Source organism: Pseudomonas sp. o96-267, assembly GCF_003935465.1.
GTDB lineage: Bacteria > Pseudomonadota > Gammaproteobacteria > Pseudomonadales > Pseudomonadaceae > Aquipseudomonas > Aquipseudomonas sediminis.
The window spans coordinates 55,129-109,219 of record NZ_RHQP01000014.1 but is presented as its reverse complement, the minus strand read 5'-3'; the positions used below and the strand labels follow the sequence as shown (position 1 = coordinate 109,219).

The 54,091-nt window shown below is 63.4% G+C and carries 55 protein-coding genes and 1 pseudogene (1 of these 56 cut by a window edge); 32 read left to right on the top strand and 24 right to left on the bottom strand.

The features are described 5' to 3' along the window. Positions 1 to 77 precede the first annotated feature (77 nt). Complete coding sequence (locus tag EGJ86_RS12030) at positions 78 to 734, top strand: MFS transporter (protein ID WP_372237967.1); 657 nt, start codon at positions 78 to 80, stop codon at positions 732 to 734. A 6-nt stretch (positions 735 to 740) separates the two neighbouring features. Here the strand turns inward: EGJ86_RS12030 and EGJ86_RS12025 are convergent, their stop codons facing one another. Then, positions 741 to 2,195, bottom strand: coding sequence for a PLP-dependent aminotransferase family protein (locus EGJ86_RS12025; protein WP_125835252.1), 1,455 nt, complete (start codon positions 2,193 to 2,195; stop codon positions 741 to 743). A gap of 183 nt (positions 2,196 to 2,378) precedes the next feature. On the opposite strand from EGJ86_RS12025, the gene EGJ86_RS12020 reads away from it, so the two are divergent. Then, a complete protein-coding gene (locus EGJ86_RS12020) occupies positions 2,379 to 2,603 on the top strand; it encodes a DUF1127 domain-containing protein (RefSeq protein ID WP_125835251.1) in 225 nt (74 codons plus the stop codon). A 74-nt stretch (positions 2,604 to 2,677) separates the two neighbouring features. On the opposite strand, the gene EGJ86_RS12015 is transcribed toward EGJ86_RS12020, so the two are convergent. Beyond that, entirely contained in the window at positions 2,678 to 3,991 is a 1,314-nt protein-coding gene (locus EGJ86_RS12015; RefSeq protein ID WP_125835250.1) for an FAD-binding oxidoreductase, read from the bottom strand. Between the two features lie 228 nt (positions 3,992 to 4,219). Between EGJ86_RS12015 and EGJ86_RS12010 the strand changes: the two genes are divergently transcribed. Next, entirely contained in the window at positions 4,220 to 4,573 is a 354-nt protein-coding gene (locus tag EGJ86_RS12010; RefSeq protein WP_125835249.1) for a YkgJ family cysteine cluster protein, read from the top strand. 187 nt (positions 4,574 to 4,760) lie between these two features. On the opposite strand, the gene dadR is transcribed toward EGJ86_RS12010, so the two are convergent. Next, complete coding sequence (gene dadR / locus EGJ86_RS12005; protein WP_017678280.1) at positions 4,761 to 5,249, bottom strand: transcriptional regulator DadR; 489 nt, start codon at positions 5,247 to 5,249, stop codon at positions 4,761 to 4,763. Between the two features lie 156 nt (positions 5,250 to 5,405). Between dadR and dadA the strand changes: the two genes are divergently transcribed. The 6 genes from dadA (at position 5,406) to EGJ86_RS11975 (ending at position 11,919) form a co-directional block, all read left to right on the top strand. Continuing rightward, complete coding sequence (gene dadA, locus EGJ86_RS12000; protein WP_125835248.1) at positions 5,406 to 6,704, top strand: D-amino acid dehydrogenase; 1,299 nt, start codon at positions 5,406 to 5,408, stop codon at positions 6,702 to 6,704. Between the two features lie 39 nt (positions 6,705 to 6,743). Next, the gene (locus tag EGJ86_RS11995) at positions 6,744 to 7,091 is read left to right on the top strand and encodes a RidA family protein (protein WP_125835247.1); all 348 of its coding nucleotides are present in this window, start codon (positions 6,744 to 6,746) and stop codon (positions 7,089 to 7,091) included. 215 nt (positions 7,092 to 7,306) lie between these two features. After that, on the top strand, positions 7,307 to 8,380 hold the full coding sequence (gene alr, locus EGJ86_RS11990) for an alanine racemase (protein WP_125835246.1): 1,074 nt from the start codon (positions 7,307 to 7,309) through the stop codon (positions 8,378 to 8,380). A 195-nt stretch (positions 8,381 to 8,575) separates the two neighbouring features. Continuing rightward, on the top strand, positions 8,576 to 9,124 hold the full coding sequence (locus EGJ86_RS11985) for a cupin domain-containing protein (protein ID WP_099524758.1): 549 nt from the start codon (positions 8,576 to 8,578) through the stop codon (positions 9,122 to 9,124). Positions 9,125 to 9,237: 113 nt separating this feature from the next. After that, positions 9,238 to 9,660 carry a cytochrome c5 family protein gene (locus EGJ86_RS11980; RefSeq protein WP_099524757.1) on the top strand — a complete coding sequence of 141 codons (423 nt, stop codon included), beginning with the start codon at positions 9,238 to 9,240 and terminating at the stop codon, positions 9,658 to 9,660. A gap of 126 nt (positions 9,661 to 9,786) precedes the next feature. Beyond that, the gene (locus tag EGJ86_RS11975) at positions 9,787 to 11,919 is read left to right on the top strand and encodes an acetyl-CoA hydrolase/transferase C-terminal domain-containing protein (protein ID WP_125835245.1); all 2,133 of its coding nucleotides are present in this window, start codon (positions 9,787 to 9,789) and stop codon (positions 11,917 to 11,919) included. A 23-nt stretch (positions 11,920 to 11,942) separates the two neighbouring features. On the opposite strand, the gene EGJ86_RS11970 is transcribed toward EGJ86_RS11975, so the two are convergent. The 3 genes from EGJ86_RS11970 to rep form a co-directional block, all read right to left on the bottom strand. Continuing rightward, on the bottom strand, positions 11,943 to 12,515 hold the full coding sequence (locus EGJ86_RS11970) for a xanthine phosphoribosyltransferase (RefSeq protein ID WP_125835244.1): 573 nt from the start codon (positions 12,513 to 12,515) through the stop codon (positions 11,943 to 11,945). Positions 12,516 to 12,677: 162 nt separating this feature from the next. Continuing rightward, positions 12,678 to 13,160, bottom strand: a complete 483-nt coding sequence (locus EGJ86_RS11965) for a UPF0158 family protein (RefSeq protein ID WP_125835243.1) — start codon at positions 13,158 to 13,160, stop codon at positions 12,678 to 12,680. 105 nt (positions 13,161 to 13,265) lie between these two features. Next, on the bottom strand, positions 13,266 to 15,275 hold the full coding sequence (gene rep / locus EGJ86_RS11960; RefSeq protein ID WP_125835242.1) for a DNA helicase Rep: 2,010 nt from the start codon (positions 15,273 to 15,275) through the stop codon (positions 13,266 to 13,268). 270 nt (positions 15,276 to 15,545) lie between these two features. Here rep and EGJ86_RS11955 point away from each other — a divergent pair, with 270 nt between their 5' ends. Continuing rightward, positions 15,546 to 17,225, top strand: a complete 1,680-nt coding sequence (locus EGJ86_RS11955) for a bifunctional diguanylate cyclase/phosphodiesterase (RefSeq protein ID WP_106735042.1) — start codon at positions 15,546 to 15,548, stop codon at positions 17,223 to 17,225. 52 nt (positions 17,226 to 17,277) lie between these two features. On the opposite strand, the gene EGJ86_RS11950 is transcribed toward EGJ86_RS11955, so the two are convergent. Then, positions 17,278 to 18,663, bottom strand: coding sequence for a NorM family multidrug efflux MATE transporter (locus tag EGJ86_RS11950; RefSeq protein WP_106735043.1), 1,386 nt, complete (start codon positions 18,661 to 18,663; stop codon positions 17,278 to 17,280). A 139-nt stretch (positions 18,664 to 18,802) separates the two neighbouring features. Between EGJ86_RS11950 and EGJ86_RS11945 the strand changes: the two genes are divergently transcribed. The 3 genes and pseudogenes from EGJ86_RS11945 (at position 18,803) to EGJ86_RS25630 (ending at position 21,875) form a co-directional block, all read left to right on the top strand. After that, a complete protein-coding gene (locus tag EGJ86_RS11945) occupies positions 18,803 to 19,723 on the top strand; it encodes a LysR substrate-binding domain-containing protein (protein ID WP_106735114.1) in 921 nt (306 codons plus the stop codon). 175 nt (positions 19,724 to 19,898) lie between these two features. Next, positions 19,899 to 21,017 (top strand): annotated as a pseudogene (locus EGJ86_RS25635) (Cache 3/Cache 2 fusion domain-containing protein); the annotation flags it as partial. Further along, on the top strand, positions 21,015 to 21,875 hold the full coding sequence (locus tag EGJ86_RS25630; protein ID WP_372237966.1) for a methyl-accepting chemotaxis protein: 861 nt from the start codon (positions 21,015 to 21,017) through the stop codon (positions 21,873 to 21,875). The pseudogene EGJ86_RS25635 and the gene EGJ86_RS25630, both read left to right, overlap by 3 nt. Position 21,876: 1 nt before the next feature. Here the strand turns inward: EGJ86_RS25630 and EGJ86_RS11935 are convergent, their stop codons facing one another. Beyond that, entirely contained in the window at positions 21,877 to 23,370 is a 1,494-nt protein-coding gene (locus EGJ86_RS11935; protein ID WP_125835240.1) for a YifB family Mg chelatase-like AAA ATPase, read from the bottom strand. 92 nt (positions 23,371 to 23,462) lie between these two features. After that, the gene (locus EGJ86_RS11930) at positions 23,463 to 23,720 is read right to left on the bottom strand and encodes an accessory factor UbiK family protein (RefSeq protein WP_125835239.1); all 258 of its coding nucleotides are present in this window, start codon (positions 23,718 to 23,720) and stop codon (positions 23,463 to 23,465) included. A gap of 409 nt (positions 23,721 to 24,129) precedes the next feature. Between EGJ86_RS11930 and glnK the strand changes: the two genes are divergently transcribed. The 4 genes from glnK (at position 24,130) to sutA (ending at position 26,981) form a co-directional block, all read left to right on the top strand. Beyond that, entirely contained in the window at positions 24,130 to 24,468 is a 339-nt protein-coding gene (glnK, locus tag EGJ86_RS11925) for a P-II family nitrogen regulator (RefSeq protein WP_003096476.1), read from the top strand. Between the two features lie 334 nt (positions 24,469 to 24,802). After that, positions 24,803 to 26,056, top strand: a complete 1,254-nt coding sequence (locus EGJ86_RS11920; RefSeq protein WP_106735050.1) for an ammonium transporter — start codon at positions 24,803 to 24,805, stop codon at positions 26,054 to 26,056. A 98-nt stretch (positions 26,057 to 26,154) separates the two neighbouring features. Next, positions 26,155 to 26,580 carry a secondary thiamine-phosphate synthase enzyme YjbQ gene (locus EGJ86_RS11915; RefSeq protein WP_099524731.1) on the top strand — a complete coding sequence of 142 codons (426 nt, stop codon included), beginning with the start codon at positions 26,155 to 26,157 and terminating at the stop codon, positions 26,578 to 26,580. Positions 26,581 to 26,657: 77 nt separating this feature from the next. After that, a complete protein-coding gene (gene sutA / locus EGJ86_RS11910; protein ID WP_125835238.1) occupies positions 26,658 to 26,981 on the top strand; it encodes a transcriptional regulator SutA in 324 nt (107 codons plus the stop codon). Between the two features lie 175 nt (positions 26,982 to 27,156). Here sutA and EGJ86_RS11905 read toward each other — a convergent pair whose 3' ends face one another. The 6 genes from EGJ86_RS11905 to EGJ86_RS11880 form a co-directional block, all read right to left on the bottom strand. After that, entirely contained in the window at positions 27,157 to 27,858 is a 702-nt protein-coding gene (locus EGJ86_RS11905; protein ID WP_125835237.1) for an HAD family hydrolase, read from the bottom strand. Then, complete coding sequence (gene xerC / locus EGJ86_RS11900) at positions 27,855 to 28,757, bottom strand: tyrosine recombinase XerC (RefSeq protein WP_106735053.1); 903 nt, start codon at positions 28,755 to 28,757, stop codon at positions 27,855 to 27,857. Before xerC ends, EGJ86_RS11905 begins: the two co-directional genes overlap by 4 nt. Before the next feature lie 201 nt (positions 28,758 to 28,958). Next, positions 28,959 to 29,657, bottom strand: a complete 699-nt coding sequence (locus EGJ86_RS11895; RefSeq protein WP_099524726.1) for a DUF484 family protein — start codon at positions 29,655 to 29,657, stop codon at positions 28,959 to 28,961. Continuing rightward, positions 29,654 to 30,484 (bottom strand): diaminopimelate epimerase, encoded by an 831-nt coding sequence (gene dapF / locus EGJ86_RS11890; protein WP_099525163.1) that lies wholly within the window; start codon positions 30,482 to 30,484, stop codon positions 29,654 to 29,656. The genes EGJ86_RS11895 and dapF overlap by 4 nt, the downstream gene beginning before the upstream one ends. A gap of 10 nt (positions 30,485 to 30,494) precedes the next feature. Further along, complete coding sequence (gene lysA / locus EGJ86_RS11885) at positions 30,495 to 31,742, bottom strand: diaminopimelate decarboxylase (RefSeq protein ID WP_106735054.1); 1,248 nt, start codon at positions 31,740 to 31,742, stop codon at positions 30,495 to 30,497. A 13-nt stretch (positions 31,743 to 31,755) separates the two neighbouring features. Then, a complete protein-coding gene (locus tag EGJ86_RS11880; RefSeq protein WP_017361215.1) occupies positions 31,756 to 31,881 on the bottom strand; it encodes a lipoprotein in 126 nt (41 codons plus the stop codon). 170 nt (positions 31,882 to 32,051) lie between these two features. Between EGJ86_RS11880 and EGJ86_RS11875 the strand changes: the two genes are divergently transcribed. The 5 genes from EGJ86_RS11875 (at position 32,052) to EGJ86_RS11855 (ending at position 35,051) form a co-directional block, all read left to right on the top strand. Next, positions 32,052 to 33,089, top strand: a complete 1,038-nt coding sequence (locus EGJ86_RS11875) for an AraC family transcriptional regulator (RefSeq protein ID WP_125835236.1) — start codon at positions 32,052 to 32,054, stop codon at positions 33,087 to 33,089. A 68-nt stretch (positions 33,090 to 33,157) separates the two neighbouring features. After that, a complete protein-coding gene (gene cyaY / locus EGJ86_RS11870) occupies positions 33,158 to 33,490 on the top strand; it encodes an iron donor protein CyaY (RefSeq protein ID WP_036999825.1) in 333 nt (110 codons plus the stop codon). Continuing rightward, complete coding sequence (locus EGJ86_RS11865; protein ID WP_125835235.1) at positions 33,480 to 33,668, top strand: DUF1289 domain-containing protein; 189 nt, start codon at positions 33,480 to 33,482, stop codon at positions 33,666 to 33,668. The genes cyaY and EGJ86_RS11865 overlap by 11 nt, the downstream gene beginning before the upstream one ends. A gap of 117 nt (positions 33,669 to 33,785) precedes the next feature. Then, positions 33,786 to 34,193 carry a nucleoside diphosphate kinase regulator gene (rnk, locus tag EGJ86_RS11860; protein ID WP_125835234.1) on the top strand — a complete coding sequence of 136 codons (408 nt, stop codon included), beginning with the start codon at positions 33,786 to 33,788 and terminating at the stop codon, positions 34,191 to 34,193. Between the two features lie 261 nt (positions 34,194 to 34,454). After that, complete coding sequence (locus tag EGJ86_RS11855) at positions 34,455 to 35,051, top strand: lipase family protein (RefSeq protein WP_256672427.1); 597 nt, start codon at positions 34,455 to 34,457, stop codon at positions 35,049 to 35,051. Here EGJ86_RS11855 and EGJ86_RS11850 read toward each other — a convergent pair. The 7 genes from EGJ86_RS11850 to argH all read right to left on the bottom strand — a co-directional run bounded on the left by EGJ86_RS11850 (position 35,048) and on the right by argH (position 42,097). Continuing rightward, positions 35,048 to 37,906, bottom strand: a complete 2,859-nt coding sequence (locus EGJ86_RS11850) for a class I adenylate cyclase (protein ID WP_125835233.1) — start codon at positions 37,904 to 37,906, stop codon at positions 35,048 to 35,050. The two genes, EGJ86_RS11855 and EGJ86_RS11850, sit on opposite strands and share 4 nt — an antisense overlap. 243 nt (positions 37,907 to 38,149) lie before the next feature. Then, positions 38,150 to 38,404, bottom strand: a complete 255-nt coding sequence (locus tag EGJ86_RS11845; RefSeq protein ID WP_099524712.1) for a TIGR02647 family protein — start codon at positions 38,402 to 38,404, stop codon at positions 38,150 to 38,152. After that, positions 38,401 to 39,150, bottom strand: coding sequence for an ABC transporter substrate-binding protein (locus EGJ86_RS11840; protein WP_256672426.1), 750 nt, complete (start codon positions 39,148 to 39,150; stop codon positions 38,401 to 38,403). Before EGJ86_RS11840 ends, EGJ86_RS11845 begins: the two co-directional genes overlap by 4 nt. Positions 39,151 to 39,305: 155 nt before the next feature. Beyond that, positions 39,306 to 39,581: a hypothetical protein gene (locus tag EGJ86_RS11835; RefSeq protein WP_125835231.1), complete on the bottom strand. Its 276-nt coding sequence runs from the start codon at positions 39,579 to 39,581 to the stop codon at positions 39,306 to 39,308. A 10-nt stretch (positions 39,582 to 39,591) separates the two neighbouring features. Further along, positions 39,592 to 40,077 carry a GNAT family N-acetyltransferase gene (locus EGJ86_RS11830; RefSeq protein ID WP_125835230.1) on the bottom strand — a complete coding sequence of 162 codons (486 nt, stop codon included), beginning with the start codon at positions 40,075 to 40,077 and terminating at the stop codon, positions 39,592 to 39,594. A 100-nt stretch (positions 40,078 to 40,177) separates the two neighbouring features. Further along, positions 40,178 to 40,639 carry a sn-glycerol-3-phosphate transporter gene (locus EGJ86_RS11825; protein WP_125835229.1) on the bottom strand — a complete coding sequence of 154 codons (462 nt, stop codon included), beginning with the start codon at positions 40,637 to 40,639 and terminating at the stop codon, positions 40,178 to 40,180. A gap of 63 nt (positions 40,640 to 40,702) precedes the next feature. Continuing rightward, positions 40,703 to 42,097, bottom strand: coding sequence for an argininosuccinate lyase (gene argH, locus EGJ86_RS11820; RefSeq protein WP_125835228.1), 1,395 nt, complete (start codon positions 42,095 to 42,097; stop codon positions 40,703 to 40,705). 232 nt (positions 42,098 to 42,329) lie between these two features. Between argH and EGJ86_RS11815 the strand changes: the two genes are divergently transcribed. From EGJ86_RS11815 to rsd, 8 genes are all read left to right on the top strand, one after another. Continuing rightward, positions 42,330 to 43,403 carry a sensor histidine kinase gene (locus EGJ86_RS11815; RefSeq protein WP_125835227.1) on the top strand — a complete coding sequence of 358 codons (1,074 nt, stop codon included), beginning with the start codon at positions 42,330 to 42,332 and terminating at the stop codon, positions 43,401 to 43,403. Beyond that, a complete protein-coding gene (locus tag EGJ86_RS11810; protein WP_099524679.1) occupies positions 43,400 to 44,146 on the top strand; it encodes a LytTR family DNA-binding domain-containing protein in 747 nt (248 codons plus the stop codon). Before EGJ86_RS11815 ends, EGJ86_RS11810 begins: the two co-directional genes overlap by 4 nt. Before the next feature lie 93 nt (positions 44,147 to 44,239). Continuing rightward, positions 44,240 to 45,178 carry a hydroxymethylbilane synthase gene (gene hemC, locus EGJ86_RS11805; RefSeq protein WP_099524677.1) on the top strand — a complete coding sequence of 313 codons (939 nt, stop codon included), beginning with the start codon at positions 44,240 to 44,242 and terminating at the stop codon, positions 45,176 to 45,178. Beyond that, a complete protein-coding gene (locus EGJ86_RS11800; protein ID WP_125835226.1) occupies positions 45,175 to 45,945 on the top strand; it encodes a uroporphyrinogen-III synthase in 771 nt (256 codons plus the stop codon). Before hemC ends, EGJ86_RS11800 begins: the two co-directional genes overlap by 4 nt. 12 nt (positions 45,946 to 45,957) lie before the next feature. Next, entirely contained in the window at positions 45,958 to 47,091 is a 1,134-nt protein-coding gene (locus EGJ86_RS11795) for a uroporphyrinogen-III C-methyltransferase (protein WP_125835225.1), read from the top strand. Continuing rightward, a complete protein-coding gene (locus EGJ86_RS11790; RefSeq protein ID WP_106735073.1) occupies positions 47,088 to 48,335 on the top strand; it encodes a heme biosynthesis HemY N-terminal domain-containing protein in 1,248 nt (415 codons plus the stop codon). The genes EGJ86_RS11795 and EGJ86_RS11790 overlap by 4 nt, the downstream gene beginning before the upstream one ends. A 151-nt stretch (positions 48,336 to 48,486) precedes the next feature. Beyond that, entirely contained in the window at positions 48,487 to 48,978 is a 492-nt protein-coding gene (locus EGJ86_RS11785; protein WP_125835224.1) for a disulfide bond formation protein B, read from the top strand. Between the two features lie 309 nt (positions 48,979 to 49,287). Further along, on the top strand, positions 49,288 to 49,761 hold the full coding sequence (gene rsd / locus EGJ86_RS11780; protein ID WP_099524667.1) for a sigma D regulator: 474 nt from the start codon (positions 49,288 to 49,290) through the stop codon (positions 49,759 to 49,761). Between the two features lie 63 nt (positions 49,762 to 49,824). On the opposite strand, the gene EGJ86_RS11775 is transcribed toward rsd, so the two are convergent. Continuing rightward, positions 49,825 to 50,472, bottom strand: coding sequence for an FKBP-type peptidyl-prolyl cis-trans isomerase (locus EGJ86_RS11775; protein WP_125835223.1), 648 nt, complete (start codon positions 50,470 to 50,472; stop codon positions 49,825 to 49,827). Between the two features lie 195 nt (positions 50,473 to 50,667). On the opposite strand from EGJ86_RS11775, the gene EGJ86_RS11770 reads away from it, so the two are divergent. Next, positions 50,668 to 51,696, top strand: a complete 1,029-nt coding sequence (locus EGJ86_RS11770) for an AlgP family protein (protein WP_125835222.1) — start codon at positions 50,668 to 50,670, stop codon at positions 51,694 to 51,696. On the opposite strand, the gene EGJ86_RS11765 is transcribed toward EGJ86_RS11770, so the two are convergent. Next, on the bottom strand, positions 51,693 to 52,136 hold the full coding sequence (locus EGJ86_RS11765; RefSeq protein ID WP_125835221.1) for a TIGR02444 family protein: 444 nt from the start codon (positions 52,134 to 52,136) through the stop codon (positions 51,693 to 51,695). The genes EGJ86_RS11770 and EGJ86_RS11765 overlap by 4 nt on opposite strands. A 50-nt stretch (positions 52,137 to 52,186) precedes the next feature. On the opposite strand from EGJ86_RS11765, the gene EGJ86_RS11760 reads away from it, so the two are divergent. Beyond that, positions 52,187 to 54,091, top strand: partial view of an ATP-binding cassette domain-containing protein gene (locus EGJ86_RS11760; protein ID WP_099524660.1) — the 5' portion only. It continues 9 nt past the right edge of the window; 1,905 of the gene's 1,914 nt are visible here — the first part of the coding sequence; the start codon lies at positions 52,187 to 52,189; the stop codon falls past the right edge of the window.

The window sequence follows — 54,091 nt, the reverse complement described above, 5'->3', positions numbered from 1 at the left end:
CCCCCCCTCCCCACACTGGTTGTCCGGGGGCCATCTTCAGTTGTTCATCCGCGCCGGGTGGCGGGCGGGGGGGGGGCCTGGGGCGCGGGGGCGGGCCCCCCCCGCGCCCCCGCCCCCGCCCCCCCAAGGTGGATGCGCACAGCGCTTCTGGGTGTGGCCTGCTGGTGTTCTGCCGCAAGTTGCCGGCGATTGCCTGGGCGGTGATGCTGTTCGCCGCCTTCGAGGCGATGATGCTGACCCTGTTGCCGATCTACGGCCTGCGCCAGGGCTTCACTCAGGAAGTGGCGCTGTTCATGGTCAGTGTGGTTGTGGTCGGCGATGCGGTGCTGCAGCTTCCCATCGGCTGGCTGGCCGACCGCATGTCGCGGCAAATGCTGTTCCGCGCATGCGGCTGCGTGCTGTTGGTATCCAGCCTGGCCATTCCACCGTTGTTGCACACGCCGGTGATCTGGCCAGTGCTGGTGGCCTTTGGCGCCAGTGCCGGTGGCCTGTTCACCTTGTCGCTGATCATGATCGGCGAGCGTTATCGTGATGACGAACTGGTGCGTGCCAATGCTCACGTCGCCCAGTTGTGGGGGCTGGGCTGCCTGATCGGGCCACTCACCACAGGCGCCGTCAGCCAGTGGCTAAGCGGCCATGCGCTGCCACTTATGATGGCTACTGGCGCGTTCGTGTTCATCATCCTGGCGAGCAAGCGCGGGGCCTTCAGCGAGATGGAAGCGGCGCGCTCCTGAATCCGCTCAGCGCCACTGCCCGAGATCCTGCGTGTGCTGCAGGTCGGCTTCTTCGATCAACTCGGCGATGGTCGCACCGATTTGTTTCACCGCCGCCTCGATCATGTCGCTCGGCGGTTCGGCGTAGTTCAGGCGGATGCAGTTACGGTACTTGCCGGCTGCCGAGAAGATACTGCCCGGCGCGATCTGGATCTTGTGCGGCAGCAGCGCGCGATTGAGCTTCTGGCTGTCGAAGCCCTGCGGCATCTCCACCCAGAGCATGAAGCTGCCCTGCGGGCGGCTGACCCGAGTGCCGGCCGGGAAATAGCGGCTGACCCAATCCACCATCAGGTCGCGGCTGCGCAGGTACTGCGCGCGCATGCGCCGCAGGTGCGGTTCGTAGTGCCCGTCCTTGAGGAACTCGGCCAAGGCCAGCTGCGGCAGCTGTGCGGTGCTGCCGGTGCCCAGGTACTTCATGTGCACCACCTGTTCCAGGTAGCGCCCCGGTGCGATCCAGCCTACTCGCAGGCCCGGCGCCAGGGTCTTGGAGAAGGAGCTGCAGAACAGTACACGGCCGTCCTCATCGAACGACTTGATGCTGCGCGGCCGTGGGTAGCTGTAGGCGAGGTCGGCGTAGACGTCGTCCTCGATGATGGCCACGTCGAAGCGCTGCGCCAGGGCGACCAGGGCGCGCTTGTTGGCGTCGGGCATGATGTAGCCGAGCGGGTTGTTGCAGTTCGGCGTGAGCTGGATGGCCTTGATCGGCCACTGCTCCAGGGCCATTTCCAGAGCGTCGAGGTTGATCCCGGTGAGCGGGTCGGTGGGCAGTTCCAGCGCCTTCATGCCGAAGCCCTTTAGTGCCTGCATCACACCGTGGAAGCTCGGCGAGTCGACAGCAACGATATCGCCGGGCTGGCAGATGGCGCGCACAGCCGCTGACAGTGCTTCGTGGCAACCAGTGGTGACCACCAGGTCTTCGGCGGCCAGCTGGCAACCGGAGTCGAGCATCAGCCGGGCGATCTGTTCGCGCAGGCGGATGTCGCCGCGAATACCGCCATAGGTCAGCACGTCCGGGTCCTGCCGACGCGCCTGGCGCGACAGGTTGCGCAGCAGCGGTTTCAGCGTCGGGCCGCTGATATCCGGGCGGCCACGGCCCAACTGCAGCATGTCGTGCTGCGGTGAGCTGCTGATCAGCTCCAGCACATGATCCCACTGCGAAACTTCCACCGGCCTCTGCGCCGCGCGGCTGATCTGCGGCAGCGCGGGCATCTGTCGTCCCAATGGCACGAAGTAGCCGGATTTCGGCCGCGGCGAGGCCAGGCCCATGTCTTCCAAGTGGCGGTAGGCCTGCTGCACCGTGCTGAGGCTGACGCCATGCTCCTGGCTCAGACTGCGTACTGACGGCAGACGGTCGCCGGGGCGGTACAGCCCCTGCTCGATGCGGGTGCCAAGCAACTCAGCCAGGTTCAGATAGAGCGTCATGACAGTCGTCCGGTTCGTCCAGGGTGTATTAACTGAGACCAGTACAGATCAGTGCGAAAATTCCCATTCAGGGGAAAATGTGCGGAATCTGTATGGAGTTAATAAGAGTTTTTTGAATCTGTCATGGCTTTTCTTCTGACGGCATTCTGATCTCCCATGACAGAAGACAACGGGAGAACAACCATGACTGGGTTCAGCAATACAGATTTCGTAGCGGTGGGTGAGGCCGTGCGGATTACGAGGCACAAGGGCGAGGTTCGCTACTTCGGCCGCGACTGGCCGGCCTTCTGGCGGCGCCTGAACACTCGTCGCGTGCTGCTCAAGCTCAACGACCAGCAACTGCGCGACATCGGCCTCAGCCGCGCCCAGGCCGAGCGCGAGGCGAGCCTGCCGTTCTGGAAGCTGTAGCCCGGATGCAGTCCGGGTCTACAACGGTGCGGACTATGGGTAGGAGCGGCTTCAGCCGCGATTGTTGTCTACGCCTAGAGCAATTCTTTCAAGCGATGCCAGGCCATCCCCAGTGCCAGCAATGGCGAGCGCAGATGCTTACCACCGGGGAAGGTCATGTGCGGCACCTGGGCGAACAGGTCGAAGCCGCGACTTTCCTGACCAGCGATGGCCTCGGCGAGCAGCTTGCCGGCCAGGTGCGTGGCGTTGACGCCGTGGCCCGCATAAGCCTGGGCGTGGAAGACGTTGGGCTGATCCTTGAGTCGGCCGATCTGCGGCATGCGGTTGGCACCGATGCCGATCATTCCGCCCCACTGGTAGTCGATGCGCACGTCGGCCAGCTGTGGGAACACCTTGAGCATCTTCGGTTTCATGTAACCGGCAATATCGGCCGGATCACGCCCGGAATAGTGGCAGGCACCACCGAATAGCAGGCGGCGGTCGGCTGAAAGGCGGTAGTAGTCCACGGTCACACGCTGGTCGCACAGCGCCATGTTCTGCGGGATCAGCTGGCGGGCCTGATCTTCGGAGAGTTGCTCGGTGGCGATGATGTAGCTGCCGGCCGGTAGCACCTTGCCGCTGAGTGTCGGATTGAGGTCGTTGATATAGGCATTACAGGCCAGCACCAGGTATTTGGCGCGTACCTGGCCGTTGGCCGTGTGCACGCGCACCTCGCTGCCATAGTCGATGCGCGTCACCGGCGACTCTTCGAACAGTTGCACGCCCAGCGATTGGACGGCGGCGGCTTCGCCGAGCGCCAGGTTGAGCGGGTGCAGGTGGCCCGAGCCCATGTCGATCATGGCGCCGTGATAGTTGTCGGAGCCGACCACTTCACGGATGCGCTCCTTCGGTACCAGGCGCATTTCGTGGCGATAGCCGAGGCTTTCCAGCTCGGCCTTGTCTTCGGCGAAGCCGTCCATGTGCGCCGGTTTGTTGGCCAGGTCGCAATAACCCCAGGTCAGGTCGCAATCGATCTGAAACTGCTCGACCCGGTTGCGCACGATCTCTACCGCCTCCAGCCCCATCAGCTTGAACTGACGCACGCCTTCCTTGCCGACCACCGATTCGAACTGTTCGACATCATGGCCGACGCCACGAATCAGCTGCCCGCCGTTGCGCCCGCTGGCACCCCAGCCGATCTTGCGCGCTTCCAGCAGCGCCACCGACAGGCCTTTCTGAGCCAGCTCGATAGCGGTGTTCAGGCCGCTGAAACCGCCACCGACGATGCACACGTCCACCTGCAGCTCACCGCCCAGGGGCGGGTAGGCCTGCTGACGATTGACGCTGGCGGCGTAGTAGGAGGCAGCGTGCTGAGGGCTGTGGACGGGCTGTTGAACGCGGGCGTTCATGTGCGAAATCCTGATTTTGTTGTGTGGAAAATTCAACGCAGCATAAGCGCGTGATCCGTCCGGCGCCAAGTGTCAGTCGGAAAAAACACGCGGGACAGCAGGATGTGGCGTGCTCCGCTCGCGGATCGGCGTATAGCCAATGCGTCTTTGAGGGGACTGGCCGTCAGCCTGCGGGCAGGCGCCAGCATGGCGCGGTAAACTGTCGCCTTCGTTGCCAGGCGCCCGCGTATGAGCTGCACAGACCGCAAGATCGATCACCTGCGTCGACAGATTCCGCGCTTCGACTGTGTGCCCGGCTGTCACGATTGCTGCGGGCCGGTCACGGCTTCGTCTGAGGAGCTGGCGCGCCTGCCGGTCAAAAGCGATGCCGAACATGATGCAGCACTGGCCGAGTACAACTGCGTGCACCTGGGACCGAACGGTTGCGAGGTGTACGACCAGCGGCCGCTGATCTGCCGCCTGTTCGGCACGACACCGCGCCTGCCTTGCCCGCATGGGCGTGGGCCGGAGCTGCCGATCGAACCGGCGGTGGAGCGTCAAGTGCACCGGCTGATCGCCACCACTCGCCAGCGACTCGTCTAGGCTCATGGCTCCCATGCTCTGTGGGTAGCCCCTGCAGTGGCGCTTCGCGCCATAACTTGCCGCATGCAGCAGGCTGGCGCAAAACGTCCGGCAGGGTGTGGGAACGATCAACCATCCCGTAGGAGCGAGCTCTGCTCGCGAACCATGCCACGTAAAAGCTTCGCGAGCAGAGCTCGCTCCTACAGATTCACTCCGGCACCGGCAGCGCCAGGCTTTCCTTCACCTCTTCCATGACGATATAGCTCTTCGACTCGCGCACGTGCGGCAGCTTGAGCAGGATGTCGCCGAGCAGCTTGCGGTAGCTGGCCATCTCGTTGATGCGTGCCTTCACCAGGTAGTCGAAGTCACCGGACACCAGGTGGCACTCCAGCACGTGCGGCAGCTTGAGCACGGCGCGGCGGAACTCCTCGAAGGTGTCGCCGGACTTGTAGTCCAGGCTGATCTCGACGAACACCAGCAGGTTGGCCTTGAGGTTCTGCGGATTGAGGCGGGCGTGGTAGCCCATGATGATGCCTTCGCGCTCCAGGCGGCGTACGCGCTCGGTACAGGGCGTGGTCGACAGCCCCACGCGCTCGCCCAGTTCGGTGAAGCTGATGCGCCCATCCTCCTGCAGGATACGGAGGATGTTGCGGTCGATCTTGTCCAGTTCACGACGACTCTGATGCTGGGTTCTCATGGGGAATCCGCCTCTGTAAAACGGCTTTTTGCCAAGAATTCTCGCCAAATATAGCTGTGTATATGGTGAAAAGCACTGCACGGCTCTTCCTATACTGCGCCCATCGACAACAATGGCCTGTAACGCACGCGCCTTGGGCGCGGCGGGGAGAAAAACATGCGTGTTCTGGTTCTCGGCAGCGGTGTGATTGGTACCGCCAGTGCTTACTACCTCGCCCGTCAGGGCTTCGAGGTGGTGGTGGTCGACCGTCAGAACGGCCCGGCGCTGGAAACCAGCTTCGCCAACGCCGGCCAGGTTTCTCCGGGCTACGCTTCGCCATGGGCTGCGCCGGGCGTGCCGTTGAAAGCCATCAAGTGGCTGTTGCAGAAACACGCCCCGCTGGCGATCAAGGCCACCGGCGATGTCGACCAGTACCTGTGGATGGCGCAGATGCTGCGCAACTGCACCGCCAGCCGCTATGCGATCAACAAGGAGCGCATGGTGCGTCTGTCCGAGTACAGCCGCGACTGCCTCGACGAGCTGCGTGCCGAGACCGGCATCGCCTACGAAGGCCGCCAGCTCGGCACCACCCAACTTTTCCGCACCCAGGCCCAGGTCGACGCTGCCGCCAAGGACATCGCCGTACTGGAAGCTTCCGGTGTGCCGTTCGAGCTGCTCGACCGCGACGGCATCGCCCGCGTCGAACCGGCCCTGGCCGGCGTCAAGCACAAGCTGGCCGGTGCCCTGCGCCTGCCCAACGACCAGACCGGTGACTGCCAGATGTTCACCACCAAACTGGCTGACATGGCCAAGGCGCTCGGCGTCGAGTTCCGTTTCGGCCAGAACATCCAACGCCTGGACGCCGTCGGTGATCGCATCAATGGCGTGTGGATCGACGGCAAGCTGGAAACTGCCGACCGCTACGTACTTGCCCTCGGCAGCTACAGCCCGCAACTGCTCAAGCCGCTGGGCATTCGTGCTCCGGTTTACCCGCTCAAGGGCTACTCGCTGACCGTGCCGATCACCAACCCGGACATGGCACCGAACTCGACCATTCTCGACGAGACCTACAAGGTTGCGATCACCCGTTTCGATGGCCGCATCCGCGTCGGTGGCATGGCCGAGATCGCCGGTTTCGACCTGTCGCTCAATCCGCGTCGTCGCGAAACCCTGGAGATGATCACCTCCGACCTCTACCCCGAAGGCGGCGATCTGCAACGCGCCGACTTCTGGACCGGTCTGCGTCCGGCCACGCCTGATGGCACGCCGATCGTGGGGGGCAGCGCCTTCCGCAACCTGTTCCTCAACACCGGTCACGGTACCCTGGGCTGGACCATGGCCTGCGGCTCCGGTCGCCTGCTCGCCGACCTGATGGCCAACAAGCGCCCGCAGATCAGCGCCGATGGCCTGGATATCTCGCGTTACTCGCGCAAGGCGCGTGAAGTGCAAGCAGCACCGCAGCCGCTGCGCACCTGATAGCCTTCGCGCTTTCGCAATCCAAGGAGCTTTACCCCTATGTCGATCCAGCGCCTGCATGTGGCCAAACGCTACAGCGAAGTGGTGATCCACAACGGCACGATCTACCTCGCCGGCCAGTTGGCTGATGACTTCGACGGTGACATCCGCGAGCAGACCCGCCAGACCCTGACCAACATCGACAAGATGCTGGCCGAGGGTGGCAGCGACAAGAGCAAGATCCTGTCGCTGACCATCTTCATCAAGGACATGGCCGACTACGACGGCCTCAACGCCGAGTACGACGCCTGGGTCGCTGACGGCAACGCGCCTGCGCGTGCCTGCGTCGAGGCGAAGATGTACAAGCCCGAAGTGCTGGTGGAAATGTGTGTGGTGGCTGCTGTCTGAGGCGGCCACAGCTTTTTGTTGTCTGCCATCCATGGCGGCAACCCTCCGGGCCGTCGCAAGCGACGTCAAAAAATTCTCCCGGAATTTTTTTGTGTTGGCTTTTCACCCGGCTCCCCCGCCGGGGTTTTTTTGAATGGCGATTTGTCGGCATAAGCCCGGATGTCACCGGGCTACGAAAAATCGTCGCCTCAGCGAATGATTGAGAGAAACGAACCATGCGCCCCGCCCGTGCCCTGATCGACCTCGACGCCCTGCGTCATAACTACCGTTTGGCCCGCGAAATGAGCGGCGCTCGTGCTTTGGCCGTGGTCAAGGCCGATGCCTATGGGCACGGAGCGGTGCGTTGCGCGCAGGCACTCGAAGCCGAGGCCGATGGTTTTGCCGTGGCCTGCATCGAAGAAGCGCTGGCGTTACGCGAGGCCGGCATCAGGGCGCCGATCCTGCTGCTCGAGGGCTTCTTCGAGGCTGATGAGCTGGCGCTGATCGACCAGCATGACCTGTGGTGCGTCGCCCACTCGCAGTGGCAGATCGAGGCCATCGAACAGGCCCAGCTGAGCAAGCCGCTGACCGTCTGGCTCAAGCTGGACAGCGGCATGCATCGCGTCGGCCTGCATCCGGCCGAGTACCAGGCCGCCTATCGGCGTCTGCTGGCCAGCGGCAAGGTCAGCAAGATCGTGCTGATGAGCCACTTCGCTCGCGCCGACGAGCCCGAGTGCGAGCGGACGAGTGAGCAACTGGCGGTGTTCCAGCAGGCGCGCGAAGGCCTCAGCGCCGAGGTCAGCTTGCGCAACTCGCCGGCCGTGCTTGGCTGGCCGCAGGTGCCCAGTGACTGGGTGCGCCCCGGCATCATGCTCTACGGGGCCACTCCGTTCGAGCAGGCTCAGGAGCAGGCCGCGCGTTTGCGCCCGGTGATGACCCTGGAGTCGAAGGTCATCAGCGTGCGTGAGCTACCGGCCGGCGAGCCAGTAGGGTATGGCGCGCGTTTCGTGTCCGAGCGGCCGACCCGCGTCGGTGTCGTCGCCATGGGCTATGCCGACGGTTATCCGCGTCACGCGCCGACCGGTACGCCAGTGCTGGTGGACGGTCAGCTGACCCGCCTGATCGGCCGGGTGTCGATGGACATGCTCACCGTCGACCTGACCGATCTGCCGCAAGCCGGTCTCGGCAGTCGTGTCGAGTTGTGGGGCAAGCAGGTGTTGGCCAGCGACGTGGCCATGGCCGCGGGCAGCATCCCCTACCAGATTTTCTGCAACCTGCGACGGGTGCCGCTGCTCTATCTCGGCAACTGAGCCCGGATCGGAAGGCCACTTGCGCTGTGCACTCCACGGCGCGCCAATTGCTGACTCGAACGGCTCTAGCTCGAGGATTTTCGAAAGAGCATGTGGGCCGTGTAGGCGAAGGGTGAACGCAAGTGTTGTAAATTCCGAACGCTATGCCATGATACGGACACTTTTCCGTCTCATATCCCAAGGGGGATTCCAGCATTGGACGTCGGCGTTCGACTGCAATCGATTCGTAAGCTCAAAGGCCTATCCCAACGTGAACTCGCCAAGCGGGCGGGCGTCACCAACAGCACCATTTCCATGATCGAGAAGAACAGCGTGAGCCCCTCGATCAGCTCGCTGAAAAAGGTGCTCGGCGGCATTCCCATGTCGCTGGTGGAGTTCTTCTCCCTCGACATGGAGCAGGAGAACCAGGTTCAGGTGGTCTACCGGGCCTCCGAGCTGACCGATATCTGCAGTGGCGCCATCACCATGAAGCTGATCGGCAAGGCTCATCCGAGCCGCGCCATTTCCTTCCTCGACGAAACCTATCCGGCTGGCGCCGATACCGGTGACGAAATGTACGCCCATGAGGGCGAGGAAGCCGGCATGCTGGTCGAAGGCAAACTGGAACTGACCGTGGGCAACGAGGTGTTCATCCTCGAGCCGGGCGACAGTTACTACTTCGAGAGCAGCAAACCGCATCGCTTCCGCAACCCGTTCGATGTGCCGGCGCGCTTGATCAGTGCCACGACGCCCGCGAACTTCTGATCAATAACCCTGCGACAATATGGGTTGTTTCGGTGGGCCGCGCTTGCCGTTATACTGACGCCCGCTCGCGAAACCGTGGCCGCGGGCGTGACTAGCCACGAAGAGGGTGTACCGTGAATCTGATGAAGAAAATGCTGGCAGTACCGGCTGCCGTATTGGCCCTGTGGGCAGTGACTGCTCAGGCCACGACCGATGAAGCTATCGCCGAGCGCCTCAAGCCTGTAGGCGACGTGTGCATCATGGGCGAAGAGTGCAAGGGCGTCGAAACCGTCGCTGCATCCGCCGGTGGTGGTGCACGTACCGCTGACGACATCATCGCCAAGCACTGCAATGCCTGCCATGGCTCTGGTGTATTGGGTGCACCGAAGATCGGTGACACCGCTGCCTGGAAAGATCGTGCCGATCACCAGGGCGGCCTCGACGGCATCCTCGCCGCTGCGATCTCCGGTATCAACGCCATGCCGCCGAAAGGCACCTGCGCTGATTGCTCGGATGACGAACTGCGCGAAGCGATCAAGAAGATGTCCGGTCTGTAAGACTCGCCGCTTCCCTGAAAAAACCGCCCTCTGGGCGGTTTTTTCGTTTCTGGCGGTGGCATGCAACCATGCCGCTGGCTCAGTAGTCCAAGCAGCATTCGTCATGGATGTCGCGAGGAGCGCCAGATGCCGCACACCTGTACCCTCGAACAAGCCGTCGACCACGTGCTGAGCGAGATCGACGGGCCGATTCATCTGGGCCTGCCCCTCGGTCTGGGCAAACCCAATCGCTGGGTAAACGCGCTCTATGAACGCGTGCGCAATCTGCCCGAGCGGCAACTGACCATCTACACCGCGCTGTGCCTGGCGCGCCCGCGTGCCGGCCAGGACTTGCAGCGACGCTTTCTCGAACCCTTCGTTGACCGGGTCTACGGCGATTATCCCGAGCTGGACTTTCTCGCCGATCTGCACGCCGGCAACCTGCCGGCCAACGTGCGCGTCGAGCAATTCTTCTTTCAGCCGGGCAGCCTGCTCGAATGCGAGCCGGCGCAGCAGGACTACATCAGTAGCAACTACAGCCATGTCGCCCGTGACCTCAATGCCAAGGGCCTGAATCTGGTCGCCCAGCTGGTGGCCGTTGACCCAGCGCACCCCGAGCATTTCAGCCTGAGCTGCAACCCGGACATCACCCTTGATCTGCTGCCGCTGCTGGACAAGCGCCGCGAGGCTGGCGAAACCGTGCTCAGCGTCGCCCAGATCCACAGTGACCTGCCCTACATGGCCGGTGATGCCCAGGTGTCGCGCGATACCTTCGATATCCATATTGGCGAGGACGAGCGCACCACGCTGTTCTCCACGCCGAACATGCCCGTGACCTTGCAGGATCATTGCATCGGCCTGTTCGCCAGCACCCTGGTGCGTGACGGCGGCACCCTGCAGATCGGCATCGGCGCGATGGGTGATGCCCTGGCGGCGGCACTGATGGCCAGGCAGGCCGACAATGTTCACTACCGCGCGCTGTTGCAGGCGTTACGCGTTGATGATTGGGTGGATGAGATTGCCGCCTGTGGCGGTCTCGAACCGCTCGCTCACGGGCTGTATGGCTGCAGTGAAATGTTCGTCAACGGCTTGCTGGCATTGGCCGAGGCCGGCCTGCTACGGCGCCGGGTTTACCCGGATCTGCGCCTGCAGCGTCTGGCCTGTGGTGGTGCGCTGGATGAACAGGATCGGCCACACAGCGTTCAGGCGCTGGTCGACGCAGGGCTGCCAGCGACCTTGCAGTCGAGCGATCTGGCCTGGCTGCTCGATAGCGGCCTGCTGCGCGGTGATATACGACTGCAGGCGGGCGAGCTGCAGTTGCTTGACGGTAGTCGCGTCGCCGCGGATCTCAGTGATCCCCAGACGCAGGCTCGCCTGCAGTCCTGTCTCGGCTGCGCGCAGGGCGGCGTGGTGCTGCATGGCGGTTTCTTTCTCGGCCCGGAAAGCTTCTACCGACGTTTGCGCGAGCTGGATGGTGCTGAACGGCAGCGCTTTGCCATGACCGGCATTCGCTATATCAACGAGCTGTACGGCGAAGAGGAGCTCAAGCGTCTGCAGCGCCGTGACGCACGCTTCATCAATACGGCTTTCACCATGACCCTGCTCGGCGCGGGGGTGGCTGATCAACTGGAAGACGGCCGCGTACTCAGCGGCGTAGGCGGCCAGTACAACTTCGTCGCCCAGGCCCATGCGCTGGAGGACGCGCGCTCGATCCTGCTGCTGCGCAGCTGGCGCGAGTCGGGCGGCGAGGTGAATTCGAACATCGTCTGGGAGTATGGCCACGCCACCATCCCGCGGCACCTGCGCGACATCGTGGTAACCGAGTACGGCATCGCCGATCTGCGCGGCAAGACCGACGCCCAGGTGATCGAGGCGCTGCTCAAGGTCAGCGATTCGCGCTTTCAGAGCGAACTGATCGAGCAGGCGCAGCAGGTCGGCAAGCTGCCGGCGGATTTCCGGCTCGATGAGCGCTTCTGCAACAACCTGCCCGAGCGGCTGGAGGCTCTGCGTGCAGAACATTCGCAGCTGTTCGCCGAATACCCGCTAGGCAGCGATTTCAGCGCGGTGGAGCAGGACCTGGTGCGGGCGCTGAGCTGGCTCAAGAGCAAGCTGCGTCTGACCGAAGTACTGGCGCTGGGCAAGGCCACGCTCGATGCGCCAGAGCCAGGCGCCTATCCCGAACACTTGCGACGCATGAGTCTGGAGGCGCCGGATGGGGTGCGTGAAGCCCTCTATCAGCGCTTGCTGCTGGCGGGCTTGCAGGCCACTGCCGGGGCCTGACGCGCGCGAGGGCGCGCACAGTTTTAGTCGAGGAAGCGCACCTGGCCGTTCTCCAGCGCGGCAACACGGGCCAGCGACTCGACGCGGTAGCCTTCACTTTTCAGCAGGTTACGGCCGTCTTGGAAGGACTTCTCGATGACGATGCCGATACCGGCAATCTGCGCACCGGCTTGCTGGATCAGGTCGATCAGCGCCTTGGCGGCGTGGCCGTTGGCGAGGAAGTCGTCGATTACCAGCACCTTGTCGGCAGCCGTCAGGTGACGCGCGGAAATGGCGATGGTGCTTTCGGTCTGCTTGGTGAAGGAGAACACCTTGGAGATCAGCAGGTCGTCCTTGAGCGTCAGCGACTGAAACTTGCGCGCGAAGATCACCGGAATGCCCAGTTCCAGGCCAGCCATCACTGCCGGGGCGATACCGGAGGCCTCGATGGTGACGATCTTGGTGATGCCCTGGCCGGCGAAACGCTGGGCGAACTCGTGGCCGATCTCCTGCATCAGGCGCGGATCGATCTGGTGGTTGAGAAAGGCGTCCACCTTGAGTACATGCTCGGACAACACGATGCCTTCGCTGCGAATCTTCTGTTTCAACGACTCCACGGTCGATCCTCTGGTTGAGCAGAAAAGCTGCGGATTTTCGCTCAAAATGCCCTGCAATGTGTAGTGAAACCGAAGCCTGCCCGACAGTCGTGGCCAATTGACCGGTTAGACAGGTTGTTAGCCAGTGTCTGGAGTCCGGGTGCAATCCGCGGGCTGCTCCGCTCAGGCGCTCTTGGTCAGGCGGCGCAGGATGTCCTTGGGAATGCCGCGCGTGTCCAGCGGCAGCTTGTCCGGCGCAGGCTCCAGGCCCAGTTCGTAGAGCCAGTTGAGCGTGTACTCGCGCAGTTGCTTGAGTTCGTACGCCTGCCACTGCTGACGAATCGCCGGAAAGGATTCGATCTCGTAGTCGAACGCGCGCAGTGGTTTGCGGCCGGTCAACGCGGCGCTGAGCAGTGGGTGGGCGTGCAGATCGTCGAGGGTGAACAGAAAAGACTCGCGCATGGCCACGCGCTGGGGAATGTCGAGGTTGGGTATCTGGGTGTAGCGATCCGGATGCAGTTCTACGTGCTGACGCTGCTCGCTGTGCTGATCTTCGGGCGACAGGCTCAGGACACTACCGCTTTCCAGGTCCAGCCAGTTTTCCTGCTGCTCGCGGCCGTTGATCAACTGAGTCAGCGTGTCGAGGTCGAGAGTGAATGTACGCATGGTGCCAACCCCCTGTGTCTGAACGGTATCTTCTTTCTGACTGGCAAATATGGCGAGGGTGCCAGCCCACCGAATAAACCGACCATACACCAGTCAGCCATGGCCTCAGCGCTTGAGCATCGCCCGCATATTGGCCAGGGCGTCGTTGCCGCGTGCGGCCTTGACCTCCACGGGCGCCTCTTCCAGCCCTTCCCACACCAGGTCTTCCGGCGGTAGCTCGTCGAGGAAGCGGCTCGGCGAGCAGTCGATCACCTCGCCGTACTGCTTGCGCTTGGCGGCGAAGGTCAGCGCCAGGTTGCGTTTGGCGCGGGTGATGCCGACGTAGGCCAGGCGCCGCTCTTCCTCGATGGTGTCAGCCTCGATGCTGGAGCGGTGCGGGAGAATCTCTTCCTCGAAACCGATGATGTACACCGACGGAAACTCCAGGCCCTTGGAGGCGTGCATGGTCATCATCTGCACGCCCTCGGCGCCTTCTTCCTCTTCCTGCTGGCGCTCGAGCATGTCGCGTAGCACCAGTTTGCCGATGGCGTCTTCGATGGACATGTCGCCCTCTTCGTCGCGCTCCAGGGTGCTCTTCAGTGCGTCCACGAGGAACCACACGTTGCCCATGCGCGCGTCGGCTACCTTGTCGCTGGAGGCGTTCTGCCGCAGCCAGTTCTCGTAGTCGATGTCCATGACCATGCTGCGGATGGCGGCGATCGGGTCGTTCTGCGCGCACTCCTGGCGCACCCGATCCATCCACTTGGTGAAGCGCTGCAGACGTTCGGTGAAGCGCGCATCGAGATGCTCGCCGAGGCCCATCTCACCGGCTGCGGCGTACATGCTGATCTTGCGCTCGTTGGCGTAGTTGCCGAGCTTTTCCAGGGTGGCGGAGCCGATCTCGCGGCGCGGCACGTTGATCACCCGCAGGAAGGCGTTGTCGTCGTCCGGGTTTATCAGCAGGCGGAAGTAACTCATCAGGTCCTTCACCTCCTGGCGGGCGAAGAAGCTGGTGCCGCCGGACAGGCGATAGGGAATCTGGTGGTGCTGCAGTTTCAGCTCCATCAACTTGGCCTGGTAGTTTCCGCGATAAAGGATGGCGAAATCGCTGTATGGGCGTTGGGTGCGCAGGTGCTCGGTGAGAATCTCCAGGGCCACCCGTTCGCACTCGGCGTCTTCGTTGCGAGTGCGGATCACGCGGATCTCGTCGCCCATGCCCATCTCCGACCACAGCTGCTTCTCGAAGGCGTGGGGGTTGTTGGCGATCAGGGTGTTGGCGCATTTGAGGATGCGGCTGGTGGAGCGGTAGTTCTGCTCCAGCATCACCACTTTCAGTGAGGGATAGTCCTCTTTGAGCAGCATCAGGTTTTCCGGCCGTGCGCCGCGCCAGGCGTAGATCGACTGGTCGTCGTCGCCGACAACGGTGATCTGGTTGCGCATGCCCACCAGCAGCTTCACCAGCAGGTACTGGCTGGAGTTGGTGTCCTGGTATTCGTCGACCAGCAGATAGCGGATGCGGTTCTGCCACTTTTCCAGAATGTCGCTGTGTTCCTGGAAAAGCTTGACCGGCAGCAGGATCAGGTCGTTGAAATCCACCGCGTTGTACGCCTTGAGCGTGCGCTGGTAGTGCAGGTAGACGATGGCGGCGGTCTGTTCCTTGGGATTGCGCGCCTTGGCCAGGGCTTCATCTGGCAGGATCAGGTCGTTCTTCCAGCTGTCGATGAGGTTTTTCACCTCGTCGGCACCGTCGTCGCCGGAATACTCCTTCTGCATGATGTCGCTGAGCAGCGCCTTGATGTCGCCGTCGTCGAAAATCGAGAAGCCGGGCTTGTAGCCCAGGCGTGCGTATTCCTTGCGGATGATGTTCATGCCCAGGTTGTGGAAGGTGGACACGGTCAGGCCGCGCGCCTCGCTGCCCTTGAGCAGGGTGCCAACGCGTTCCTTCATCTCGCGCGCGGCCTTGTTGGTGAAGGTCATGGCGACGATGTGCTGGGCCCGGATGCCGCAGTTCTGCACCAGGTGGGCGATCTTGCGCGTGATCACGCTGGTCTTGCCGGAACCGGCACCGGCGAGCACCAGAAGTGGGCCGCCGACGTAGTTCACGGCCTCTTGTTGCCGGGGGTTCAGTCGGGACATGAGATCGTTCGCAGAAAAAGGGCCGCGCATTTTAACAGGCCTGATGACTTCTGCCGCGACCGTCTGGAACTGTGGCCTAGCGCACGAAATTGCATAGCCACGCACTTGGTTAACCACTTTATTCCAGTACTCTGGTTCCACTTGTAGGTTTACTGGCTATACCTCAGGATCTGCACTACCTTTCGCACGGATGTGATTGATTAGACGCCGATTACGGCGCGTTCAGGCGACGCGATTCGCCATCATTCTTGTGGTCATTGGGGAGGTTGCTTGTCCACGCTCGTCGAACCCTTGCGGTTGGTCCTGCTGGCGGAAACGCCGGACTGGGCCGAATTGTTGCGCGAGCAGTTGAGCGCCCTGGGCAGCCCATCCCCGCTGATTACCGCGCCGTCATGGGAGGCGGCCAGCAACCTGTTCGATGATCACGCCAGCGGTCTGCTGTTGAGTACCCCGGATCGCCTTCCCGAGCCGCATCAGTGCCCCTTGCCCATCGTCTTGCTACTCGACGAAGAGCCAGTCGAAGAGCCGACCGGTGTCAGCGATTGGTTGGTGCGCGGCAGCCTCAGTCTCGATGTGTTGCGTCGCTGCCTGCGCTACGCGCGTGAACAGGGCAATCTCAAGCACACCCTGCAACGCCTGGCCGAACAGGACCCCTTGACCGGTATCGCCAATCGCCAGGGTTTCCAGACCCTGCTCGCCGCGCGCCTGGCCGAGTGTGGTGGCCGTGGTCTTGTACTCGGTCATCTCGATCTGGATAACTTCCGCCACGCCAACGATGCCCTCGGCTACCAGGCTGGGGATCGCCTGATCCTGCAGGTGGTGGCGCGGCTCAAGAGTCTGCTGCAGCCCTGCGATCAGATTGCGCGTCTGGGTAGCGACGAATTCGCTCTGTTGCTCGATGCACGCCGCGATCCGCAGCGCGTGGAGCGCCTCGCCGAGCGTGTCACCGAGGTATTGGGTGAGCCTTACTGGGTAGACGGCGAGAGTCTGTTGATCGGCTGTAGTCTGGGGCTCGCTCACGCCCAGCCTGGAGAGGGCGCCGACCCGCTGCTGTGGCATGCGCATATCGCCATGCAGCAGGCCAAGAATCAGCAAGGCTGCGTGTTTCATGTCTATGACGAACGCCGCAACCGCAGCGCACGCAGTCAGGCCGATCTGGAAGGTGAGCTGCGCCGCGCGCTGCGCCGCGACGAACTGGAGCTGCATTACCAGCCGCGCCTGTGCCTGAAGAGCGGGCGCATCGTCGGCCTGGAGGCGCTGGTGCGCTGGCAGCACAGCGAGCGTGGGCTGCTCTCGCCCAACGAATTCGTGCCGCTGGCCGAAGAAACCGGGCTGATCGTACCGCTCGGTTACTGGGTTATCTCCCGTGCCCTGCGCGACATGCAGTGGCTGCGTGGACGCGGCCTGCCGGCGCTGCACATGGCGGTCAACCTGTCATTCCGCCAGTTTCAGGACAGCCAGTTGCTGCCGACCCTCAGCCGTTTGATCGAAGAACGTGGGGTCGATGCGCAGTGGCTGGAGTTCGAGCTGACCGAAACCGCAGTGATGCGCCGCAGCGACCAGGTGCAGCAGACCATGCTGGCGCTGGGACGGTTCGGCGTGCGTTTCTCGCTGGACGACTTCGGCACCGGGTTTTCCTCCTTCGTCCACCTCAACAGCCTGCCCATCACCCTGCTGAAGATCGACAGGAGCTTCGTCGGCGGCATGGGCGAGCGTGCCGAGAACCGCCAACTGGTGCGGGCGATGATCAACCTGGCGCACAACCTCAATCTCGAGGTGGTGGCCGAAGGGGTGGAAAACATCGAACAGCTCGACATGTTGCGCCAGTTTGGCTGCGATCAGGTGCAGGGTTACCTGATCAGTAAGGCGATACCTCTGGCGGAGCTGGCACGTTTTCTGGTGTTTGGCTTGCGCCAGCCGCTGCTGAGCGGTGCTCCGCCTTCGGCTTGAGGCGCCGCAGTTCCTTAGCCCGGATGCAATCCGAGGCGCGCGTGTAACCGGATTACGGCAGGCAGGCCTCGCTCGCCAGTGCACTCGGCCGCTGTAGGCGCGCCGTCTTCCACTGGAAGCCCAGCACCAGCCCGCTCGCCGTGACTGCCAGGCCGGCAGCCAGGCCCCACCAGACGCCCTCTGCACCCCAGCCGAGGGCGAAGGCGAACAGCCAGACCAGCGGTGCGCCCACGCACCAGTAACCCGTCAGACCGATAAGCAGAGTGGTGCGGCCGTCGTTCAGCCCGCGGATCGCGCCCATGGCGATGCTCTGCAAGCCATCGAACAACTCGAACCAGGCGGCAATCGCCAATAGGCTGACCGCGAGGGTGACGATATCGGCGAAAGCCGGGTCGTGACGGTCGAGGAACAGACCGATGATCCACTCTGGCAGCAGCCAGAACAGCAGGGCGAACAGCAGCATCAGGGCGGCGCCCACGGCCATGCCGAGATGCCCCGCCAGCCGTGACAGGTGCAGACGATCGGCGCCGTAGTGCAGGCCGACGCGGAAGGTCACGGCATAGGACAACCCTTGCGGCACGATGAACGCCAGCGCCACCGTTTGCATGGCGATCTGATGCGCCGCCAGCTGCACGCTGCCCAGCGCGCCCATGCATAGCGTGGCAAAGGTGAACAGCCCCTGTTCGGCGGCGTAGGTGCCGCCGATAGGCAGGCCCAGGCGCAGCAAGGCGCGCATTTCCGCTCGCTGTGGGCGACCCATGCCGCGCCGCAGCTGGTAGCGGTGATAGGTTGGCGAGAGCAGGATGTACAGCGCCAATGCCAGCGCCATGGCGCTGCTGACCAGCGCTGTGGTCATGCCGATGCCGCTCAGGCCCAGGCTGGGCAGGCCGAACCAACCCTTGATCAGCGCGTAGTTGATGACGAAATTGGCGGCGGTACCGGCGATGCTGATGGCCATGACCGGGCCGGGATGGCCAATGGCACTGGTGAAGCCGCGCAGCGCCATGAAACACAGGTAGCCGGGCAGTGCCAGCGACAACGGGCGCAGGAATGCCATGGCCTGGCTGGCTGCGTCAGGGTCCTGGCCAAGATGCGGCAGCAGCGGGCCCAGGCCATTGAGGCACAACGCGCTGACAGCGCCCAGCAGCATGGCCAGCCACAGACCGTTGCGGATCAGGCGCGTAATGCCGGACGGGTCGCCCGCGCCATGGCGAATGGCAATCAGGCTGCCCACCGCTGCGATCACCCCGGTGCAGAAAATCGAGAAAATGAAATAGCAGGTGGCGCCCAGCGCGCCACCGGCCAGTTGCTGCGGGCCGAGCATGGCCATCATCAGCGTGTCGGTGAAAATCATCAGCGCGTGGGCCAGTTGGGCGGAGATCAGCGGGCCGGCCAGGCGCAGCAGCGCGCCCAACTCGTGGCCAAGGGAATTCTTCATGATGAGTAAAACTTCGGCAGGGTAAGCATCCCCAGACTGTCGGAGGATGAGCAATGACAGCTATTCTCTGGTTTGTAGCGAATGCCCACAAAAGGAAAATAGCCATGCCTGGCATGATCAAAACTCATGGTTCAATACGGTGACGCGTCGTCTTCCACCGCTTTACGCCCTGCGCGCCTTCGAGGCCGCCGCACGGCATGCCTCCTTTACCCGTGCTGCTGAAGAACTGGCTATCACCCAGAGCGCGGTAAGCCGGCACATCCGCACGCTGGAGGAGTACTTCGCTTGTCGTCTGTTCGAGCGTCGTGGCCGCAGCCTGCACCTGACCGATCCCGCCCGTGCTCTGTTGCCGGGGCTGAGCGACGGCTTCGATGCACTGGAGCGCGCCAGCGCTGCGCTGCGTGCCGATGATGAGGTGCTGCGTCTGAAGGCGCCGTCGACTCTGACCATGCGCTGGCTATTGGCGCGCCTGTCGCACTTTCGCCTGGCCAATCCGGACAGCGAGGTGCAGCTCACCAGCGCCTGGATGGATGTGGATAAGGTCGACTTCCGCCACGAGCCATTCGACTGTGCGGTGCTGTTGTCCGATGGCCAGTTCCCGGATGAGTGGGAAAGCGTGTTGTTGTTCGAGGAGTGGCTGATTCCGGTGTGCGCTGCCGGTGATTCTGACTCAGGCCCCTGGTCGCTGGCGCGGCTGCAGGCGGCGGAGCAGCTGCACCCGACGCCGGATCGCCGCGATTGGCGGCGCTGGTTGCAGGCCACGGGGCTGGATGAGCAGGTGCCGCTGAAGACCGGTCAGCTGTTCGACATGCTCGAACTGGGCATCGTTGCCGCCGCACGCGGCTATGGCGTGTCCATCGGTGATCTGCTGATGGTGGCCGAGGACGTGGGCGCAGGCCGTCTCGGGTTGCCCTGGCCAACGGCAGTATTCAGTGGCGATAGCTACTATCTGGTATGGCCGCGGGGGCATCGTGCGCAGGCGCGTTTGCAGCGGCTGCGCGACTACCTGTTGGCCGAAGTAGCGGCCATGCAACTTCCTACAGTGGAGAGAGTGCTTTAGCCGCCGATACAGGGTTTTGAGAGCAAATGATTGCCATTCGGCAGAACGCTGATTGACCAACCATACTGCTCAGGTATCCTGCCGCGCCCTGGCTCGAGGTCGTATGACCACTCGGGTCAGTCAATCCCTGTTCCGTTCGGCCTGCCACTACTGAGTCGGGCCTTGAGAGGCCTGAATGACCCCTCCTCGTTCCCGTATCGCTCTGCAACTGGCCGCCATCCTGGCACTGGTGCTAGTGCTGCTGATCAGCTTCAGCACTCTGTTCGCCTTGCGCTCGCTCAACGAAGCCAACCTGGCTACCCGCGAGAAGCATCTGGGTAGCGAAGCTGGCCTGCTGGCCGACCAGCTCGAGACCTTCCATGGCAGTCTGCGCGACAGCACGCAGCGCCTGGCCGGCCTCTTCGAGCAGCGCTTCAGCAGCGGTTTGCAGGTGCGCAGCGACGAGCGTGTCGCGGTTGGTAGCCTGCAGACCCCGGCCCTCTATCTGGGTGCGACCCGGCTGAACAACGACTTCAGTGAGGTCGACGACTTTACTCGCATGACCGCTGGCGTTGCCACGGTGTTCGTGCGCGACGGTGAAGAGTTTGTGCGCATCACCACCTCGCTGACCAAGCAGGACGGTACTCGTGCGCTGGGTACCGTGCTGGACCACCAGCATCCGGCTTATCAGAAACTCCTGGCAGGCCAGGGTTATGTTGGCCGCGCGCTGCTGTTCGACCGCTTCTACATGACCCAGTACACCCCGGTGCGCGATACCGGTGGGCGGGTGATCGCGGTGCTGTTCGTTGGCTTCGACTACACCGACGCGCAGAACCTGCAAATGCGCAACCTCTCCGATTTCCGCATCGGCAGCACTGGTTCGCTTGCGCTGCTCGACGAGCAGGGCAAGTGGCTGGTGGCTCCGGCCGGTGCCGCCACTATGAGCAGCCTGCCTGCGGCGCTTACCGAGTTGATCGCCAGCCCCGGCAAGGGCGGTTTCTGGAGTGATGGTCATGACGAGTTCTACAGCGTGGCCATGCCGTTTGCCGGCGGCCCCTGGACGGTGCTGGCGAGCATGCCGCGCGAGGAAATCCAGGCGGTCACCTGGCGCGTCGGCACCCAGCTGGCTATCGGCAGTGCGCTGACCCTGTTGCTGGCGGTGATCGCCGTGGTCTGGTTGCTGCGACGCAAGCTGCGGCCGCTGGGCGATCTGGTGCAACAGGCGCAGGCGCTCGGTGCTGGTGATCTCGGCGCGCGCATGGCGCAGTCCAGTGATGATGAGATTGGTGAGCTGGCGCGCAGCTTCAACCGCATGGGCGAGGCGCTGGCGAACATGGTCGCGGGCATTCGCAGTGCGGCTCAGGATGTCAGTGCGCGCTCGCAGTCTATGTCGGCGCTGTCGCGCGATGCCTACCAGGGGATCGATCAGCAGTCGGGCGAGATCAGCAGCATGGCCGGCGCGGTGGAGGAGTTCAGCGCCACTTCGCAGAACATCGCCGACAATATGCGCAGTACCGAGCGTCTGGCCAGTGCCAACGCCCAACAGACCCGTATCGGTCGTACCTCGATGGATCAGGCCTCCGAGGCACTGGTGCAGATTGCCGAGGCGCTGGAGCAGACCTCCACAGTGATCAATGGTCTTGGCCAGCGCTCGCAGGAAATTGGCGGCATCGTCAGCGTGATCACCGCAATTGCCGACCAGACCAACCTGCTGGCGCTCAACGCCGCCATCGAGGCTGCACGTGCCGGCGAGCAGGGTCGTGGTTTTGCCGTGGTCGCCGACGAGGTGCGCAACCTGGCCGGGCGTACCCGCGAGGCGACCAACGAGATTTCCACCATGATTGGCAGCATCCAGAGCGAGACCAGCAGCGCCATCGCCACCATGGAGCAGGGCCGGCAACTGATGCAGGACGGTCTTGAGCGCAACGCCAAGGTGGCTTCAGCGCTGGCACAGATCAGCGAGCAGAGCGAGGCGGCGGGCGAGCAGTTCGCTGCCATCACCACCGCCACCAGCGAGCAGAGCAGCACCGCGACCGTGCTTAGCTCCAATCTGCAGAGTATCGCCCAGGCCAACGGTGAGCAGCGTGAAGTGGTGGCCAACCTGGCCGATACCGCGCGCGAGCTGGATCGCCTGGCCGCTCAGCTGCGTCAGGAGGTCGAGCGCTTTCGCTGAGTTACCCCGCTGCCGGGCGGTACTGCAGCGCTTCAGCCAGGTGGGCGCGGCTGATCTGCTGCTCGCTCGCCAGGTCGGCCAGAGTGCGCGCGACCTTGAGTACGCGATGGGCCGCGCGCAGGGACAGCCCGAGACGTTCGCAGGCGTTTTCCAGCCACTGGCGATCCGCGTCGCTCAATGCGCAGTGTTGGCGCAGACCGGGTAGGTCGAGAAAGGCGTTGGCCACGCCCTGGCGTTGCAGTTGGCGCTCACGTGCCTGCGCCACCTTGGCTGCTGCCTGTGCAGTGCTTTCGCCATCCTGCGGCGGGGCATTCAGGGCTGTGGTTTCGCGGGCGACCGTCAGGTGCAGGTCGATGCGATCAAGGAGCGGGCCAGACAACTTGGCGCGGTAGCGCTGGATCTGCTCCGGGGTACAGCGACAGCGGTTGCTCGGGTCGCCGAGGTAGCCGCAAGGGCAGGGATTCATGGCGGCAACGAGCTGAAAACGAGCGGGAAAGCGCACCTTGTCGCGTGCTCGGGCAATGACGATGTGGCCACTTTCCAGCGGTTCGCGCAGCACTTCCAGCACTTTCCTGTCGAATTCCGGTAGCTCATCGAGGAACAGGATGCCCATATGGGCCAACGTTATCTCGCCAGGCTGCGGGCGACTGCCGCCACCCACCAATGCCGGTCCGGAGGCGCTGTGGTGCGGGGTGCGAAAGGGTCGCTGCGGCCAGTGCTGCAGCGGCGTATGGCTGGCCACCGAATGGATCGCGGCGACCTGCAGCGCCGCGTTTTCGTCCAGCGCAGGTAGCAGGCCTGGCAGGCGGCTGGCCAGCAGGGTTTTGCCAGTGCCGGGGGGGCCGCTGAGCAGCAGGTTGGGCGAGCCGGCGGCCGCGACCAGCAACGCCCGTTTGGCGGCCAACTGGCCCTGCACTTCGGCCAGGTCCGGATAGGGTAGGCTTTGCCTGAGCAGGCCCTGGGCTGCGTAAGGTTCGAGAGGGGAGCTGCCGTTGAGGTGCGCGGCGATCTGCAGCAAGTGCTCGACGGCGATTACCTTCAGCCCCGAGGCCAGGCTCGCCTCTTCGGCATTGGCCTGCGGCACCAAGAGGGTGCGTCCGGCTGCGCGTGCGGCCAGGGCGGCCGGCAATACGCCTTGCACAGGGCGCACCGCGCCGGACAGTGCCAGCTCGCCCAGGCATTCGTATTCATCCAGCGATTGAGCCGGTACCTGACCGCTGGCCGCGAGAATTCCTAGGGCGATGGCGAGGTCGAAGCGACCACCGTCTTTTGGCAGATCTGCAGGCGCAAGATTCAAGGTGATGCGTTTGCTGGGGAACTCGAAGGCAGCATTGAGGATGGCGCTGCGTACGCGATCCTTGCTCTCCTTGACTGCGGTTTCCGGCAGACCCACCAGGGTCAGAGAGGGCAGGCCGTTGGCCAGGTGCGCCTCGACGGTGACGGCCGGTGCTTCTACACCGACCTGGGCACGGCTGTGAACGATGGCCAGGGACATGATCGCTCCTTGATCAAGTGGGGTGCAGTACCTGTAGGAGCGGCTGCGGTCGCGAAGCCTGTCGCGGCTAAAGCCACTCCTACAACATAACCTCAGTCTACGGCGGTGAGCTTGGCTTCCAGTTCCGCGACCTTGGCTTCCAACGCTTCGAGGCGAGCGCGGGTGCGGGCGAGAACCACCATCTGGCTGTCGAACTCTTCCCGGCTGACCAGATCGAGCTTGCTGAAGCCGCTCTGCAGCAGGGCCTTGAACTGCGCCTCCAGTTCGGCGCGCGGCAGTGGGCTGTCGCCACTGAGCAAGCGCGAGGCATGGCTACTGAGGGTGTCGAGCAAAGCTTTGGGCGGCAGCATGGGCAGGTTCCAGATACAGACGGCGGCAGTGTAGCACGCAGCCGCAGGCGCGGCGGTCGAGCACGGGTTGCACGATTTTTGAGCATTGCGGAATGTGTCGATGCACTGGATTGGTGCGATGCATTCGGTGCGAATGACCGCTCATCAGTGCTCGAAGCAGGTAAAGGCCTGAAAGATGGCGCTTTTACGTGAGCTGGCAAGCTTTCTGCTTAGACCCCATCGACGCTTGCACCGATGCAGTTCCGGTGCGGCAGGCGAAGCGGGGGAGTGTTTCGTCGGGAGCGGTTGGTGGGTATCGGCCACGCCAGGCTGGAGCGGTCGGTGCATTACAAAAGCCAGACACTGCGCTTAGACTTGAGCCGGGTTCGCAATTCCTGGGGCAAGTCCACCTTAAACGGGAGAAAGTTTCATGAAGCTAGTCACTGCCATCATCAAGCCGTTCAAGCTCGACGACGTGCGCGAGTCGCTGTCTGAGATCGGCGTGCAGGGCATTACCGTCACCGAGGTCAAGGGCTTCGGCCGTCAGAAAGGCCATACCGAGTTGTATCGCGGTGCCGAGTACGTGGTCGACTTCCTGCCCAAGGTGAAGATCGACGTGGCCATCGCTGACGATCAGCTGGATCGCGTGATCGAGGCCATCACCAAGGCTGCCAACACCGGCAAGATCGGCGACGGCAAAATTTTCGTAGTCAACCTGGAACAGGCGATTCGTATCCGTACCGGCGAAACCGATACCGACGCGATTTAACAAGCCTCCGAACCCCACGCCCCAGGAGTAAACCCATGACTCTGCGAACTTTCGCAGGGCTAGGAGCCCTTTTGTCCTCGAATTATGGCCTTGCGCTGTTTTCGAGGGCGAATGCCGGAGCTGGCGATACCCTCGCCGCTCTGCTGTGCCAGACCCTCTTCAGGTCTCGCGCTTGGCCTAGTGATGGGAATGCCTGGTCGCCTCACGGTGCAGGGGTTCCGGTGATCCAGAACGAGCGTGGCAACGACCTGTAAAGCATGCGGAACGCGTCCGGCGCCAACCTGGACGTTTCTACCGAACAGCGCACAACAAAAGCGCCGGCAAGAGGTGAAAAATGGATAACACAGCATTGACTGCATTGCAGTACGGCTTCGATACCTTCTACTTTCTGATCTGTGGTGCCCTGGTAATGTGGATGGCAGCTGGCTTTGCCATGCTCGAATCCGGCCTGGTGCGTGCCAAGAACACCACCGAGATCCTGACCAAGAACGTGGCGCTGTATGCCACCGCCAGCGTGATGTACCTGCTGGTCGGTTACTACATCATGTACTCCAGCCCGGAAGGCGGCATCTTCCCTAGCCTGGGTTTCCTGATCGGTGACGAGAACACCGCCGAGGCCGTTCTGGCTGGTGGCGAGGATGCACCCTACTACTCGGCCCGTTCGGACTTCTTCTTCCAGATCGTGTTTGCCGCGACCTGCATGTCGATCGTTTCCGGCGCTGTCGCTGAACGCATGAAGCTGTGGGCCTTCCTGGCCTTCGCCGTGGTCATGACTGGCTTCATCTACCCGATCCAGGGTTTCTGGAAGTGGGGCGGTGGTTTCCTGGATGCAGCCGGTTACCTCGACTACGCCGGCTCCGGTATCGTGCACATGGCCGGTGCTTCGGCCGCTCTGGCGGGTGTGATCCTGCTCGGCGCTCGTAAGGGTAAATACGGTCCGAACGGTCAGGTCAACGCGATTCCGGGCGCTAACCTGCCGCTGGCTACCCTCGGTACCTTCATCCTGTGGATGGGCTGGTTCGGTTTCAACGGCGGCTCGCAGCTCAAGATGAGCACCATCGAAGACGCCAACGCCGTCGCTCAGGTGTTCACCAACACCAACATGGCTGCTGCCGGTGGTCTGATCGTTGCGCTGATCATTGCCCGTATCCTGTTCGGCAAGGCTGACCTGACCATGGCCCTGAACGGTGCCCTGGCTGGCCTGGTCGCCATCACCGCGGAGCCGCTAACTCCGAGTGCTCTGCAGGCCACCCTGATCGGTGGTGTAGGTGGTGCGCTGGTGGTCTTCTCGATCCTGGGTCTGGATAAAGTGAAGATCGACGACCCGGTCGGTGCCATTTCCGTACACGGTGTGGTTGGCATCTGGGGCATCCTGGCTGTCTGCCTGACCAACGACGAAGCTTCGCTGGGTGCTCAGCTGCTGGGTATCGTCAGCATCTTCGCCTGGGTCTTCATCGCCAGCCTGATCGTGTGGAGCATCATCAAGGCGGTGATCGGTCTGCGCGTCAGCGAAGAAGAGGAATACGAGGGTGTGGACATCGCCGAATGCGGCATGGAAGCCTACCCGGAGTTCACCGGCAAGAAATAAGCTTCGCTGGGAATGACAGGGGCGCCTTCGGGCGCCCTTTGTTTTTTCTGACAGCACGCTAGAATGCGCGCGCTGGAGCCATCGAGAGTGAGAGCGGCATGTGGCAGCAACGCATCATCAGCCTGCGTCCGCGCGAGCGCGGTTTTCATCTGGTGACCGAAGAAGTGCTGGCAGCATTGCCGGAACTGGCGCAGGTGCGTGTTGGTCTGTTGCATCTGTGGCTGCAGCACACCTCGGCATCGCTGACGGTCAACGAGAACGCCGATCCTGCGGTACGCCGCGATTTCGAGCGTTTCTTCAACCGTCTGGTGCCGCAGGGTGAGACGGGCTACGAGCACGATTACGAAGGGCCGGATGATCTGCCGGCGCACTTCAAGGGCAGTTTGCTGGGCTTTCAGCTACAGCTGCCGATACAGCAGGGACGGCTGGCGCTTGGGACCTGGCAAGGGATCTACCTCGGTGAGCATCGCGATCATGGCGGTGCTCGGCGAATGGTGGCGACCTTGCATGGCGAGGCTATTTGAATTTTTTCCGGTCGAGCGGTGCACATCGCGCGACTGGGCTATAACTAACCTGCTTTTCGCAAGTCATGAGGTTGAACATGAGCGACGAAGACCTGGAACAAGACGATCTGGACGGGGCTGACGAGGACGATGGCGAGGGCCTGGCTGCTGCCGATGATGGTGACAGTGGCGACGATGACGGCGGCGGCGAAGTCGTAGCCAGCGGCAAGAAGAGCAAGGCCAAAGCCGTTGAAGTCGATGAGATGCCCAGCATCGAAGCCAAGCAGAAGGAGCGAGATGCCCTGGCCAAGGCCATGGAAGAGTTTCTTTCCCAGGGCGGCAAGGTGCAGGAGGTGGAGCCCAACGTGGTCGCCGACCCACCCAAGAAGCCCGACAGCAAATACGGCAGCCGTCCCATCTGAGGACGGCGTGCTGCAAGAACCCGCCCCTCGTGGCGGGTTTTTTGTGCCTGTCATCCCGGGTTTCCCCTTTGGGCCGCCGTTGCGCGACGTTAGGGATGGTGCGGTGGCAAGTAGGGTGCGCCGCGCACCGAGCTTGTCGTGTATCAGGCGGTGCGCGCAGCGCACCCTACGGGGTTTAGCGCGTCCAGTTGGAAAGTAGCGCTGGCAACTCGGCCAGGCTGCTGATCTGCGCATCTGGTGTAGTCTCACCTTCCCAGGCTCGGCCTTGCGGGTTGAACCAGATCGCGCGCATGCCGGCTGCCTGAGCGCCGGCAATGTCATCGCTGGGATGATCACCAATATGCACGGCGCGTTCGGCCGCTACGCCACCTGCGCGGCTGAGCGCTTCGCGGAAGGGTTTCGGGTCAGGTTTGCCGATGCCCAGCTCTTCGGCGCACAGGGCGAACTGGAAGTAGTCCGACAGGCCCAGGCGACGCACGTCGGCATTGCCATTGGTGATCACCCCGAGCATGAAGCGCTCGGCCAGGGCCTCCAGCGTCGGATGTACCTCGGTGAACAGCTCGACCTGATGGCGGGCGCTGAGAAACACCTGGAATCCCGCTTCGGCCAGCGTCTGCGCTTCGCCGTGTGGGTAGCCGGCGTCCTCCAGGGCGTGAAACAGAATGCGTCGGCGCAGCTCGCTGAGGCGATGCTTGAGCATCGGCTCGGCGTCGAGCAGACGGCTGCGTACCTCCCACAAATGCTCTACCGGCACCGCGCCAAGGCGTGGTGCATGCAGTGCCAGCCAATTGCGCAGGGCGGCTTCGGCATCCTGCATCACCGGGGTGACGTCCCACAGGGTGTCGTCGAGGTCGAAGGTGATCAGTTCAATGCTCATTCGGAACCGCCTTTGCGCTTGGCGCGTGGATGGGCCTGGTCATAGACACTGGCCAGGTGCTGGAAATCCAGGTGGGTGTAGATCTGCGTAGTGGCGATATCGGCGTGGCCGAGCAGCTCCTGCACAGCGCGCAGATCCTGCGAGGACTCCAGCATATGACTGGCGAAGCTGTGCCGCAGCATGTGCGGATGCAGGTGCTGGCCCAGCTCGCGCACACCGGCCTGGCGCACCCGCAGTTGCACTGCGCGTGGCCCGAGGCGGCGGCCCTGCTGGCTGATGAAGACCGCGCCGTCGCCGGGGTTGGCCAGCTTGCGCAACGGCAGCCAATGTTCCAGCGCCTGACGCGCCAGGCTGCCGACCGGCAGTTCGCGCACCTTGTTGCCCTTGCCGCGTACGCGCACCAGGCCGGCAGGCAGGTCGAGGCCGTCAAGGTCGAGCCCGACCAGCTCGGACAGGCGCAAACCGGAGGAATAGAACAGCTCGAGCATGGCCTGGTCGCGGCGGGCGATGAAGTCGTCCTCGACTGCGCCGTCGAGCAGTTGCGCGCTGCGGTCGGCGTCCAGGGTGCGGGGCAGGCGGCGCTCGCGTTTTGGCGGGCTGAGGCCGGTGGCTGGATCGTGACGACACAGGCCTTCACGCAGCAGGTACTGATAGAGGCCGCGGGTGGCCGAGAGCAGGCGCGCCAGGCTACGGCTGGACAAACCCTGTTGATGCAGGCGGGCGATCAGGCGGCGCAGGTTGCGTGTGTCCAGCCCGGCCCAGTCGCTCAGGCCTTCGGCTTCGCAGAATGTCCGCACCTTGTTGAGGTCGCGCCGATAGCCGTCGAGGGTATGCGCCGACACCTGGCGCTCGCGGCGCAGGTGTTCGATGTACGCGTCGAGGTGAGCTTCAAGTGTCACGTGCCGGCTTCCGAACGGGCCAATGGTGGATGAGCTTCGTCATCCACCCTACACGACCTAGCAGGCCGTTGAAAAACTACCTACGTTGCCATTGCTGCGTTAAAAACAGCCTCAAAATGCTCATTTACAACACGTAAACTGCGCTTTTTCGGCAGTTTTTGCCTTGCACTGGCTGCCTCGCCTACGTTTTTCAACGGCCTGCTAGCGTACCGAACGCAGCGGTGTGGAGAAACCGGGCACGACACGTGCCAATACTTCGGCGATATAGCCGAGGAACAAGGTGCCGAGCGAGCTTTTGTAGTGCTGTGGGTCGGCGCTGCCGATGGCCAGCACGCCATGCAGGCCCTGGTGGGTGAGGCTGACCACGGCGGCCGAGCCAACCTGCGCTGCGTCTTCCTTGCCGAAGAGAAACTCCAGCTCGTGCGGGCGCAATACGCCGCAGATGGTCTTGCCGCCGCTGAGCAGGCCGCCGACCTGTTGATGCGCTTCGGCCGAGCTGACCGAGCGACCGACCGGCAGCTTGTTATCGCTGAACAGGATCAGGCCGACGAAGGGCACCTGGAACTCGTGGCGCAGGCTGTCTTCGACCACGCCGACCACTTCTTCCAGGCTGCCGGCATCGAGCAGGTCGAGTACCAGGCGCCGCGTCTTGTCGAACAGGCGATCATTGTCGCGCGCCACGTCCATCAGTTGGCCGAGACGATGGCGCATCTCGATGTTGCGCTCACGCAGCAGCTTGACCTGGCGTTCGACCAGCGACACGGCATTGCCGGGCTGGTGCGGGATGCGCAGTTCGGGGATCAGTTCTTCATGGTCGATGAAGAACTCCGGGTGCAGGCGCAGATAGGCGGCGACCGTTTCCGAGTCTAGCGGTTTGGGCGAATCCTGCTGGTCGGTCATAGGCGAACCTGTCCTTCGTATACGCGGGCAGCGGGCCCGGTCATCATAACCGGCTGACCTTCGCCTGCCCATTCGATGGACAGTTTGCCGCCCGGCAGTTCCAGTTGCACGGGCGAATCCATCCAGCCCTGGCGAATCGCCGCGACCGCAGCGGCGCAGGCGCCGGTACCGCAGGCCAGGGTTTCCCCGGCGCCGCGCTCCCATACGCGCAGGCGTGCATGCTTGCGGTCGAGCACCTGCAGGAAGCCGACATTGACCCGCTGCGGGAAGCGCGGATGGTGTTCCAGCTTCGGCCCGAGCGTGTGCACCGGTGCGCTGTCGACATTGTCGACGCGTAAAACTGCATGCGGGTTGCCCATCGACAGCGCGGCGAGCTCGACGCTCTGGCCCTCGACGTCGACGCGATAGGTCAGAGCAGCCTGCTCTGCCTGGAACGGCACCTGTTCCGGCTGCAAGCGCGGTGCGCCCATGTTGACGCAGACCTGGCCGTCGTTCTGTACGCGCAGTTCGATGATGCCGCTTTTGGTCTCGACGCGAATGACCTTCTTGGTGGTCAGGCGCTTGTCCAGCACGAAGCGGGCGAAGCAGCGCGCGCCGTTGCCGCACTGCTCCACTTCCGAGCCGTCGGAGTTGAAGATGCGGTAGCGGAAGTCGACGTCCGGGTGGCTCGGCGGTTCGACGATCAGCAGTTGGTCGAAGCCGACACCGACGTGGCGGTCGCCCCATTGCTTGGCATGTTTGGGCTGCACGTGGGCATGCTGACTGATCAGGTCGAGGACCATGAAGTCATTGCCCAGGCCGTGCATCTTGGTAAAGCGCAATAGCATGACGTCGCCCTCAGGCCGGCAGCAGGCTTTCGCCGGCATAGAGCTCTTGGACGGTCTCGCGACGACGCACTTCGTAAGCCTGCTCACCATCCACCAGCACCTCGGCGGCGCGGCCGCGGGTGTTGTAGTTGGAGCTCATGACGAAGCCATAGGCACCCGCCGAGCGCACGGCCAGCAGATCACCTTCGGCCAGCGCCAGCTGACGATCCTTGGCCAGGAAATCACCGGTCTCGCAGATCGGCCCGACCAGGTCGTAGTTGCGCGTCTCGCCGTCACGCGGCTGCACCGGCGACACGTCCATCCATGCCTGATACAGGGCGGGGCGGATTAGGTCGTTCATCGCCGCATCGACGATGGCGAAGTCCTTGTGTTCGGTGTGCTTGAGGTATTCCACCTGAGTCAGCAGCACGCCGGCGTTGGCGACGATGAAGCGGCCCGGCTCGAATACCAGCGACAGGTCGCGGCCCGCCAGGCGCTTGCGCACGGCGGCGATGTAATCGCCCGCCAGCGGCGGTTGTTCGTCGCGGTACTGCACACCGAGGCCGCCGCCCAGATCCAGGTGCTTGATGGTGATACCGCGCGCGGCCAGCTTGTCGACCAGCAGCAGCAGGCGATCCAGGGCGTCGAGGAAGGGCTCGAGGGTGGTCAGCTGCGAGCCGATATGGCAGTCGACGCCGATCACTTCCAGGTTCGGCAGTTCGGCGGCGCGGGCGTAGACCGCCTCGGCCTGCTCGATGTCGATGCCGAACTTGTTTTCCTTGAGGCCGGTGGAAATGTACGGGTGGGTGCCGGCGTCCACGTCCGGGTTGACCCGCAGCGAGACGGGCGCCTTGACGCCCAGTTCGGCAGCGACCTTCTGCAGGCGCTCCAGCTCGACGACGGACTCGACGTTGAAGCAGTGCACGCCGACTTCCAGCGCGCGGCGCATGTCGTCGCGGCTCTTGCCGACGCCGGAGAAAACGATGCGGCTCGGTTCGCCACCGGCGGCCAGTACGCGCTCCAGCTCACCGCTGGAGACGATGTCGAAGCCGGCGCCGAGACGCGCCAGCACGTTCAATACGCCAATGTTGGAGTTGGCCTTGACCGCGAAGCAGACCAGGTGTGGCATGCCGGCCAGGGCATCGGCATAGGCGCGGTACTGCCCCTCGATATGGGAGCGCGAGTAGACGTAGGTGGGCGTGCCGAAGCGCTGGGCCAGCGCAGACAAGGCAACGCCTTCCGCGAACAGCTCACCGTCGCGGTAGTTGAAGGCTTCCATGGGGCAGCTCCTGTCAGAGTTCGAAACGGTCTCGGCTGTTGCCGGCGTTGTCGTCGCCCGGCAGGTACAGCGGGCCTTTCTGACCGCAGCCAGCCAGCAGGCAAACGGCGGCGAGGAGCGCGAGGGTCAGTCGCTTCATGGGACAGTCCTTGAAAATAAGCGTGAATTGCGCCGGAGTATACCGACCCCCTGCCACCTTGCCTATGTGCCCGGCGCCCGCCTGGCGGGGCGCCGGCTCGATTCGCGTGCGTACGCCGAAGGCATTCGTGCCGGCTTGGGTTAGCATGCGGCGAGTAACGAGGAGCCCCGATGGACAATCCCACGATTCTGGTCGGCTCGGTCTCGGTCGCCTACCTGCAAGGCCTGATCGAACACCTGCAGCGTCAGGGGGTAGCGCCCGACGCCTTGCTCGCCCATGCCCAGTTGAGTCCGGAGGCCCTGAGCCAACGCGACCAACGCATCGCCGCCAGTGCCTATCTGACATTGCTGGGCGAGGGCGTGCGCCTGACCGGCGATCAGTGCCTGGGCCTGCACCTGGGGGAAGCGGTACGGCCGGGCTACTACGGCGTGCTCGGTTACCTGATCATGAGCTGCGCGACCCTCGCTGATGCGCTGCACCGCCAGGCGCGCTATGCCTCGTTGGTCGGTAATCTGGGGCTGGTCGTGCTCGATGACGAGCCCGCCCGGCCTGGCAGCGAGCCGCTGATCGCGCACAGCTGGCAGCCGTTGCTGGCCCAGCAGCAGCGGCAACTGAGTGAAGAAACCCTGGCCGGCTGGGTCAGTTTCGGGCGCTGGATCAGTGGCCTGGATATCTCGCCGACCGAAGTGCGCTTCCAGCATCCGGCGCCAGCGGATACGTCGGAGCACGCGCGTATCTTTCGCTGCCCGGTGCTGTTCGATCAGCCCGACAATGCCCTGATCTTTCCCAAGCGTTTGCTCGCGGCGCCGCTGAACCAGGCCGACGCGCAGGTGCGTGGCATGCTCGATGCCTATGCTGATCGGCTGTTGGCCGAACTCAATCAGGGCAACAGCGTGCTCGATCGCGCGCGCCTGGAACTGGCCCGGCAGTTACCGGAGCAGGGGCCGGACCTGGAAGCCATCGCCGCCGCCCTGGCGTTGAGCCCAAGGACCTTGCAGCGACGTTTGCGTGAGGGTGGGCTGTCGTTCAGTCAACTGGTCGACGAGACACGTCAGCAGCTGGTGCTGCATTACCTGCGTGACCCGGCACTGGAGCTGGCGGAAATCGCCTTTCTGGTCGGTTTCAGTGAGTCCGGTTCTCTGGCACGTGCATTTCGTCGCTGGACGGGAACGAGTCCGGGCGAGTACCGTCGCCACCTTTGCGTCTAGGCCGCTACTCTGGCCGCGCGATTTCGCCTACTTTTTCTGCAGTTGCTGCATCTTGTGAGGACACCCCGATGAGCCTGAGCGAAGCCCGCTTTCACGACCTGGTCGATGCCACCCAGCAAGCGGTGGAGGACATTTTCGACGACAGTGGTCTGGACGTCGATCTGGAGAACAGCGCCGGTGTGCTGACGGTACGCTTCGACAATGGCAGCCAGCTGATCTTCAGCCGTCAGGAGCCGATTCGTCAGCTCTGGCTGGCGGCGCGCTCCGGTGGTTTCCACTTCGATTACGACGAGGCCGATGGCCGCTGGATCTGCGATACCAGTGACGAGCAGCTGGGTGAAATGCTGGTACGCATCACCCTCGAGCAGTCGGGCACCGAGCTGGAGTTCGATGAGCTCTGAGCCCAACCTGGCGTCGCCGTGCCGACGTCAGTGTTGCCTTGATGAGCATGAACAGTGCCTCGGTTGCGGTCGTACCCTGCAGGAAATTCTCGACTGGGGCGCGGCCGATAACGCGCGGCGCCGCGTGAGCTGCCAGGCGGCCGAGCAGCGGTTGCGCGAACGCCAGCAGAGGCGCTGACCACGCAGTCTTGTTTATTTGTCCGGCTGTGTTAGGGTCGACAGACATTCAGCTGAACCCCGCCTTCGGGCGGGGTTTTGCTTTTTTATGGTTTACGCAAGGAGTCCGCCCGGCATCATGAACAGCACACCAACCATCACCATTACCCGCCTCGATATGCAGCGTCTGGAGCGTCTGCTCGACAGCCTGGACGAGTTTGGCCCTGGCGCAGAAGCGCTACAGGCCGAGCTGGATCGTGCCGACGTGGTGGGGCACGACGAGGTGCCGGCCGGTGTGGTGACCATGAATTCGCGCGTGCATTGCCGCGAGGAGAGCAGCGGCAAGGACTATCACCTGACCCTGGTCTACCCGCAGGATGCTGGTGGCGAAGGCAAGGTCAGCATCCTCGCGCCAGTTGGCAGCGCGTTGCTCGGCCTGTCCGTCGGCCAGCACATCGACTGGCCCGCACCGGGCGGCAAGCAGCTCAAACTGACTCTGCTGGAAGTCGAATACCAGCCGGAAGCAGCGGGCGAATACGACCGCTGACGTCTTTTCCCCGGCTGGACTAGAGTGAGGTTTCCGCCAATGGCAAGGAGGCCTCGCCATGCCGAGTCTGCCGCTGTATTTCCCACCGACCTACCAACTGTCGCGTGCCTTGCTCCGCGCCGAGCTGCTGATGGCCGCCTACGACCAGTACGAGCAATGGCTGGCGCAGCAGCGCCCGCGCACACCCGAGCACTTTCATTGGCAACAGCCTGAACTGGAGGGCTGGCAGCTTTCCGCGCCGATCTGGAGCGTGCTCAGCGAGTGGCATGTGTCAATGAGTCCGAGCCCTTTGGCTTCGCCGCGCGGGATCTGCAGGGCGATTGCTACCTGGTGTTTCGCGGTACCGAGTCGGTGCAGGACTGGCTCGATGACCTCGACCTGGATCAGTGCGATTACCCGTGGCAGGCCGGTGCCGGCCTGGTACACGATGGCTTTCTGAAACTCTATACCTCGTTGCGTGACCAGGCCCTCGGGACACTGGACGGCTTGCAGCCGCAGGCGCGGCTCTGGGCTTGCGGTCACAGCCTGGGCAGCACCCTGAGTACGCTGGCGGTGCCGGACCTGCTGCAGCGCTGGCCTGCATTGCTGCTGCAGCATTACAACTTTGCCAGTCCGCGCCTCGCGTCCCCGGTATTCGCCAGCTACTACAACGGGCTGGCCGTACCGACTTACCGGTTGGTCAACGACAGCGACCTGGTGCCCGAGGTGCCACCGGCAGACAGTGATCGTTGGTTCTATCAGCACGTGGGCTTGCCGGTGACCTTCACCGCCAGCTACGGCGGTGTCGCCGCCAACCACAGCATGGGCGACTGCTACCTCTATGCACTGAACAATCCGGATGCGCCGATGAAGGGCTAGACCTGCTGCAGTGCCGTATTGAGGGCATCTTCCAGCCGGCTCTTGTAGTGCAGGTAATGCACCGTTTGCGCCTGTTGCCCGGCTAGCACGGCGGAGAGGTCGAGGTCGGTGATGTAGCAGGGGTAGCGCTCGCCGCCGGCACGTTGGGCGAGGATGTGCTGCGCTACGGCGCGATACAGCTCGCGGCCGTACTCCAGCTCGGAGAACTCGCGATGGTTGCAGTACAGCGTGACATGGCGTTGGCGACCGTCGCCTGGCTCGACGATGGCCTGCACGTCATAGAACGGATGGCTGACCTGGGACTCGGGCGCCGCTCTGCGCTCGAGGTGCTGAGCGCGTAGTGGCGCCGCCGGCAGCAGTTGGTAGTAGATAATTTCCAATGGCGGCTGATTGTCGGCGCCATCGAGCGGCAACATGGCATTGCGCCGATACAGCAGTGATTGCAGGAAACGGTGGATCGGCGTCAGCAGGCTCTGCTCATCGCGAAATGGCAGGCGCCGGCGCCAAAGTGCATTGCGTTCATCGAGCAGGGTCAGTTCCGCTTCGCCGCTGGTTTCGTGCAGGCGGTAGAACACCTGGATGCACTGTGGGCGACCCATGGGCAGGATCAGCGCGAGGTCGTCACCATCGAGGGCGTGGCGGTCCAGATGCAGAGGGCTGTAGAGCTCCTGCTCGGCACCAAGGTGCTCCAGCAATGCCGGCAGATCGCCCAGAGCGGCGTGGCTGACCTGGCCAGGTGTCAGCTGCAACACGTGATAATGCTGGCGTATCTGCACCAGATAGCGTGACTGGCGACCTTCGGCATAGGTGTTGAGCAGGTCGCGCAGCAGCTCGTCGACGCGTTCGGCAATCGGCTGGGCTCGATTACGGCAGTAGCAGCGCACCTGCACCTTGGGCGGCGGTTCGCCGATCGGCAAGCTGTTGAGCAGGTCGCGCAGGCAGTCGAGCAGCGCGTCCTGGCCGTCATGGCGGCTGACCTGCAGTTCGTTCCAGCTGTTGAGCACCACCTGATCGAGGGTCAGCACCAGGTTCTCGCGTACGCCGGAATAGCCCAGTGCATCGGTACGCCCGGTGGTCATGTGCACGTTCATCTGGCTGTGCTGTTTGAGCGGGTCGACCCCGACATTGACCAGCAGCAACACCTGGCTGGGGACGCTGGCGCGCAGCAGAGCTGCCTCTTCGACGCTGGGCTGCGGCAAGGGGAAGCTTTGCTGCAGGCTGGCGATCAGGTTGGACAGTTCGAAGTCGGTCAGGTCGCTGCTACCTGGGTGCAGCGACAGGCGCGTGCTGCTGTCGATCACGCCGTTGCGATGGCACCAGGCAAGCAGTTCTATCAGTTCGCGCGCGCGTTTTAGAGGGGCGAAGTCGCTCCACTCCTGGGCGCCCAGGCTGCCGTTGAACAGCGCCCACTGGTATTCGTTGGGCGCTTCGGGGCTGGGGTGTTGCACCAGGGTCAGGGTATCTTCGGCCAGATCCGGGGCGATGCCAGGGTTGATGAACTCCACCTTGCCCGCCTTGCGTTCGAAGGCAGCGTACAGGCGCCGGCCCAGCACGTTGAGGTCACGGGTGTTCAGCGAGCTGCCAGCCTCGGCGCTGCGGGCAAATTGCGAGAGAAAGCGGTAGCTGTACGTTAGCTCGTTGACCAGTACGCGGCGCTCGGCCGCGACCTGGCGCACCTTCCACTGGCTGCGACTGTCGAGCACGGATAGCTGGCGGCTCTGCCAGCCCCATTCCGCAGTCAGGCGCTCCAGCAGCAGGCGCTGCCAGCTCTTGGCGCGGCCGCGTGTTGGCGGGCGACTGACCTTCTTGTTGACCTTCAGGTACAGGCAGCGGCGAATCAACTCCAGTCTTTCCTGATCGCCGCGCGCGCTCAGATATTCCTCCAGGCGACGGTAGACGACGATGTAGGGATCGAGCTCGTCGAGGTCCAGGCGGCCTTCGAACACCGCCCGCTTGAAACGCAATGCCAGGCATTCGACCTTGGGATGCTCGCTGGCGTAGACCTCGGTGAGCAACAGTTTGAGCACCGACTTGTAGGGCGACTCGATGCCCTTGTACAGCTGCCACATGCCGGCGCCGATGAACTCTTCTGGCGGGATGTGCGCCAGGTTGCCGAGGTCGAGTACGTCCTCGGCACGTACGAAGCGCTTGCTCAGCAGGGTGCGGCAGTAGTCGTGGTAGCGCGTTTCCTCGTAGACCGGCACTAGCCACCAGAGTGGCGTACGACCGCCGAGCCAGATGGCGGTGCGGTAGAACTCGTCGAGCAGCAGATAATGCTGGGTGGTGCCGCAGTCGTCGGAGGTCAGTTGCGCCTCACGTGCGCCCTGGGTGAAGCGCTGCGGGTCGACCAGAAAGACGTGCACCTCGGCGCCCTGGGTGGCGGCCCAGCTTTCCAGTTGATCGCACTTCTTGCGCAGGTCCTGCAGCTCCTGCGCCGTGAGGTTGGGCGAATGGCACAGCCACAGGTCCATATCGCTCTGCTCGGCCTGTGCCACGGTGCCCAGGCTGCCCATCAGGAACAGGCCATGCAGCGGCGCTGCGCCTTGACCACGACGGGGTTTGTAGACGAAGGAGCGGGTCAGTCGCTGGACTTCAGCGAGGCTGGCATCATCCGGTTCGAAACCGCTTAGGCCTGCCGGTGTACTGGCCGAAACATAGCCAGGCAGCAGCGGGTGATTGACGTGCAGCAGCAGCGGCAACAGCTTGAGGACCAGTTGCTGGCGTGTGGACAGCGCCTCCATGGCCCGCTGCAGGCGACCCTGATTGATCTGCAGAAAGCGCGCGCGCAGTTGCGTCAGCACCTTGCGGTCGATGCCGTCATCGATATCGGGGCGTATTTCCAGCGTGCGCGTCATGCTCGAACTCTACTGCAGATGCGGCAAGCCTATCAGCGGTGGGCTCGCCAGTGCAGTGCCTTTGACGCTATATCGCCCGCAGCGCCGCTCTCTGAAGAGCGGCCGGCTAATGTCGAGCGGATAAGGTTACCAACGCACTTTGTCGCAAGAGCCTCGCCCCGGGCGATGCGCTCCAAGGGTGCGCCACTCTAATTCGCGGCGCAGCCCCAGTGATCGAGCGGCATTAGTCGGCGGGCGAGTGGATTAAGCGGGAGTGGCCTGACGGGTCGAGAGAATGGTCAGCAGCGCTTGCGCGTGTTCGGCGGCATCGATGCCCAGGCTGGTCAGGTAGCCGCCGTCGGCTTGGCTCACCAGACCTTTCTCGTGAAGGCGGGTGATGGCACCTTGCGCCTTGAATGAAGCGTTGTTGTGTACCTTGAGCCCTTCCAGATGATTGTCCAGATTGTACAGGGCGAGGATTTCCAGCTCGTCGATCAGGTCAGCGTTGAATGACTTCATGGTGACTCCGTCTTGTTGTTATGGCGTTCTTGCAGTGTAGAACCATGCGCGGTGCTCTGCCCATCAATGAGTTGCCAGTTGGCGAGAATTCGCTGGTAGGTGCCGTTCTGCCTGATTTGCCGCATGCCTGCCTCGAAGTCGCGCAGCAAGGCTGCGGCCTGTGGATGATGGCGGGAAAAGGTCAGGTAGAGCTGTGGGCGATGCACCCTGGTCAGCGCCTTGAACTGGCCAGCCAGCTCGGGGTTGTCACGCAGCAACGCTTCGGTGGTGCCGCGAAAGGCGATGACATAGTCCACGCGGTCGCGCTGCAGCATGAGAAAGCCATTCAAATCGCGCCGCACCGCAATGCGCTGGATGTCCGCATAACTGTCGAAGTACTCGCCGTAGGTGTAGCCGATGGTGATGGCTACGCGCTTGCCACGGATGCTGTCCAGATCATCTATCGGCGCATCCCCTGCATGACCCCAGAGCAGGATGTCGTCGCTGAACAGCACCTCCTGCGGCAGCAGGAACTCCGCGCGGATGTGGGCGTCAGGCGTGGTGTTGAAGCAGCCAGCTAAACTGCCTGAACGCGCCAGCTCCATGCAGCGCGAATAGGGGTAGGGCGCCAACTCGACGGACGTTTTGCTGGCGCTGAACGCCGCGCGGACGATGTCTGCCGACATGCCCTCGATCTTGTCATTACGCAGGGCTGTGTAGGGATACCAGTCATCCTCGGCACCAATGCGCGGCGTTTCGGCTCGCACGACGCTGGCTCCGCTCAAACAGAGGGCGCAGATCAGCACGGCGATGAGTCTGGGCAGCGTACAGGCCATCGAAGGCGGTACCTTCTCGGTCGGGATTGATGGTGACAGTAGCAATCTGCCTGCCAGTCCGACCAGTGGCCTGAGTCAATCCATCTTCAGTTTTCTTCCGGCAGCTCTGGCAGGGCGCGCAACGCTTGCTCATACCAGGCGCTATCGAACGGGCGGTCCTCGCGCAGCATGGCATCGATTTCATGAGCCAGGACCAGTGCCATCAGCTCAAGAATCTCTTCGCGCTCGTAACCGACCAGCGTCAGCTTGTTGTACACCGCCTTGGCGGCTGCCGGCTCGCCGCTCTCCAGCTGATTTTCGATGGCCTGGATCAGGGTGGCTTCGGCGAAGCCTTCGTCTTCTTGGTCGTTGTTTTGGCTCATGGTCGATTCCTCATTGGTTGTCGGCAGCGAAATCCAGTAAGGCCTGGCCGGCCAGGCGGTAGGTTGTCCACTCACTTTGCGGGCGGGCACCGAAGGATTCATAGAAGTCGATGGCCGGAGTATTCCAGTCCAGCACTGACCACTCGAAGCGGCCGCAGCCGCGTGCTACTGCCAGTTGTGCCAGGTGGTGCAGCAGCGCCTTGCCAGCGCCCAGGCCTCGAGCGTCTGGGCTGACGTAGAGGTCTTCCAGATAAAGACCGTGTTTGCCCAGCCAGGTGGAGTAGTTGAAGAAATACACCGCGTAGCCGATGGGCTGGCCGTCGTTTTCGCAGATCAGGCCGTGGGCGGTGCTGCCCTCGGCGAACAGGCTATCGCGGATACCGGCGGCATCGGTCTTCACCTCGTGCTCGGCCTTTTCGTAGATGGCCAGGTCGGTGATGAAGCGCAGGATCAGCTCCGCGTCTTCAGGGGTGGCGGGGCGAATGTGCAGGGGCATGAGTCTCTCCTGGCGCGACACACTGCGCGTGCTGTCGCGTGGTTGGATGCGTACGTGTTATCGGTCGGCGATGAGTTCATGACGACCTTTGCTGAGTCCGTTAAAGGCGCAGGCCAAGGTTGACCATCAGTGCAGCGTTGCCCAGCAGTACCAGTTCCGCCGCCATGCCGTGACTCTGCACGCCCAGCGAAGGAATGATCGCTGGCGCTACGCCGAGGTGATTGAGGGGGATTTTGTCGCGGTACTCGCCACGGTAGCCATGCAGCAGGCCGCCCGTCAGCTTGGCATAGAACGGATGGCGGTCACTCTCGAAGCGCCGCCCCACGTAGGCGTACTGCGAACTCTGGTCGAACGAGTTGCGAAAGACCGCGCCGCCCCAGAGGTTACCGGACGCATAGCCACGCTCCAGGCCGATCAAGCGCTGGTGATTGTTGTGGTCAGGTTCGGGGTTGTAATGCCGCGTGTAGACGCTCGTCTGTACTTGCCAGTAGTCATGTTCAGTCGCGAGTGCTGATGTTGTCAGCAGGCTCAGTAGCAGGGTCGTAGGGAGTGTGTAACGCATGGCAACCTCCTGGTCGAATGGCCTGCCTTGGCAGGGGCGGCGCGCCGCCGCCCCTTTGCGACCTCAGCGGCTGGCGAGAAGTTCGCGACCACGTACCACCGCAGCACGGACCTGATTCGGTGCGGTGCCGCCGATATGGTCGCGAGCGCCGACCGAGCCTTCCAGGGTCAGCACGGCGAATACATCGTCAGTGATCTGGTCGCTGAACTGGCGCAGTTCGTCCAGGCTCATCTCGGCCAGGTCCTTGCCGGTCTGCACACCGTATTTCACGGCGTGGCCGACGATCTCGTGGCAGTCGCGGAAGGGCAGGCCCTTGCGTACCAGGTAGTCGGCCAGGTCGGTGGCGGTGGAGAAACCGCGCAGTGCCGCTTCGCGCATGATTTCGCGCTTGGGCTTGATCGCCGGCACCATGTCGGCGAAGGCGCGCAGGCTGTCGCGCAGGGTGTCGGCGGCGTCGAACAGCGGTTCCTTGTCTTCCTGGTTGTCCTTGTTGTAGGCCAGCGGCTGGCCTTTCATCAGGGTCAGCAGGCCGGTCAGGGCGCCGAATACGCGGCCGGTCTTGCCGCGCACCAGTTCGGGCACGTCCGGGTTCTTTTTCTGCGGCATGATCGAGGAGCCGGTGCAGAAACGATCCGGCAGGTCGATGAACTGGAACTGGGCGCTGGTCCACAGCACCAGCTCTTCGGAGAAGCGCGACAGGTGCATCATCGCCAGCGAGGCGGCGGCGCAGAATTCGATAGCGAAGTCGCGGTCGGAAACGCCGTCCAGCGAGTTGCCGCCAACAGCGTCGAAACCGAGCAATTCGGCAGTGATCTCGCGGGCAATTGGGTAGGTGGTGCCGGCCAGTGCGGCTGAGCCCAGTGGCATGCGGTTGGTGCGTTTGCGGCAGTCGACCAGGCGCTCGTGGTCGCGCGCGAGCATCTCGAACCAGGCCAGCAGATGGTGGCCGAAGGTCACTGGCTGGGCGGTCTGCAGGTGGGTGAAGCCGGGCATGATGGTGTCCGCTTCAGCTTCGGCCAGGCCCAGCAGGCCCTGCTGCAGGCGGGTGATCTCGGCCAGGATGACGTCGATCTCGTCGCGCAGCCACAGGCGGATGTCGGTGGCCACCTGGTCGTTACGCGAGCGGCCGGTGTGCAGCTTCTTGCCGGTGACGCCGATTCGGTCGGTCAGGCGCGCCTCGATGTTCATGTGCACGTCTTCCAGATCGACGCGCCAGTCGAACTGGCCGGCTTCGATCTCGCCCTGGATCTGCTTGAGGCCGTCGATGATGGTGTCGCGCTCGGCATCGCTGAGTACGCCAACCTTGGCCAGCATGGTGGCGTGGGCGATGGAACCCATGATGTCGTGGCGGTACAGGCGCTTGTCGAATTCCACCGAGGCGGTGAAGCGGGCGACGAAGGCGTCGACAGGCTCGCTGAAGCGGCCGCCCCAGGATTGGTTGGTTTTTTCGCTGCTCATGATTTGGGCTCGGAATCGGGCGGGCCACGTTGGCGGCCAGCATGGCGGACAAAGTGCGTCGATAATAACAGGGTCGGCAGGCGTTTCGACGTGTCGAGTTAGCCGTCAGGCAGGACGCAGTGGTGTCGGCTGCTTCACAAATCTATCGCGAAGGTGGCATTTCGGTGCTTTATTTTGTCCGGCTGGAGCCGTCTGGCTTGCCGGCTAGCAGGGCGACACGGAAACTGCGTCGATGCATACAAAATCGCTTGCCAAGAACAAACGTATCGACGACTTCTTCGTCCCGGAACTGTGCCAGCCGGAAGCCCTGCTGAGCATGGTGCTGCTGGCTGAGCTGCTGGTACTGGTGCTGGTGCTCGCCGAACCGATGACGCCGGGTTTCGACTGGGTGCGCCTGGCCCTGACCTCATTGTTCGTGCAGTGGATCGTGCTGCTGTCGGCTGCCGTGCTATGTCGATTGCGGCCCTTGCTGGCGCGCCTGCCGCCGGCGCTGGCTGGCGGCCTGTGCTGTGTGCTGGTGGTGCTGCTGACTCTGGGTTGTACGGCGGTGGCCGACTATTACGAGCTGGGCGGGCCGCTGCCACGCAGTGGTGAAGTGAATCTTTATCTGCGCCATGCGTTGATCAGCCTAATCATGTCCGCACTGCTGCTACGCTATTTTTATCTGCAGAGCCAATGGCGTCGGCAGGAGCAGGCCGAGCTGCGTGCGCGGATCGAGTCGTTGCAGGCGCGGATTCGCCCGCATTTTCTGTTCAATAGCCTCAACAGCATTGCCAGCCTGGTCACGCTCGATCCGTACAAGGCCGAGCAGGCGGTGCTGGATCTGTCGGATCTGTTTCGCGCCAGCCTGGCCAAGCCCGGCACGCTGGTGCCGTGGAAGGAGGAACTGGAACTGGCGAAACGATATCTATCGATCGAGCACTATCGGCTCGGCGAGCGACTACAGTTGCAGTGGGAGGTCGAAGGTGTGCCGGAGGATCTGCCGATTCCCCAGCTGACCCTGCAACCTCTGTTGGAGAATGCGCTGATCTATGGCATCGCGCCGCGTATCGAAGGCGGCCTGGTGCGGGTCGAGGCGGATTACCAGGATGGTGTGTTCAGCTTGTGTGTCAGCAATCCGTATGAAGAGCGGGGCGAGCGGCACCCGTCGCGGGGAACGCACCAAGCGCTGAGTAATATCGATGCGCGCCTGGCGGCACTTTTTGGGCCGAAGGCGAGTCTCAGCGTGGAGCGCCGTGACGGCCGTCACTACAGCTGTCTACGCTATCCTTGTGCGAGACTCACGCAGGAAGCCAGAGCAATATGAATGTCCTGATCGTCGATGACGAACCCCTTGCCCGCGAGCGCCTCAGCCGTATGGTCGGTGAGCTCGAGGGTTACCGGGTCCTGGAGCCCGCCGCCAGCAATGGCGAGGAAGCCCTGACCCTGATTGATAGTCTGAAGCCGGATGTGGTCCTGCTGGATATCCGCATGCCCGGCCTCGACGGCCTGCAAGTCGCTGCCAAGTTGTGCGAGCGCGAAGCGCCGCCAGCGGTGATTTTTTGTACGGCTCATGACGAGTTCGCTCTCGAGGCCTTCCAGGTCAGTGCAGTGGGCTATCTGGTCAAGCCTGTGCGTCCTGAGAGTCTGAGCGAAGCGCTGAAGAAGGCCGAACGGCCCAATCGGGTGCAACTGGCCGCGCTGACTCGTCCCGCAGCGGAGACTGGCGGTGGCCCGCGTACTCATATCAGTGCGCGAACCCGCAAGGGTATCGAGCTGATCCCGCTGGATCACGTGGTCTACTTCATCGCTGACCACAAGTACGTCACCCTGCGTCATGAGGGCGGCGAAGTCCTGCTGGATGAGCCGCTGAAGGCGCTGGAAGACGAGTTCGGTGATCGCTTCGTGCGCATCCACCGCAATGCGCTGGTGGCGCGTGAGCGTATCGAGCGTCTGCAGCGTACCCCGCTCGGACACTTCCAACTGTTCCTCAAGGGGCTCGACGGTGACTCGCTGGTGGTCAGCCGCCGCCATGTGGCAGGTGTACGCAAGATGATGCAGTCGCTGTAGCGGGGCTCCGGCTGCGGCCTATGGCCGCCTCCTTCCGCCGGCGCCGGGCGAGCCTGTTATGATTTGCGGCAATCGGTTTTCTGGAATTGCCTCATGTCCCGCGAAATTCGCATCGCCACCCGTAAGAGCGCCCTGGCCCTGTGGCAGGCCGAATATGTCAAAGCCCGTCTGGAACAGGCCCATCCGGGCCTCAAGGTCAGCCTGGTGCCCATGGTCAGCCGCGGCGACAAGCTGCTCGACGCACCGCTGGCGAAAATTGGTGGCAAGGGCCTGTTCGTCAAGGAGCTGGAAACCGCACTGCTGGAAAACGAAGCCGACATCGCCGTGCACTCGATGAAGGACGTGCCGATGGACTTTCCCGAAGGGCTGGGTCTGTACTGCATCTGCGAGCGTGAAGACCCGCGCGACGCCTTCGTTTCCAATACCTACTCCAGCCTTGATGCACTGCCCGAGGGCAGCGTGGTCGGCACTTCCAGTCTGCGCCGTCAGGCGCAACTGCTGGCGCGTCGGCCGGACCTGAAAATCCAGTTCCTGCGTGGCAACGTCAATACCCGGCTGGCCAAGCTCGATGCCGGCGAATACGACGCCATCATTCTCGCCGCCGCCGGCCTGATTCGCCTGGGCTTCGAAGATCGCATCCGCAGTTCGATCAGCGCCGAGGACAGCCTGCCGGCCGGCGGCCAGGGCGCCGTGGGTATCGAGTGCCGCAGCGCCGACAGTGACGTGCATGCTTTGCTGGCACCGTTGCATCACCGTGAAACCGCGCTGCGCGTTACTGCCGAGCGTGCGCTGAACAAACATCTCAATGGCGGCTGCCAGGTTCCCATCGCCTGCTATGCCCTGCTCGAAAATGACCAGCTATGGCTACGCGGTCTGGTCGGCCAGCCTGACGGCGGCCTGTTGCTGCGCGCCGAAGAACGTGCTGCCAGTGGTGATGCTGAAGCCCTGGGGGTGCGTGTCGCCGAGGCACTGCTGGCGCAAGGCGCCGATGCCATTCTCCAGGCTGTTTACGGTGAGGCTGGCCACTCTTGAATGCATGGCGCCTGCTGCTGACCCGTCCAGCCGAGGATTGTGCAGCGCTGGCGCAGACCTTGGGTGCGCAGGGCGTGTTCAGTCACTGCATGCCGCTGCTGGCCATCGAAGCGCTGGATGAGACGCCCGAGCAGCGCGAGGTCTTCGCCACATTGCAACGCTACTGTGGGGTGATCGTGGTCAGCAAGCCGGCGGCTCGCATGGGGTTGCGGCTCTTGGCGCAATATACGGCGCAGACGCCTGACCTGCCTTGGTTCAGCGTCGGCGCTGCCACCGCGGCTGTGCTCGCCGAACAGGGCTTGCGCGTGCACTTTCCTGATTCGGCCGATGACAGCGAAGCGCTGCTCGCTCTGCCTGCGCTACACCAGGCGATTGCCACGGCATCTACGCCGCGTGTTCTGATTCTGCGTGGCGAAGGTGGCCGAGAATTCCTTGCCGAGTACTTGCGCGGCCAAGGCGTGACGGTCGACTATCTGTCACTGTATCGCCGTGTGCTGCCGCTGTACGCGCCGGGCGAGCTGAGTCAGCGGGTGCGAGCGGAACGCCTGAACGGCCTGGTTGTCAGCAGTGGACAGGGTTTCGAACATCTGCAACAGCTAGCCGGCGATGACTGGCCGGCGTTGGCTCGGCTACCCTTGTTCGTACCCAGCCCGCGCGTCGCCGAACAGGCCCGTGCTGCGGGTGCACAGATCGTTGTGGACTGTCGTGGCGCCAATGCCGCGGCCTTGCAGGCAGCTCTGGAGCAGTTTCCGGCTGCCGCCCTCTAAAAGGACGGATACGTGAGCGAAGCATCCACCCCGAACACGCCAGAAGAAAAAACGGCCAGCGAAGCCGTGCAACCCACCCCCACACCGCCACCCGCGAAGGTACCCCGCAGTGGTGGTGGTAGCGGTCTTGCCGCATTCGCCCTGCTGATCGGTTTGGCAGGTGCCGCTGCCGGTGGCTGGAGCCTCTGGCAACTGCATGAAATGCAGAGCCGGGACCAGCAGCAGGCCGAAGACCTGCAGCGCACCCGCGACGACAGCGCGAAGAAAGTGGATGAGTTGGCCCAGCGCCTTGATTCGCGCCTGTCCGCTCTGCCCAGCGCAGATGAACTGGACGAGCGCCGCCGCCTGCTGGCTAACCTGCAGAACGATCAGCAGCGTATGAGCCAGCGTCTGGAAAGCGTGCTCGATGGCAGCCGCCAGGATTGGCGTCTGGACGAAGCCGAGCACCTGCTACGCTTGGCGACTTTGCGGTTGTCGGCATTGCAGGATGTCGCTAGCGCCGAAGCACTGGTGTTGGCTGCCGATGAAATCCTCCGTGAGCAGGATGACCCTGCCGCCTTCGCCGCCCGCGAGCAACTCAGCCGTAGCCTGGAAGCGCTGCGCACCACGGCGCGCCCGGATCGCGTCGGCCTGTTCCTGCAACTGGGCGCCTTGCGTGAGCAGGCAGCAACCCTCAATCCCCTGGCGCCGACCTTCGAAGGGCAGGGCGATGTGCTTTCCGATCTGGCAGCCGAAGGCGATGGCAGTGCCTGGTGGGGCGAGTGGGTGAAGAAGCTTTCGGAGTACTTCCGTATCGAATTCGATTCCGATCGCAACGTGCGTCCGCTGCTGTCCGGGCAAAGCCTGTCGCAGGTGCGCCTGAGTCTGTCGCTGGCGCTGGAGCAGGCACAGTGGGCCGCGCTGCATGGCCAGACCGGCGTCTATCAGCAGTCCTTGAAGCAGGCCGAGGAAATCCTCGACGCCCACTTCAATCTGGACAATCCAGACAGTCGTGCCCTGCGCCAGCGTTTCAAGGAACTGGCCGATGCCAGTATCGAGGTCAAGGTGCCGGACCTGAGTGACTCGCTCGATGCACTGCAGGCGTACCTGCAACGCAAGCAGGCGCAACGTCGGCAGGGGGCCGCCGCGGCCGAGGAGGCGCAATGAGACGCCTGATCTGGCTTCTGCTACTGCTGGCCGTGGCAGTCGGGTTGTATCTGCTCAGCCTGGCTATCGAGGCCGACCGCGGCTATGTGTTGTTCGCGTACAAGGGTTTCCGTTATCAGTCCGGCCTGTGGGCATTCCTTGGCCTGCTGGTGGTCGTCGTGGTGTTGTATTACCTGATCAAGTGGACGTTGCGTCTGCTGCTCAGCTCGACGCGGCTGGCCAACCCCTGGTCGCGTCTGCACCGTAGTCGTCGCGTGCGCCTGGCGTCCGAACAGGGCATGCAGGACCTGGCCGAAGGCCGCTGGGCGCGAGCGCAGCGTCAGTTGACCCGCGCTGCCGAAGCCGACAGCCGACCGTTGATGTATTACCTGGGCGCAGCACGGGCTGCCAACAAGCTTGGCCAACACGAGCAGAGCGATGCCCTGCTTGAGCGCGCACTGAGCAAGCAGCCTCAAGCCGAGCTGGCGATTGCCCTGACCCACGCCGAGCTGCAACGCAATCGTGGCGACAGTGAGGCTGCGCTAGAGACCCTGCAGGCGATGCGCGAGCGTCATCCGGGCCATCATCTGGTGTTGCGCCAGCTACAGCGCCTGTATTTGCAGCGTCAGGACTGGTCGGCACTGCTTGGCCTGCTGCCTGAGCTGCGCAAGGAAAAGGCCCTGCCTGCCGCCGAACTCGACGAGCTGGAGCGCGAGACCTGGCGCGGTCGTCTGGCCGATGCCGGGCAGCTAGGTCAGGGCGACGGAGAAACAGCACTGCAGCCTCTGACCCAGGCCTGGCAACAGCTTTCTTCACCGCTGCGTCAGGAACCTGAGCTGATTGCCACCTACGTCGAGCAATTGCGTCGATTGGGCGCACAGGAAGAGGCCGAAGAGGTTTTGCGTGGCGCGCTCAAGCGTGGCTACGACAGCCGCCTGGCGCGCTTCTATGGCGTGCTGCGTGGCGCCGATCCGGCGCGTCAGCTGCAAACCGCCGAACTCTGGCTCAAGCAGCATCCGCAGGACCCAGCCTTGCTCTTGACCCTGGGCCGCCTGTGCCTGCAGAACCAGTTGTGGGGCAAGGCGCGCGATTACTTCGAGACCAGTCTGAAGATCGAGCGTCATCCGGAAACCTGTGCCGAACTGGCGCGTCTGCTGGCGCAGTTGGGCGAACTGGAACGCAGCAATCAGCTATTGCTGGAGAGTCTTGGCTTGCTGCATCAAGGCCTGCCTTCTCTGCCTCAACCGCAGGGCGTCAGCGCTTGAATGACTGCGGCCGAATGCCGCGGTAGGTTTGGGATGCGGACGGAGGGGCGTTCCAGCATGATGAACTGCCGACTCTGATTCACGGGGCGCCTTGAAAGGCGCCCTCGCTTTCCTCTACCGTACGGCCCTCGATTTCCCTCCCGGAGCCACCATGCACTTGGCCAGTCCGCGTCCCCTGTTTTTCCTGGCATTCATCGGCTGTGTATTGCTGATGGCGGCTGCGCTGTACCTGGAACACGTCGTCGGGCTGGAGCCCTGCCCAATGTGCGTGCTGCAACGCATCTGCGTGGTGTTGTTCGGCGTGGTCTGCCTGATCGCGGCGATCCATGGGCCAGGCAGCCTAGGGCGCCGCGTTTACGCGGTACTGGCACTGCTGTTTGCCGGCGCTGGCGCCGCCACCGCCGGCCGGCAGATCTGGCTGCAGAGCGTGCCGGCCGATCAGCTCGAAGCGTGCCTGCCGAGCCTCGAGTTCATGATGGAAGCTCTGCCGATGCAGGACATCGTGCGCCTGGTGTTCCAGGGCAGTGCTGACTGCGCCGAGGTGAAATGGACGCTGTTCGGTATGAGCATCCCCGAGTGGAGCCTGCTGGGTTTCATCGGCATGCTCGGGTTCTGCCTGTTCCAGCTGCTGCGTCGCGATTGAGAATGCGAATTGCGCGAAGCCATACCGCTCGTGGCTTCGACATTAAACGCTCGTATGAAATTTTCTCGCTGCGATGCCTTGATGGTGTGTGCCCACGAGCATAATCTGGCTCGCACGTACCGCCGGAAAAACGCCATTTTCCGACTTTTTTCTGAGGTTAAGGCACCGATTGACAAAAAGTCGTCGGGTTCGGCTTTTAACGTCGCGTAGCGACGGCCAGAAGGGTGGCTAGCAAGGAGGCAGGCCATAAAAAACGTCTCGGGAACGGGCGTATAACAGGCAGCAGCGACAAGGGAAGCGAGGTTCATCATGCTTGAGAGTTGTCAGAACGCACAGGAACGCTGGGGCGGGGTTCACCAGATGATCGATCGCTGGCTGGGTGAGCGCCGCGAACTGGTGCTGGCCTATACCGCTATCACCAAAGCGCCACAGGCACCTGCCATCAATTGCGAATCTCTGCAGGGCTTCTGCGAGCTGCTGGTGGACTACGTTTCGGCGGGGCACTTCGAGGTCTACGAACAACTGACCAACGAGGCCAAGGCCTTCAACGATCAGCGTGGTCTGGAGCTGGCCAAGCAGATCTATCCGCGCATCGAAGCCATTACCGCGGTTGCGCTGGCGTTCAACGACCACTGCGACAATGGCGATTGCCGCGACAGCACCTCATTGGTGGCGGAGCTCAATCATCTTGGGCAATTGCTGCATGAGCGCTTCGAACTGGAAGACTGCCTGATCGAGGTGCTGCACAACTCCCATCAGGAACAGGCTGCCGAGGCGATCTGAACGCCTGATGCCAATGGCCCGGATGGCTCCGGGCCGCTTGTCTGTTCGAAACCGGGTTGGCGCTCAATCGGCCACATCGAGCAAGCGCAGATCGAACACCAGTGGCGCATAGGGTGGTATCAGGTCACCCGCACCTTCTTCTCCGTACGCCTGATCCGCTGGAATTACCAGGCGCCAATGAGCGCCTTTCGGCATTTGCAGTAACGCGCTGCGCCAGCCGGCGATCAGACTGTCCAGGCGAAACCACTGCGGCGTGCTGCTTTCATCGAAGACGCTGCCGTCGGCCAGTTCGCCGCGGTAAATCACCTGCACTCGGCTGCGAGCGGTGGGTGTCGGGCCGCTGCCAGGGCTTAGCTCCGTCACCAGGACGCCGTTGGCCAGCGCCCGCACGTTCGGGCGGCGACCTTGCTCGGCGAGAAAGCGCTGCTCGGTTTCTATGGCTTTGGTGTGGCGCTGTGGCGAGGCTTCGATACGCGCTTCGTGTTCATCCAGCAGCTGCTCGATTCGACCTGCGTCGAGTCGCAAGGGCTTGCCTTCGTAGGCCTGGCGCAAGCCTTCGAGCAGCTCGCTCAGTGGCAGGTCAGGTACCTCTTCATGCAGGCGCTCGCCAAGGCGTACGCCCAGGCTGTAGGCCAGATCCTGCTGGTGCTGGTCGGCCTGCACGCCCAGGCTGCAGCAGATAGCGAGGGCGGCGATTACGGCGCGGCTCATGACGGTGTCTCCCGATCAAGATACTTGGCAGGCTGTTGAGGTTTCGCTGCGCCGTAGCGTGCTCTGCAACAGCTAAAAGGTCTCGCCGATTATGCCAGCGCACTTCGGCATCTGCTCGGCTCGCCAAAAGGCCTATGGCGAGGCCTTGCGGCTGCGTCTAGTATGGGCTCGTTCACATCCGCCAGGAGGCGCGCCATGTCGGCCAAGAAGAAGTCCATCACTACCCCTTTGCACCTGCTGCACCAACTGTCTGCCAGTTTGCTCGAACACCTGGAAAATGCCTGCTCGCAAGCTCTGATCGACGCTGAGAAATTGCTCGCCAAGCTGGAAAAGCAACGTGGCAAGGCTCAGGAAAAATTGCACAAGGCCCGCAGCAAGCTGCAGGACGCCGCTGTTGCCGGCAAAGCCAAGGCGCAGGCCAAGGCAAAGGATGCAGTCGCCGACCTGGAAGAGTTGCTCGATGCACTCAAGTCCAGTCAGAGTGAAACCCGCACCTATATCGCTCAACTCAAACGCGATGCGCAGGAAAGCCTGAAACTGGCCCAGGGTGTTGGCAAGGTCAAGGAAGCAGTAGGCAAGGCCCTGTCGGTTCGAGAGGCTAAAGTGGCTGCTCCCGCCGCTAAACCTGCCAGCAAACCCGCAGCTGCGAAGAAGCCGGTAGCTGCCAAGGCTCCTGCCAAGAAGGCTCCAGCCAAGGCTGCCGCGGCCAAACCCGCCGCTACGAAAACCCCAGCCAAACCGGCCGCTGCCAAGCCTGCAGCTGCAAAAGCACCGGCTAAACCCGCTGCTGCCAAGCCAGCTGCTGCAAAAGCGCCGGCCAAACCAGCTGCCGCCAAGCCAGCTGCTGCAAAAGCGCCGTCCAAACCGGCCGCTGCCAAGCCTGCAGCTGCAAAAGCACCGGCTAAACCTGCTTCTGCCACGCCAGCTACTGCGAAGGCGCCGGCCAAACCGGCTGCTGCCAAGCCAGCTGCTGCGAAGGCGCCGGCCAAACCGGCTGCTGCCAAGCCAGCTGCTGCGAAAGCCCCAGCTAAACCGGCTGCCGCCAAGCCAGCCGCTGCAAAAGCCCCAGCGAAACCCGCTGCTGCCAAACCCGCGGCTGCAAAAGCCCCGGTCAAGCCGGCGCAGCCCAAGGCCGCGACTGCTCCCGTCGCTCCCGCCGCCGCTCCGGCGCCTGCCGCGGCCAGCAATGGTGCCGCTGCTCCAGGTACGTCGAACGCGTCCTAACGGGCGGCAACGGCGCCGCGCAGCACATGCAGCGCGGCGCTGTCATTTCCGGCAAGGGGCTGCAGCCAGTCGCTGCCCGCCTTCTCGCTCGGCCAATCCCTGGTCAGGGCTTCCAGTCTTTTCAGCAACAGTCGCTCGGCTTCCTGCTCCAATCGTTTGAGTTGCTCGCGCAGGGGCGCCAGTTCGGCATCCTGGCTTGCTGCTGCCCGCCATTGCTGGCGTGTCTGCCGCAGTGGCATGACGACGTTCTGCTGCCAGGGCTGCGCCAGGTCGCGAAGGGCGTTTAGATAATCGTCCCGGCAAGGAACGCCGCGCTGCTCCAGCCAGGCGCCGGTCAGCAACAGGCAGACATCGCAGCCTGCATCCTGCAACTGAAGACAGGCACTTTCCACGCCCGGGCGAGCGTAGAGTTGCACGGCGAAATTCCACAGATCCTGCACGCGGCCTCCCAGGCGATTTCGGGGCGAAACTGATAGACTCCGCCGCCATTATGATCCGACTCCAGAACCTCACTCTACAGCGTGGTCCGCAACGCCTGCTCGAAGGCGCCGAGATGACCCTGCACGCCGGCCACAAGGCCGGTCTGATCGGCGCCAATGGCGCCGGCAAATCCAGCCTGTTCGCCCTGTTGCGCGGTGAGCTGACCCCGGACGCCGGCGATTGCCTGCTGCCTGGTGACTGGCGTATCGCCCATATGCGCCAGGAGGTCGACACCCTCGATCGGCTGGCGGTGGATTATGTGCTCGACGGCGATCACAACCTGCGCCGCGTGCAGGCCGAACTGGCCGCTGCCGAGCAGAGTCATGATGGCGCCGCCATCGCCCGCCTGCACAGCGAGCTGGACAGCGCCGACGGCTATACCGCCGACGCGCGCGCACGCAAGCTGCTGGCCGGCCTGGGGTTCGAGAATGCGCAGATGGATCGCCGTGTCGGCGACTTCTCCGGTGGCTGGCGCATGCGTCTGAACCTGGCCCAGGCGCTGATGTGTCCGTCCGACCTGCTGCTGCTCGACGAACCGACCAACCACCTGGATCTGGACGCCATTCTCTGGCTGGAAGGTTGGTTGCAGAGCTACCCCGGCACCCTGCTGCTGATCTCCCACGACCGCGATTTTCTCGACGCGGTGGTCGACCACGTCGCTCATGTCGAGCAGCGCAAGCTGAACCTGTACCGCGGCGGCTACACGGCCTTCGAACGTACCCGTGCCGAACGCCTGGCCCAGCAGCAGCAGGCCTACGAGAAGCAGCAGGCGCAGCGCGCGCACATGGAAAAGTACATCGCCCGCTTCAAGGCCCAGGCCACCAAAGCCCGCCAGGCGCAGAGCCGGATCAAGGCGCTGGAGCGCATGGAAGAGCTGAGCGCAGCGCATGTCGACTCACCCTTCGACTTCGTCTTCCGCGAGGCCGAGAAGATTTCTACGCCGCTGCTCAGCCTCAGCGAAGGTCGCCTCGGCTACGGCGACAAGACCGTGCTGCAGCAGGTCAAGCTGAGCCTGGTGCCCGGCGCGCGCATTGGCCTGCTCGGCCCTAACGGCGCGGGAAAGTCGACGCTGATCAAGAACCTGTCGGCCGAGCTGCAGCCGCTGAGCGGCAGCCTGAGCCGCGGTGAGAACCTGGTGATCGGCTATTTCGCCCAGCACCAGCTCGATTCGCTGGACGACAAAGCCAGCCCGTTGCTGCATTTGCAGCGTCTGGCGCCGAGCGAGCGCGAGCAGACCCTGCGCGATTTCCTCGGCGGCTTCGACTTCCGTGGCCCGCGTTGCGACGAGCCGGTGGTGAATTTCTCCGGTGGCGAGAAGGCCCGCCTGGCCCTGGCACTGATCGCCTGGGAAAAACCCAATCTGCTGCTGCTCGACGAACCGACCAACCACCTCGATCTGGAAATGCGCCTGGCCCTGACCATGGCCCTGCAGGAATTCGCCGGCGCCGTGGTGGTGGTATCGCACGATCGCCATCTGCTCAAGAGCACCACTGACGAGTTCCTGCTGGTCGCTGAAGGCCGTGTGGTGCCGTTCGACGGCGATCTGGACGACTATGCTCGCTGGCTGGTCGATTACCGTCAGCGTCAGGCGCCACCGAATGCGCCGACCGAAGGTGGCGCGGACAAGACCGACAAGCGCGCCCAGCGCCAGGCCGCTGCGGCGTTGCGCCAGCAACTGGCACCGCACAAGAAACAGGCGGAAAAGCTCGAACAGGAGCTGGGCAAGGTGCAGGAAAAGCTCGCCGCCGTCGAAACCCAGCTGGGCGACAGCGGTCTGTACGAGTCCGCGCGCAAGGATGAGCTGCGCCAGCGCCTGGCCGAACAGGCACAGCTCAAGACCCGCGAGGCCGAGCTTGAGGAAGCCTGGCTGCTGGCGCTGGAAACCCTGGAGGCGTTGCAGCAGCAACTGGAGGAA

Bases quoted from the DNA above. Each gene is read 5' to 3' on its own strand.
- rnk (WP_125835234.1), top strand. From the start codon at position 33,786: ATGAACAGCACACCAACCATCACCATTACCCGCCTCGATATGCAGCGT.
- EGJ86_RS11810 (WP_099524679.1), top strand. From the start codon at position 43,400: ATGAATGTCCTGATCGTCGATGACGAACCCCTTGCCCGCGAGCGCCTC.
- EGJ86_RS12025 (WP_125835252.1), bottom strand. From the start codon at position 2,195: ATGACGCTCTATCTGAACCTGGCTGAGTTGCTTGGCACCCGCATCGAG.
- EGJ86_RS11770 (WP_125835222.1), top strand. From the start codon at position 50,668: ATGTCGGCCAAGAAGAAGTCCATCACTACCCCTTTGCACCTGCTGCAC.
- EGJ86_RS11790 (WP_106735073.1), top strand. From the start codon at position 47,088: ATGAGACGCCTGATCTGGCTTCTGCTACTGCTGGCCGTGGCAGTCGGG.
- dadA (WP_125835248.1), top strand. From the start codon at position 5,406: ATGCGTGTTCTGGTTCTCGGCAGCGGTGTGATTGGTACCGCCAGTGCT.
- EGJ86_RS11975 (WP_125835245.1), top strand. From the start codon at position 9,787: ATGCCGCACACCTGTACCCTCGAACAAGCCGTCGACCACGTGCTGAGC.
- argH (WP_125835228.1), bottom strand. From the start codon at position 42,097: ATGAGCAGCGAAAAAACCAACCAATCCTGGGGCGGCCGCTTCAGCGAG.
- EGJ86_RS11930 (WP_125835239.1), bottom strand. From the start codon at position 23,720: ATGCTGCCGCCCAAAGCTTTGCTCGACACCCTCAGTAGCCATGCCTCG.
- EGJ86_RS11880 (WP_017361215.1), bottom strand. From the start codon at position 31,881: ATGAAGCGACTGACCCTCGCGCTCCTCGCCGCCGTTTGCCTGCTGGCT.
- EGJ86_RS11920 (WP_106735050.1), top strand. From the start codon at position 24,803: ATGGATAACACAGCATTGACTGCATTGCAGTACGGCTTCGATACCTTC.
- glnK (WP_003096476.1), top strand. From the start codon at position 24,130: ATGAAGCTAGTCACTGCCATCATCAAGCCGTTCAAGCTCGACGACGTG.
- EGJ86_RS11895 (WP_099524726.1), bottom strand. From the start codon at position 29,657: ATGACCGACCAGCAGGATTCGCCCAAACCGCTAGACTCGGAAACGGTC.
- EGJ86_RS11785 (WP_125835224.1), top strand. From the start codon at position 48,487: ATGCACTTGGCCAGTCCGCGTCCCCTGTTTTTCCTGGCATTCATCGGC.
- EGJ86_RS11825 (WP_125835229.1), bottom strand. From the start codon at position 40,639: ATGCGTTACACACTCCCTACGACCCTGCTACTGAGCCTGCTGACAACA.
- EGJ86_RS11995 (WP_125835247.1), top strand. From the start codon at position 6,744: ATGTCGATCCAGCGCCTGCATGTGGCCAAACGCTACAGCGAAGTGGTG.
- EGJ86_RS11905 (WP_125835237.1), bottom strand. From the start codon at position 27,858: ATGAGCATTGAACTGATCACCTTCGACCTCGACGACACCCTGTGGGAC.
- rep (WP_125835242.1), bottom strand. From the start codon at position 15,275: ATGTCCCGACTGAACCCCCGGCAACAAGAGGCCGTGAACTACGTCGGC.
- EGJ86_RS12010 (WP_125835249.1), top strand. From the start codon at position 4,220: ATGAGCTGCACAGACCGCAAGATCGATCACCTGCGTCGACAGATTCCG.
- EGJ86_RS11915 (WP_099524731.1), top strand. From the start codon at position 26,155: ATGTGGCAGCAACGCATCATCAGCCTGCGTCCGCGCGAGCGCGGTTTT.
- EGJ86_RS11950 (WP_106735043.1), bottom strand. From the start codon at position 18,663: ATGAAGAATTCCCTTGGCCACGAGTTGGGCGCGCTGCTGCGCCTGGCC.
- EGJ86_RS11845 (WP_099524712.1), bottom strand. From the start codon at position 38,404: ATGAAGTCATTCAACGCTGACCTGATCGACGAGCTGGAAATCCTCGCC.
- EGJ86_RS11935 (WP_125835240.1), bottom strand. From the start codon at position 23,370: ATGTCCCTGGCCATCGTTCACAGCCGTGCCCAGGTCGGTGTAGAAGCA.
- EGJ86_RS12015 (WP_125835250.1), bottom strand. From the start codon at position 3,991: ATGAACGCCCGCGTTCAACAGCCCGTCCACAGCCCTCAGCACGCTGCC.
- rsd (WP_099524667.1), top strand. From the start codon at position 49,288: ATGCTTGAGAGTTGTCAGAACGCACAGGAACGCTGGGGCGGGGTTCAC.
- cyaY (WP_036999825.1), top strand. From the start codon at position 33,158: ATGAGCCTGAGCGAAGCCCGCTTTCACGACCTGGTCGATGCCACCCAG.
- EGJ86_RS11875 (WP_125835236.1), top strand. From the start codon at position 32,052: ATGGACAATCCCACGATTCTGGTCGGCTCGGTCTCGGTCGCCTACCTG.
- EGJ86_RS25630 (WP_372237966.1), top strand. From the start codon at position 21,015: ATGGGCGAGGCGCTGGCGAACATGGTCGCGGGCATTCGCAGTGCGGCT.
- EGJ86_RS11965 (WP_125835243.1), bottom strand. From the start codon at position 13,160: ATGCGTACATTCACTCTCGACCTCGACACGCTGACTCAGTTGATCAAC.
- EGJ86_RS11865 (WP_125835235.1), top strand. From the start codon at position 33,480: ATGAGCTCTGAGCCCAACCTGGCGTCGCCGTGCCGACGTCAGTGTTGC.
- EGJ86_RS12020 (WP_125835251.1), top strand. From the start codon at position 2,379: ATGACTGGGTTCAGCAATACAGATTTCGTAGCGGTGGGTGAGGCCGTG.
- sutA (WP_125835238.1), top strand. From the start codon at position 26,658: ATGAGCGACGAAGACCTGGAACAAGACGATCTGGACGGGGCTGACGAG.
- dapF (WP_099525163.1), bottom strand. From the start codon at position 30,484: ATGCTATTGCGCTTTACCAAGATGCACGGCCTGGGCAATGACTTCATG.
- EGJ86_RS11815 (WP_125835227.1), top strand. From the start codon at position 42,330: ATGCATACAAAATCGCTTGCCAAGAACAAACGTATCGACGACTTCTTC.
- alr (WP_125835246.1), top strand. From the start codon at position 7,307: ATGCGCCCCGCCCGTGCCCTGATCGACCTCGACGCCCTGCGTCATAAC.
- hemC (WP_099524677.1), top strand. From the start codon at position 44,240: ATGTCCCGCGAAATTCGCATCGCCACCCGTAAGAGCGCCCTGGCCCTG.
- lysA (WP_106735054.1), bottom strand. From the start codon at position 31,742: ATGGAAGCCTTCAACTACCGCGACGGTGAGCTGTTCGCGGAAGGCGTT.
- EGJ86_RS11835 (WP_125835231.1), bottom strand. From the start codon at position 39,581: ATGAGCCAAAACAACGACCAAGAAGACGAAGGCTTCGCCGAAGCCACC.
- dadR (WP_017678280.1), bottom strand. From the start codon at position 5,249: ATGAGAACCCAGCATCAGAGTCGTCGTGAACTGGACAAGATCGACCGC.
- EGJ86_RS11775 (WP_125835223.1), bottom strand. From the start codon at position 50,472: ATGAGCCGCGCCGTAATCGCCGCCCTCGCTATCTGCTGCAGCCTGGGC.
- EGJ86_RS11830 (WP_125835230.1), bottom strand. From the start codon at position 40,077: ATGCCCCTGCACATTCGCCCCGCCACCCCTGAAGACGCGGAGCTGATC.
- EGJ86_RS11850 (WP_125835233.1), bottom strand. From the start codon at position 37,906: ATGACGCGCACGCTGGAAATACGCCCCGATATCGATGACGGCATCGAC.